Source organism: Desulfovulcanus ferrireducens, assembly GCF_018704065.1.
Taxonomy (GTDB): Bacteria; Desulfobacterota; Desulfovibrionia; order Desulfovibrionales; family Desulfonatronovibrionaceae; genus Desulfovulcanus; species Desulfovulcanus ferrireducens.
In genome coordinates, this window is the sequence record NZ_JAGUQP010000001.1 from 57672 (window position 1) to 114878 (window position 57207).

Consider the following 57207-nt stretch of genomic DNA (forward strand, 5'->3'; position numbering starts at 1 on the left):
GAGCAGGCCCCCCCTTCTGAAATATTTGAATCACCCAAGGAAAAACGCACTCGGGAGTTTTTAAGTCAAATCTTATAATAACTATAAGCAATGGAGAAATAAAAATGAGAAAGATATATACAGATCAACAGCAAAAAATTGCAGAGAAAATTAATAAGGAAAGCGATAAATCTAATTGGACAGATTGGAAATGGCATCTGACCCATTCAATCAAAGATGTTGATACTGTCGAAAAGCTCTTGGACATTTCCTTTGGCGAAGATGAAAAGAAACAATACGAAAAGACAGTTGAGAAATTCCCTCTTTCGATCACTCCTTATTACCTTTCTCTTATCGATGTGGAGGACTATGCTAATGACCCTATTTTTAGACAGGCTTTTCCATCACCACGGGAGTTGGAAATTGGAAAATATGACATGGCCGACCCTTTGCACGAGGATAAGGATAGCCCGGTGCAAGGAATTACCCACCGCTATCCGGACAGGGTACTTTTTCATGTAAGCAATACCTGTGCTATGTATTGCCGTCATTGTACCAGAAAACGCAAGGTGGGAGATAGCGATTACGTGCCCGGGCGAAAAGAATTGCAGAAGGGGATAGATTATATTGCAAATACACCAGAGGTAAGGGACGTGCTTCTCTCCGGTGGAGATCCGTTGATGCTTCCCGATAAGCAGATAGATTGGCTTCTGACAGAGATCCAGCGAATTCCACATGTGGAAGTTGTTCGAATTGGGACCAGGATACCTGTTGTATTACCATATAGGATTACGGACGATTTGGTGGATATATTAAAAAAACACACCCCGGTGTGGATTAATACTCACTTTAACCACCCACGAGAAATTACCCAATCATCCAGGCGGGCCCTGGCAAAACTTGCTGACGCAGGTATACCGCTAGGTAATCAGAGCGTACTTTTGGCAGGTGTAAACGATTGCCCTCGATTGATAAAGAAACTCGTTCATAAGTTGGTTCAAAATCGAGTAAGGCCTTACTATATGTATCAATGCGACCTGTCTGAAGGTCTTTCCCATTTTCGTACTCCCGTGGGCAAAGGAATAGAAATTATTGAGAGTCTTGTGGGGCATACCAGCGGTTTTGCAGTGCCAACCTATGTTATTGATGCACCAGGTGGCGGAGGTAAAATTCCGATCATGCCCAACTACATTATTTCCTGGGGGATCAATACGGTGGTCTTACGTAATTATGAAGGCGTTATTACTACCTACACGGAACCAAAACATTTCAAAACAACAGATTGCAACCTGGATTGTGAAAGCTGTAATCTGCAGCTTAAGTTTGAAGACGCTAAGGAACATAAGGCTATTGGGATTGAAAAGCTTATCTCTGATTGGGATGAGACATGTAGCCTCATTCCGGAAAATAATGAAAGAATAATGCGGAGAAGCCATGACGCTTGATCAAATATCTACTATTGGAAAGTCACTTGTTCACCATGGTCCTTTGAGCAACCGAGTATATCTTATCAAGCTAACTCAAGAGGATTTTCCATGGATAGTTGATGAGATAGACAGGTTTGCCAAGAAGAGAGGATACACAAAAATTATTGCCAAAGTACCAGATTATGCCAAGGATACTTTTTTAGAATTTGGCTTTCAAGCGGAGGCTTTTGTACCACGTTTTTATTGTGGCCAGAATGACTTTTACTTTATGGGTAAGTATTTTGCCAAACATAGAAAAATACCACGGGATGAGGAAAGGATAAACGAAGTTTTGAAAGCGGCACAGGCTAGATCAAGAGATGCAGATAGTAAACCTATTCCCTCTAAATTCTACTGTTCTTTGATGCGAGAAAAAGATGCTGAGGAGATGTCCGAGCTGTACAAACAAGTCTTTGCTACATATCCATTTCCCATTTTTGACCCAAGTTATATTCGGGAGACAATGTACAGCAACGTGCGTTATTATGGGATAAGAGACGGCCAGAAGCTTGTTGCACTATCCTCTGCTGAAATGGATATGTCTGGTAAAAATGCTGAGATGACGGATTTTGCTACACTTCCACAATATCGGGGCAAGGGATTGGCCGGCTTTCTCCTTCAATATATGGAAAGAGAAATTCACAAGTTTGATATAAAGACAGCATTTACTATTGCCAGGTCTGTGTCCTTTGGGATGAATATAGCCTTTGCCAAATCAGGTTATGATTTTGGGGGTACATTGGTGAACAATACTAATATTGCCGGGACCCTGGAGAGCATGAATGTGTGGTATAAACATCTTGCATCAGTATGAAATTATTTAATTACACTCCTTCCTTTGCTGAAAACAAGAATATTGGACTTTATATTTGGAGAGAAAATTTCAATAGGCGATGAAGGTTATGTGAAATAAATAACTAAAGATTTGGGGTTGATTTTTTGTGAAAGAGGTTTATTATGAAAATACACACTCAAGGTTAAGAGTAAATTTTAAGTGAAGTGCGGAGGGAGGGTAAAATGGAAATAGGATTATTTTTCACAGGACTTATTTTAGCTTCTTGTTTCTTTAGTATAGTTACAAGGTCCTGGAAGTTTATTCAAAAACGTCTTGCTGCATATAATCAAGAATACAAGGATGATTGGTATTACTTCTTCAAAAGATCAGCTCTGACCGGAAAAGACTAAACAATTAGGAAATGCTTTTTGAATTTTTGGAGCAAATAGGATTGACGTTATTAAAGTAGCCGATTTATTTCGAAGTTATAGTATGTACACTATTATGCTGCTCTAATGCTTAAAGTCGCTCTGACATTTTCTGTAAGTCTTTAGTTATCTGCCTATTAGTAAATTCTTCAATTTTCCAAATAGACGTGTAATTGTTTTGTAACTTAGTAGAGAGTCTATTGTGTGGAAGTGTCTTTATTGGAACTAAACCAGTAGCATCTTGTCCGAAGAGAATTCTTCACCCCTTAGATCATAGAACCTTGCTAAAAGATCGTTCACCTTGAGATTTTGTTTCTCTTCTCCCTGAATATCCAGGATGATTTCTCCTCTGTGGAGCATGATCAGGCGGTTTCCTAGGCGTAAGGCCTGGTTCATATTGTGGGTGACCATCAGGGTCGTCAGGTGCTGAGTGTTAACAATTTCTTCTGTCAGTTCCAGGATCTGTTGTGCGGTTTTCGGATCCAGGGCCGCTGTATGCTCGTCCAGGAGAAGTAACTCAGGCCTGACCATGGTGGCCATGAGCATGGTCAGTGCCTGCCGTTGGCCGCCTGACAGTAGCCCAACTTTGTCCTGCAATCTTTCTTCCAGACCGAGTCCAATTTTCTTCAGTTGTTCCCGGAACAGTTCTCTGTCTCTATCCTTTACCCCAAGGCTTAGTGTACGTGGCTTGCCCCTTCTAAGGGCAAGGGCCATGTTTTGTTCAATACTCATGGATGCACAGGTCCCGAGCAGGGGATCTTGAAAGACACGACCAATAAATTTGGCTCTCTTGTATTCTGGCCATTGGGTAATGTCTTGATTATTGAGAACTATCTTCCCATGGTCTGGAAAGAAACTTCCTGCTAGACAGTTGAGCAAGGTGGATTTCCCAGCCCCATTGGAGCCGATAATAGTGATAAAATCCCCTTTGTTTATCCGCAGGTCTATGTTGTTCAGGGCCAGGACTTGATTGATGCTTCCTCGATGAAAGTATTTGGTGATATTTTTAAGGACTATCATTTTTTGATTAATCTTTTTTTGAGCTGTGGGGTGGTCAGAGACAGGACGACTAAGATAGCTGTGATCAGGTTGAGATCACTTGGGGCAAATGAAAAATTGCCCAATTTAAGTCCCAAGGCAAGGGCAATGGCCAAACGGTAGATAATTGAACCGATCAGAGCCGCAAAACAGGCTCGTGGAATGGATTTGCTTCCAAACACGGTTTCCCCGACTATGACTGAGGCAAGACCAGCTACAATAGTGCCAACCCCCATATTTACATCCGCAGCACCCTGATTTTGGGCTATGAGAGCCCCGCTTAGAGCAACAAGGGCGTTGGAAAGTCCTACACCTAGGATTATGATCGAATGAGTGTTCACTCCCTGGCTGGTGATCATCTTCGGGTTGTCTCCGGTAGCGAGCATGGTTTGGCCGAGTTCGGTATACATGAATAGGATGATAAGCAGAGTGATTGAGATGGAAATTACCCCAAAGATTATGGGGGCGGCCAGATACCCGGGGATGCCCATGGAGATAAACGGATCCAGGATAGTGTTTACTCCCAGTAGGGAAACATTAGGACCATCCATAATACGGATATTTATGGAATAAAGGGAAATCATTGTCAGGATAGATGCCAAAAGGTGCAAAATTTTCAGCTTGGTGTTCAGGATGGCTGTGACCATTCCGGCGAGAAACCCTGCACCCATAGCCAGAGCCAGGGACAAAAAAGGGTTTACTCCATGGGTAATAGCAACAGCAGAGATCGAAGCTCCCAGGGGGAGACTACCGTCAACTGTCAGATCCGGAAAATCCAGAATCCTAAAGGTCAGGTAGACCCCCAGGACCATTATTCCATAAACAAAGCCTTGTTCAATGGCTCCGATAAATGCGTACCAGGTCATATTAAGTTAGTGTTGGGTGGTTGTGGTTAATGTTAGGTTTCCTAAATTATGGTAAAATTTATAAAGGGGCGAAGTGCTGTTCGCCCCTAGTGTTTTTTTACGGACTCTCTTACTCGTAAATCTTATCAGCTGCTTTCAAGATTTCCTCAGGCACTTTTACGTTCATTTTTTTAGCAGCTTTTAGGTTTAAATGAAGCTTGAGATCCTTTTGGGTTTCAACAGGTGTTTCACCTGGGACAGCCCCCATAAAGATACGCTTGGCCATGGCACCGGTCTGGCGACCATGTTGGTAATAATCAAAACCCATAGCTGCAACAGCTCCCCGGGCTACGGAATCCACGTCACCGGCAAATAGAGGGATTTTGTTCTGGATGCAGACTTTGACAACTGATTCTATTGCGGAGATAACTGTATTGTCTGTGGGGATATAAATAGCATCTACGCGACCAACAAGCCCTTTGGCTGCCTGGTAGACCTCGCTGGTTTTAGAAGCAGTGGCTTCCTCTACCTTAAAACCCATTTTTTTGGCCTGTTCGTGGATGAGACGAACGAGGGTTTTGGAGTTGGCTTCACCGGAATTATAAATTACCCCGAGTCGCTTAAGATTAGGGTAGAATATCTTAACCATTTTCAGGTGTTGGTCTATAGGTAATAGATCAGAAACACCGGTGATGTTTTTGCCTGGCCGGTTCAGGTCTTTTACCAGTCCTGCTCCTACCGGATCTGTTATGGCCGAAAACAACAGGGGGGTGTTTTGCAGTTTGGGAGATTTTTTGATGGCTTGTGCACAGGCCTGGGCAGACGGAGTGGCAATGGCCAAAACCAAATCCGGATCTTCATCTGCAATCTGCTGAGCGATCTGATTGGCTGTCGCCATGTTGCCCTGGGCATTATGGATATGATATTTTACCTTGATATTTTGTTCCTTGAGGTAGTCTTGAAACCCTTTGAGAACGGCATCCAGGGCAGGGTGCTCCACAAACTGGTTAACCGAAATAGTGTACGTTTTGGCCTGGGCCATGGTTAGTGACGCAAGAGTTAAGATTACAGTGAGTAATGACAGTATTTTTTTCATATCTATCTCCTACTATAAATTAAGTTATTAGAACGCTTCCCAAGCAAGCGAACCAGTATTCTCTACAACAGATTTTTAAAAGCGTAAACCTGTTCAATATAGCCCGTCATGTCTTCCTTTTCGACCGACACGTGAAGAATAATGGCCAAGCCTTTTCAGGCAAGCCTCATCGACTTGTCAAAATTTTTGTTTTTGATGTTTCTTGCATAGTCAGATTGAGGTGCTAAGCTAATTGTTAATGGCATAGATAATATTATTTATTTTTTACCAAATATTGATTTTATATTTTTATTGATATATTGTTAATAGAATTATGTTGTAAGTTTCAAATATAGTTAACTATTTTTGATTGTAACAATAAATGTCCACTTTTTTAATCGTAAATAGTTAGCATTTTGTAAAAATTGTAAATAATATTGTTTCATAGCTGAAAATGTGGGATAGAAAAAAAGTCATGTCTTTAAGAAATTTTGATAACACATGCTTAAGAGATGGCTAAGAATATTGAAGTTAGATGATTTTTTGAGCGCTAGCATATTTCCCTTGATGTTTTTGAATTGAAGAAGTTAGCTATTATATCTGCTGCAAACTAATTAAGTATATATAAACAATGGGAGGAATATTTAAAGTATGAAAACAATATTTTTTACATTAGTATTGTTTTTAGTCATATCATCTCTAGATACTTTTGCTAGAACAAATACTTTAATGGATAAGCAGTATATTTTTACAAATGTTAATGTAGTGTTGTCTAACAATCATCTGGTGTTGGGAGGCCGTGTGTCAGGTGGGCCTTATTGCAAAACTTTAAAGGCAAAATTTATTGTACAAAATAGTCATGGTGAAACAAGGGTAATCACTACTTACATCGAAGACGTTGGTCGCGGAGGACAGATTGTATCTGGAAGAGTTCGAGAATATGGCAAAAATGCCGAATCATGGGATGCATTACAAGTCAGTACCTACTGTATTCAATAACAGGGATTTTGCCGTATATCCTCTATTTGAACAATTTAGACAGTCCAGGCTCGGGTAAAGGCGGAAAAAAATATGAAACAAGAATCAAAACTCAGTTTTAAACTTTGGTCTCTAAATATTTCATGACTTCACTGCTAAATGCTTCGTAACTTCCCCACCCTTAGGTATTCAGTTTTCCTTTCCGTCAAGGTTTGTCCCACGCTCTCTCCAGCAGCTTTAAAAGTGAGTCGTGATCATGGGGCAAGTCTTTTGTCGAGCAATTTTTTTTAACAAAGTTCATTTTTTAACTTTTCCATATTGACATAAACTGTCGAGCAAGATATTTTTTTCACAAAACCATTAACCTAATAATTTCAGGGAAATAAAATGAGTTGAAAATTTATTTTGTGAAAACATGGAGAAATTATGAAAATTAAGAATAGCCAGCTCGACTCTTTTACAGTTATTCTTCTGGTCTTCTTCATAATACTAGTTCTAATTACTAACCTTAAAAACAGTTCGAAAAAATTTGGATATGATAAGATAATTGGACATTGGTCTATTGAAACTTTTGAGAGTCTTCTATCAGATATTCATCCAACAGATATTATTTTTGATTATGATTTTTATATAGTGAAATTTAGTAATGGAGGGTATATCAAAAACAAGCCAGATGTAGAAATATATAATATAAAATCAAAAAATAAACATACAGATAAAATGGAGACTTTGTTAGCATCAATTGATCCTTTTATCGCAGGAGGACAGGCATTTTTATATTTAACAGAGGAAGGAGAAATTCGTGCTGAGGAATCGTTAAAGCAAGGTTCAATGAAAGATGAAGATTGGAATGTATATATCTTGTCACATGTTGGGGGATAAAGCTTATATTATCTGTTTGGTTTCAATAGTTCCACTACACTAAGATAAAGCAGAGAAAGAAGAAGAATTGGCCATTGTGTTGCGTTCCGCATGATTAGTTGCCAAGGATGAATTGGCCGTTGTTTATGGCTGAAAAAAATCAAAACCATCTTAGAAAGTAACTCGAACTGGTGTCCAAGTTTATTGTTTTCATGGCCTTGTCCAAAAGTTTTTGAGAGATTTGGGGCCTTTTTCTGCTAGGCTTTACGATTGTGCCCAAGATTTTGTAACTGCCAGACCCCAACCTAATCGTAAAGATAATATCCTGACCGTTCTAACCACAAGTGTTCAGCAACTATAATCAAGTTGGATTGCCGTAACTGGCTGCTTACCGCCTAAAAGCATCATCATTAGGTTTTCTAATACGAATACCGTGTTTTTCCATATAAGAACGAAGTCTTGTAGCATGATTTTTGTCATCTTTATTCAACTTCTGAAAAATTTTAATAAGTTGTACATCTGTTTTTTTCTCCATGAAGCGCTGAAAATGGATTTCTCCAGCCGATTGTTCAAATTCAAGAGCTATATTAAAAGCTTCTTCTCTTGATGGAGGAGTGTCTAGACATTTTCTGGCAAGTGCAACTGCTTTTTTGTTAGCATCTCTCAGTTTTTGAAGTGATGAAGACAACAATTCTACAGGAAATTTGCCTATAGGCGCAAAACTCTCTTTCCCTGCCCGTATTAAGGCGGCATGGTTCTTTTCTTCGAGCACCAATTGCCACCAGAAATCAGCATCCTCTGGGAATGTAGCATGGAATATAGTATATAGTTTAGCAATGTTATGCTCAAGTTGAATGGATTCATCAATGAGAAGAGAAAATTCTTCTTGCATCTTACCTCCGTTTATGGTTGGAGACTCAGCCTTTTGAATTATATCCATGTTGAGTTAGTATATGGAAGCAATTTGGTTTTTTCGACCATCGGATAGATGTTTTATCAGCTGTTTGAGGTAACGAAGTTGTATTAGATTAGTTTGTCAAGGTGTCCGGAGTAGGTCAAGAGAGAAGTTTCTTTAGGAACCGGTTATTCTTTCAGCCTTATAAGGTAGAAGTCGTGGCCCATGTCATCCAGTACTGCATCAGTTATAAGTTGGATATTTGTAATGGCCATGCCAATTCGATAGGAGAAACAAAAAATCATGTGCAAATTCGTGTCACTTTTTGTCTTTAAAAATAGAAGGATAAAGAAGTTCTTTGTGGGGCAAGTTTGAGACACTAAAAGGGTGGAATTTAGAAAAATTTTGATAAAATTAATAAAAAAGGGCTTAGGTAAATTTTCCTAAGCCCTTTTATCGTTTTTTCTCTACTCTAAAAACGTAATTTGGCCCTTTTTTGGCCCTCCCGAAGGTTTTGATTTCGAGAGACTTTCATAAAGCCTTGATTTTATTTGGCGTCCCCAGGGGGATTTGAACCCCCGTTACCGGCGTGAAAGGCCGATGTCCTGGACCGGGCTAGACGATGGGGACGCATATATATTTATGGCTGGGGGACAAGGATTCGAACCTTGGTTAACGGGGCCAGAACCCGTCGTCCTGCCGCTAGACGATCCCCCAACGCAGAGACAGTATTTTTATTTTTATCCGTCTCGTATGTCAAGTAATTTTTTCATTTTTTTTGTCTAGGTGCAGGCAAATTGAGTTCATCCGTCAACCGGAGAAAGGGGTTAATAGATAAAGGGCTCGAAACTGTCAAGCAATTTTTAAAAAAAATGCCCTGGGTAAAAAAAATATTGGATGGGCTTTAAATAACTACATTAATTGATGCTCCGTGTTTGGTTTGTTTGAGCAGTAGTTCTGTTGAAGTCATGCACGTTTGCGACCCTAAAGCTTGAACTGGGTTTCTGTTCGTCGGCTCATAGTTTTGACTATGGTTATCTTACGGCAACTCCTTTGTTTTCAGTTTAGTGTTTGATGTTAAAGACTCTGCCTGCTAGGATGTCTCCTTGGGGTTGGCAGGCAAAGCGAGCCGCATCCAGGGCTAGCTCTACTCATGATACCAGTACAGGCTTTTTTAGTAGTTTAGAGTTAATTATATCAATAGATTGTGATCGGGTTTGTCAAATTTTGAAATCTGCTTTTCTTTGGCACTGACTCCTATCTACTTTTTTTGTAACAGGCCTTCAATTTTTTTAACTTTTAAAATAAATTTTTGTTTCTTGGTATGAGCTTTGAAGTTTTTGCGTTCCAAGACTGCGCCCTGAATTTTAAAAGAAATTAGGCAGGGTTCCGTCTCCGTGCCTCTACTCCCCCTAAATGTCGCGAGCTAAAAATATTTAAAAAACCTTTCGTCGTATGTTCGCCTTTCCAGAACATGGCGCAAAATTAGCCCGCCATTGTTTTTTGTTGGCGCAAAATTAGCCCATAATAATTTCTCTCAGACAGTCTGTTTTTTTATTATCCTGAAATTATTGAAAAAAAGTTTGGCACCAAAAGTGCTTAATTAAAGGACAGGATGATGAATGAGCATGAAGAAAAGACAATTTGCTTGGCCTGTTACGGTAAACGTCTCGCTGCTATTATAGATAGCGCCTCGGACTTGTTAGTATTTAAATTAAAAGATGATAAAATTTACCCCGCAGGCCATCTCTCCCTCCCGTTAGGAGATCTGCCTGGTATGGTCTCGCTACTGAAATCCTGCGGGGTAGACATTCTAATTTGTGGTGGAATTAGCGGTTGCACCATTCGTATACTACAAAATGTAGGTATTCTGGTCATCCCTTGGATTGCTGGAACAATTGAACAGGTTTTGTCTGCGCTTCAGAATAACAGGCTGGATAAGTTGACCATGCCAGGTTGCCGAAGTGTGGCGGGGGCGGGATGTCATTTTAGAAGAAGGCAGCAGAGGCAAGGAAAAGGAGGAGGTCGAAATGAAAATAGCTATAACTGCTCAAAGCAATAGTTTGGATGCACCTATGGACAGTAGATTTGGCCGTGCCCAGGGGTTTATTGTTTATGATCTGGATAAGGATGAATTTGAATATGTGTCAAATGATCAAAACTTGAATCTGCCACAGGGAGCTGGGATTCAGGCCGCCCAAAATGTTGCTCAGACAGGTGCAAAGGCTGTGATTACGGGCCATGTTGGCCCCAAGGCATTTTTGGCCTTGGAAAAGGGCGGTATTGATCTTTATCTGGTTGGATCTAAAACAGTAGCTCAGGCCATAGATGACTTTAGAAATGGTCGGTTAAACAAAGCCGAGGAAGCAGATAAGCCAGGGCACTGGTAATGTTGAATGTTGAATTAAAAGAAAGCAGGTGGCTGCATAGATACCTGTCTCTAATTCAGGGTCAACGTTCGACGTTTTCTTTCATTCAACATTAAAAAAAGGAGGTAATAAAAATGCCAGGATTTGATGGAACAGGACCAATTGGTCAAGGAGCAAAAACAGGTCGTGGTTTGGGCCGTTGTACCGGTTTTGGCGGTGGACTTGCTAGCAGAAGAGGACTCGGTTTGGCCAGAGGATTGGGCCGTGGTCGGGGACTCGGTTTTGGCCGCTGCAGGTTGGGGCGTGGATACGGATATGGTCCGGCGCTTATGAGTACTGAAGAAGAAAAAAATCTTATCAACTATAGAATAAACGCCCTTGAAAACCAACTTCAATATTTAAGAAAAAGACTAGACGAGATTAATGGCTAAGGGGTTTCTGGTTATGGGCAGGATATTTGTTGTCCTGCCCTTATGAGCTTGTAGCCAAACCTTTTTATAAACTTAATTTCTATGGTTTATTCTAGTCTTGATTTCTTTCATGCTGGTACAAAGACTTGGACCCAACTAAAACTTGCTTGCGGACAGAGCATAATGGGATATTTTAGGTAAACAAATATTCTTTTTATTATCGATAGTTATGGCTAATATCGCAAAATATTTAGCCCATTCATCCCGATGCTCTGTTTTCCCGCAAGCTTCGTTAAGAATGGGTTACCCAAGCCGTTTGTAATGCATTTCAGAAACCAAGACTTTCAGTCAGCGCCTAAAATGGGGTTTGGCCACAGACTCTTATACGTATGTATGTCAAGAAAATAGGAGGGGAGGAATTTTTCCTCACTTCTTAACTTCAGAAAACGGAGGTGGAGCATGGTGTGGAATAGAAATAATAAGCAAGGACAGGGACAAGGATGTTGTAGCGGTGGTCAGGGGAAAGGTATGGGTAGAGGCCAAGGAAAGAAAGGCCAGGGCATGGGCAAATGTTGTACTTCTCCTGGTGCTGTGTGTGTTTGCCCTCAATGCGGAGCCGAGGCCCAACACCAGACTGGAGTGCCTTGTGTGGATACTAAATGTCCGTCTTGCGGGGCGCCAATGACCCGTAAGTTTTAGGAGGTAATATGCGCGTTGCAGTTGCCAGTGGCAAGGGGGGCACAGGCAAAACCACTGTTGCTGTTAATCTGGCCAGGTATTTAATAGGAGAAGGAAAAGAAGTCAGCTTTATTGATTGTGATGTAGAAGAGCCAAATGCCCATTTTTTTCTTATACAAGAATTTGATGAGGAATTTAAAGAATACGTGACGGTCCCTGAAATAGATACTCAAAAATGTTTGGGCGAAAGCTGTAAAAAGTGTGTTCAGGAGTGCCGGTTTAAATCCTTGATCTGGATGGTCAGTGAGGTGCTGGTGTTCCCGGAATTATGTCACAGTTGTGAACTGTGTAAGCTTGTTTGCCCTGCTCAGGCTGTGCTGGATGGCCAGAGAGAGATCGGCACTGTTCGTCACGCCAGGAAGGATAAACTAAAATTTTACAGTGGCCTTTTGCGCATTGGCGAAGCCATGGCCCCGCCTTTGATTAGAAAAGTAAAGGAATATGCAAATCCAGGTGATGTGCAGATATTGGATTGTCCTCCGGGGACAAGTTGCCCGGTGATTGAATCCCTGGAAAGGGCGGATTTTGTTGTTCTGGTCACCGAGCCTACTCCATTTGGCCTTAATGACTTGAAACTGGCCGTAGAACTTACCCGCAAACTAAACTATCCTTTTGGGGTGGTCATTAACAGAGACGGTATGGGCGATGATGCTGTTTTGCGATATCTGGATGCGGAAAACATCCCTGTGCTGGCCAGGTTCCCCCATGTGCAGGAGGCTGCACAGGCCTATTCTCAGGGAAAATTGTTAGTGGATGCTTTTCCGGAATTTAAGGGTTTATACCAGGGGTTGTGGATGGAGATTAACAAGCTGACTGATGGTTTAGGGGGAGCACGATGAAAGAGATAGTGGTTATCAGTGGCAAAGGTGGGACTGGAAAGACCAGTATAGTATCGAGTCTGGCTGCTCTGGGGCCCAAAAAAGTACTGGCAGACTGCGATGTGGACGCGGCAGATTTACATCTTGTCCTGCATCCACAAATAAAAGAAAAACACGACTTTATCAGCGGAGAAAAGGCCACTATCGATCCTGAATTATGTATTGAATGCGGAGAATGTAGAGAAAAATGTCGTTTTGGAGCCATTTCTGATAATTTTAAAGTTTTGCCTGAGCATTGCGAGGGTTGTGGAGTATGTGCATATGTTTGTCCTGCAGATGCGGTCAAAATGTCGCCCAGCCATTGTGGTTATTTATATGTATCTGATACCAGGTTTGGCCCCATGGTTCATGCCAGCCTCGGCATTGGTGAGGAAAATTCCGGTAAATTGGTCACTACAGTGCGCAAAAAAGCCGCTGAGTTAGCTAGAGAGTATGGTTATGAGCTAGTACTTGTGGATGGTTCGCCTGGTATTGGTTGTCCGGTCATTGCCTCTTTGACCAATGCTGACCTGGCTGTAATAGTTGTGGAACCGACGATTTCGGCAGAACACGATATGCGTCGTGTTCATGAATTGACACAGCATTTCAATATCCAGTGCCTGGTTATTTTAAATAAGGCAGATATAAATGTTTCTATCAGCGAGCGGATTAAAGATTATTGTCATAAGGCAGAAATTCCCGTATTGGGCACCCTGCCTTATGATATAAAATTTACACGGGCACAGATTGAAGGAAAGTCTGTAGTAGAGTTTGACCCTCACGGTTTGGGAAAAGAAATTGAAAAGATTTGGCAGAAAATGATGAGTTTTTAGGGTTTACATTTAGGGTTTTGCGTTTATTAAGTTCTAAATTTTGGGGCCGATTTACTGCTCATGCAACTATATACTTATACTTTACAATTATATCAGAATGCCGATTGGGAGACCATACTTTATGGAGTCCGTGGCCTAACACTCAGAGGATAATTTTTCATAATTTTTTCAATCTTGATTTCTTTCATGCTGGTACAAATGCCTGGCCCCAGCCCTTTGCAATGCTTTCAAGAAACCAGGATTTCTAATCTGGTAGTCAAAATGTGGTTTGGCCACAGACTCTATAAATTTCAAAATAGCCAAACACTAGACTCTAATAAGCCATTAGAGAATAAATTTTAAATGAGAGAGTTATTAAAGTTAGGAGGAGAAGATATGGCAGAACACAAATGTGGATCATGTTCGGGGGGAGGTTGCGCGACCCAAAAAGAAGATAAGTTACAGAAAAAAATGGGTCGAATTAAACACAAACTGGTTATTTTATCTGGTAAAGGCGGTGTGGGTAAGAGCACGGTTGCAGCTAATATTGCCGTAGGTCTGGCCATGGCGGGACAAAAAGTAGGCCTGCTTGATGTGGATGTGCACGGCCCGTCTATCCCCAGGCTTCTTAGCTTGAGCAATGAAAAACCGCATATTGAAAAGGATTATATTGAACCAGTTCCCTGGAGCAAGAACCTGTGGGTTATGTCACTAGGCTTTATGTTGCCGGATAATAAAGAGGCTGTAATCTGGCGTGGTCCGGTAAAAATGGGTTTGATCAAGCAATTCCTTGAGGATGTGGCTTGGGGGGACCTGGATTTTCTGGTTGTGGATTGTCCTCCGGGCACAGGTGATGAGCCACTGTCTACCTTGCAATTGATAGGGCCCTCTGCCTATGCAGTAATTGTCACAACTCCCCAGGGCGTGGCCATTGACGATGTGCGTCGTTCAGTGACTTTTTGCCACCAATTAGGGAACCCTATATTAGGTATTGTGGAGAACATGAGTGGTTTTGTCTGTCCCAAGTGTGGTGAAAGGGTAGACATTTTTAACTCTGGTGGTGGTGAAGCCCTGGCGAGGGAAATGGGAGTGAACTTTTTGGGAAGCATCCCCATGGATCCTGAAGTGGTAAGGTCCGGAGATGAAGGATATATCTATGTTAAAACCCATCATGAAAGTGAAACAGCCAGGGCTTTAGGGCGGATAATCAAGCCTATTCTGGAGCTGGCCGGGACACTGCAGGAAGAGCAAAAGGATGTTTCTTCGGTAGAAAGCTCACTACCTGAAGTCGAGGGTAAAGAGATCAAAGTAGCAATTCCCACGGCTGGTGGTGAGTTGTGTATGCACTTCGGTCATTGTGAGAAGTTTGCCTTTGTTACAGCGGATACGGAAAAAAAAGAGATCCTGGGCGTGGAATTTTTAACTCCTCCTCCGCATGAGCCGGGTGTTTTGCCCAAATGGGTGAGTGAACAGGGTGCAAATCTTGTTATTGCCGGCGGTATGGGGGCCAGGGCCCAGAGCTTGTTTACTGAGCAGGGAATTAAAGTCGTGGTAGGAGCAAAAGGTGGAAAGCCGGAAGAGATTGTTAAGGCCTACTTGGATAAAAAACTGGAACTAGGTCAAAATGTATGTGACCATTAAATAATTATGTGCGATTATTAAAAAGAGCGGGCTTGCCCCGCTCTTTTTGTTTTTTCTCCTTTCCTCAATTTAGATTTCTTCTCAATCGATTTTTTATAGCTGCAAGAACTTTTTCTGTTATTATAAATAACCTTTGACCTTTTTGACAATATTGTTTAAGTCAATCGCCTGCAAAAAGTGGTATCCGAAATGTTGCATGGATGGGCTGGCGAATTTTAAAGTTAAGTCAATAGGTTAAATTACAACAGTTTTTCTTGATTCGTCACTTAGTTGAAGAACTTTTTTGTAGAAACTGTGGCCATGGCTAAGTAAAGTAAGCTAAGTGAGAATTAAATTTTAGCTCCGGAGGAAAAATGTCGGAAAAAGAAAGAGAAAAAAATTTGATCCAGGAAATCGAAGAAGAGGTTGATGAAACCATTCACCCGTTTTTAGAAAAAATCTTAAATAATATCAAACCAATAGGCTTTGCTATTGCTGCTATTGTTTTGGCGACTGCTTTGTATTCCGGTTATGATTTTTATCAGCAAAGCCAGCAGGAAAAGGCAACCAATGAATTGGGGAAAATTTTAGCTCAAAAGGACGATAAAGCCAAGGTCAATGCCCTAAAAGGTTTTCTGAAAGTTGCCCCTGAAGAATTAAAAATTAGTGCACAATTAGAATTGGCCAGAATTTATATACAAAACAAGGATTACGAGCAGGCCGCCCGGGTTTTCGGTGAATTGGCAACAGCGCAGGATGTGGATGAACATCTTAAACGCGTTGCTGTTTTGGGTCAGTCCAAGGCATTGGAGTTGAACAGGCAATATGCCCAAGCCCTTGAAGTTTTAGAGAAAAATAAAGAAGCTTTTCCCAAGGAATATAATGAGCAAGTAGCGCAGAGAATAGCGTTTCTGGCTGAGAAGACCAAAGATTGGGCCAAAGCTTTGGCTGCTTATGAAGAGTTAAAGGCAAGCGTCCAAGGTGGCGAGACAAAGTTTTTTGACTATAAGATTCAGACACTAAAGAAAAAAATAACCAGTTAGCATTGAGCAGAAATAACTCCTAGGCAGAGGCAGAGAAGAATTGGTATGGCTGGCTATGTGCAATGAGTAAAAAGTGAGGTCAGTTTATGTCACAGATTTTGCTTGAAGACAGAAGTGGCGAAAGGCATCTTCTTCTGGGTAATGAGGCTATTGTGCGCGGGGCCATAGAGGCGGGAATAGCTTTTGTTTCATGCTATCCCGGGACTCCGTCGTCAGAGGTGCCAGATACTTTTTATCGTTTGGCCCCGCAGGGTGATTATTATTTTGAATATTCAGTGAACGAGAAAGTTGCCATGGAGGTGGCTGGGGGGGCAGCACTAGGCGGGGTACCATCTTTGGTGACCATGAAACATGTGGGCGTTAATGTGGCGGCTGATCCTTTAATGACCCTGGCCTATATTGGCACCCCGGGTGGACTGGTAATCTTGAGTGCAGATGATCCCGGATGTCATTCCAGTCAAAATGAACAAGATAACCGTTACTATGCCCGACTGGCTGGCCTGGCCTGTTTGGAGCCGGCAACTGCTCAGGAATGCAAAGACATGACCAAAGAGGCTTTAAGGCTTTCAGTTAAATATGAGCAGCCTGTTCTTTTACGCACCACCACCAGGGTTAATCACTTGCGCGGGCCAGTAGAGTTTGCAGCCATTGAACCGGTTAAAACAGCGGTAGGCAAGGGTGATTTTGCTAAAAATCCCGGACGTTTTGTTCCGGTTCCTGCAGTCGCCAGGGTGCGGCATCGCGTTTTGCTTGAAAAATTGGAAGAATTGCAAAAAGAGGCTGAAAAATCTCCCTTGAACAGGACCTGGGGCACGGGAAATGTGGGAGTTATTGCCTCTGGAATCAGCCGGGCTTACCTCAAGGATATATTGACAGAACATCCGCAATTTAAGTGTAAAGTACTGGAACTCGGGTTCACCTATCCAGAGCCGGAAAAATTGATTTTGGAATTTTTAAAAGGCGTAGAGAAGGTTGTTATTCTCGAAGAGTTGGAGCCTTTACTTGAAAATAAGGTTAGGGAACTGATTCAAAAAAACAGTCTGGATGTTCAGATTTTTGGTAAAAATGATGGGCTGCCTTTGTTTGGTGAATATTCAACAGCGCTTGTTGCTAAAGTTTTGGCAAAGGCTTTAGATAGTGACTTGCCTCAAGTTAAGCCCTGGAACCAGGATGTAGCTGATCTTCCTCAGAGGCCACCTAATTTATGTCCTGGATGTCCACATCGGTCCACTTATTATGCTGTGCGGAAGATATTTGGTGACGACGCTGTTTATTCAAATGACATTGGCTGTTATACCCTGGGCCTTTTGCCACCGCTTAAAATGGCTGACTTTTTGCTGTGCATGGGTTCATCGGTTTCAGCAGGATCAGGCATGGCTCGGGCTATAGGAAAGCCAGTGGTAGCTTTTATTGGTGACTCCACTTTTTTTCACTCCGGTATAACCGGATTAATTAATGCAGTGTATAATAACCATGATCTCTTATTGGTTGTTTTAGATAACAGGACCACTGCTATGACCGGCCACCAGCCCCACCCGGGAGTCGACAGGACGATACATGGCCAAAGTCCAACCAGCCTGGAAATTGAGCCCATTGTTCGGGCCTGTGGGGTAGAGCATGTGCGTAAGGTCAAGGCTTTGAACCAGAATGCTGTGCAAAAGGCTTTACAGGAGTTCAAAGAACTGAGAGGTGTACGGGTTTTAATCGCAGAAGACCCATGCCCTTTATACGCTCGTCGTGTTTTGGGACGTAAATTTACACAAATAGCTTACATAGATGAGTCCTGTGATAATTGCCTGGAATGTGTGCAGAACTTAGCCTGTCCCGCATTTTACGTTCATGAGGGAGAAGTTAAAATAAATCCTGTTCTTTGTATCGGTTGTATGCTCTGCGTGCAGATTTGTAAGCATATTAAAGGTAAAGTGAGAGAGGCGAAAGGCTAATGGGTTAATGGGATAAGAGGCTAATGAGGGTATAACGCCGAAGTCAAATAACGGCGAAGCAAAATAACGAGGGTAGATAAATGAGCTTGATGCGCATCTTTTTTACTGGCGTTGGGGGCCAGGGGACATTAACCGCTACAAACCTTTTGGCCCATATTGCTCTTGATAATGATATCCAGGTGACGGCCGGAGAGATTCACGGCATGGCCCAACGGGGCGGGGTGGTCCATTCTTTTGTCCTTTTAGGTGGTTATTTAAGCCCAAAGATTTCTGAAGCCGAAGCTGATATTCTTCTTGGCTTTGAGCCTTTGGAAACTTTAAGAGCCTTGAGTTTTTTAAAGCCTGGCGGGGTGATCGTGAGTAGTGAAGATCCTATACTGCCTATTAGTGTGGCTACTGGCAAAGAAGAGTATCCCAGTGTGGAAAAGATAAAAGATAGTTGTACTACCTGCACTGGCAAGGCTTATTTTGTCCCTTGTTTAACATTAGCGTCTAAAACTTCTGTCCCTCAGACTGCCAATATGGTCCTTTTAGGTGCCTTGTTTGCGGCCGGCCTTCTTCCTTTTGACTTTGATGCTCTGGCAAAGGGGGTAAAAACATATCTTAAACCTAAAATTGTGGATGTAAATTTAAAGGCCATAGAACTTGGAGCAGAATTTGTGACCCGTAATTCGTGTTCCGGGTAAACTTAATTTAACTGGTTCAATCGATAAAAACCAAAAATAAATTCAAATAAGATAAACAAGGGTAAGATAAACTGGGCTATGGAGTTTTATTCTACATTATATGAGGTCCTTTTGGAAATTGGCTGCCAGGACTCATTCCACGAGAGTCTGGAAAGATTGTTGCAGAATACAGCCAAGGATTTAAATTATAAGCGCATATCATTGGCCATTTTTGATCCTAAAACCCAAAAAATTGAGTTCAGCATCTATGTTGGCCACCAGAAAATACCCAAAGCCTCATATCTTATAGGTCAGGGGATTACCGGCCAGGTAGTTAAAACAGGTAAGCCCATAATTGTTCCGGTTATGAAAGATGACCCCAATTTTTTAAACTTGGCTTTTGGGCGTCCTTTTCAGGAGTTAAGTGAACTATCATTCATTTCCGTCCCTGTGCTTCGAAAAAATAGTGAGGGCGAGATAGAAATCTTGGGCGTTTTAAGTGTAGATATCCCTAAAAAGAACAAGCAAGAGCTTAAGAAGCACTGTGAATTTTTGCAGGTCCTGGCCCTGGTTATTGCTCGTCATACATCTTTCTTACAAGATGAAATTACGCGTCTAAGTGGTCATGCTTATTTAAAAGATTTATCTCACCCGCCTCTTTCCAAGGAACTAGCCCAGAATAAGATTATTGCTACTTCCAAGGTTATGGCCACTATCATGGGCCAAATTATGCAGGTCGCGCCAAGTAGGGCCACGGTCCTTATTCGGGGAGAATCCGGAACAGGAAAAGAGCTTCTGGCCGAGGCCATCCATAATTTAAGTCCACGCAAGGATGCGCCTTTTATTAAACTGAATTGTGCAGCCCTGCCTTCTGAACTTATAGAAAGCGAGCTTTTTGGATATGAACGGGGTGCATTTACCGGTGCCGTGGGGCAGAAAAAAGGTCGGTTTGAATTGGCCCATAAGGGAACTCTCTTTTTGGATGAAATTGGCGAGCTCAGTGCCGAGGCCCAGGCCAAGCTACTCAGGGCCATTCAGGAGGGGGAAATCCAACGATTGGGTAGTGAAAAGTCCATCAAGGTTGATGTGCGTATTATTTGCGCCACTCACCAGCCCCTGGAAAGTCTCATTGAACAGGGGAGATTTCGTGAAGACCTCTATTACCGAATCAATGTTTTCCCCATTTTTATACCTCCGCTTCGGGAAAGAAGAGAAGATATTTTGCCTCTGGCGGAACATTTTCTGAATGTCTTTTGTCAGGAATACGATAAGAATATCAAACGGATTTCTACTCCGGCGATAGATCTTTTAACCCAATATCACTGGCCGGGAAATGTTCGGGAGCTGAGAAATTGTCTGGAACGATCTGTCCTGATTTGTAATGAAGAAGTAATTCGCACCTATCACTTACCACCAACATTACAGACAGCTGAGAGCTCAGCCACTGATACACAACTTCCTTTTGTGGAGGCAGTGGCTAAGTTTGAACAGGAGCTTTTGATTGAAGCCTTAAAAAAGGCCAAAGGGAATATGCTCCAGGTAGCAAGGGATCTTAGGGCCAGTTACAGAGTGATTAATTATAAGGTGAAAAAATATGGAATAAATCCCAAAAAATATGCGTTGAAGTAGAGTGTTTATAACTCTACTCTATTACTTTTGAGCCAGCGACTTTCATTCAATGGGTGAGATTGCCACGGGCAGCTTTGCTGCTCTCGTAATGACTTAGCGCTCATCCTGTCATTGCGAGGAGCGAGCGTGAGCGAAGCTACGAAGCAATCTCAAACTTTAAACTACAAAAAAACACACAATTTAGGTATAAATTATTTTTGTGAATGTAAGCAGAAGTTGAATCTGCCCGTAAATCAGTAAAAAAGTTATAGTGAGGGTCAGGCGAGTGAAGTGATGTGTAGTGGGTGATAAATGGGAAACTTTTAGTGAATCACAAATTTAATTTTTCCTGAATGGATTCCACTTTTTTCTTCAAGCCACCCTTTCTGCCTTTGCGATAGTCGATCTTTAAATTGACATAAATCCGATCGCTATCGGCCTCCATGGCTTTAAAGCATTTGTCCACTACATTCATAACTTCATCCCATTCACCTTCAATACAGCTGCCCATCGGGCCAAGTTCATAATCTAATCCGCTATCCTGGATGATTTTTACCATTTTAGCCACATAAGGACTTAAACTTGCGCCTTTGCCAAGAGGAAAGATGGATAGTTCGGCGATTGTGCTCATTTTTATCTCCTTATAATGCTAGTGCTTCCCGCCAAAGGCGGGAAGCAATAAAAGTTATTGTGGGCTGCAAGTTACGCCTGTACTGTTCCAGTTGCAGTCTACCTTTATATTTTTAACTAAGATTCCAGTTTGGCTGCCAGATATGATCTCACCAGTTTGGGAGTTTGCAGTCAAAGTAACGTTGCTAGTTCCAACTGTGCAAGTTGTAGAATTGGTTCCGTTATCTGCAAATTCGGCAACTAACTCATTCATGCAGTTTTTTATTGTTGCCTCGGCATTGCCAGCAGCGGCTTTTCCTTTATACTTCGTAAACTGCGGTATAGCGATGGCAGCCAAAATACCGATAATGGCCACGACGATCAAAAGTTCCACCAGGGTAAAACCTTGTTCATTTTTCTTGGCAAGTCTCATGAGTCCCTCCTAATTTGATTTTAAAGATTCACCTTTTGATAGTTATTTATCCATTTTTTGTGCCAAAATAAAAGTTCAATTATTTCAATGTGAATAGGAGGGAGGGGTAATGATATTGGGACAATTTATGTTATTTATAGACAAATTTTGTCCGTTTTAAAGTGTTCGCTAAGAACAAGGATTAAGAATAATAATTTTAGGCCAATGATTTAAAGACAATCTTAAGCCGACTTAAAAGTTCGTGCACATCTTCTTTTGTCGTCATTCTGCCCCATGAAAATCTAATGGTCCCTTGGCCATAGTCTTCATTTACATTCATGGCCTTAAGAACATAGCTAAGTTCTTTTTCCCCGGAGGAGTGGCAGGCTGCTCCGGCAGAGACAGCTACTTCATAGCTAATAAGTCCTGAGATTACATCTCCTGCCCGAAGATTTTTAAAACCAATGCTCATAGTATTAGGCAGGCGTGGTGCATTCTGGCCGTGAAGGATGAAGTCGATGTCTAAATTTTTCAGGCCGGATAGAAAAATTTCCCCTAGTTCCTTTTGCCGTTTTATCTCTTGGTCAAGGTCGTTTTGGGCCAAGGCACAGGCCTGACCTAAGGCCACTAGATAAGGGATGTTTTCTGTTCCTGGACGAAGGCCTTTTTCCTGTCCGCCGCCATATAAAATGGGCTTTAAATTTATTTCTTTGCGGATAAATAAAGCACCAACTCCTTTTGGTGCGTAGAATTTGTGTCCGGCTATGGTTAAAAAATCTGCACCCAGGTCTTGGACATCCACGGGGATTTTGCCCGTGGCTTGAGCAGCATCTGTATGGACCAGAATATTTTTTTCTCTGGCCCAAGATGTAATTTCTTTGAGCGGCTGGATAGTACCTACTTCGTTGTTGGCAAGCATGATGGAGATAAGTTTAGTTTTCTCTGTGCAGGATTCTTTTAGAACATCAAGTTTAATTAATCCGTTGTGATCAACAGGAATGATTTTAAGGTCGATTCCTTTCCGGACCAGGGCTCTGGCCGGATTCAATATGGCTGGGTGCTCAATGGCTGAGACAATTAGTTCATCTCCAGGCTCTAAAAGACCTTGCAGTACCAGGTTGTTAGATTCGGTAGCGCCAGAAGTGAAAATTATTTCTTCAAAACTTGCATTGATAAGGTCGGCCACCTGTTGTCTAGCCTTTTGCATGGCTTTTTGGGCGCTCAAACCATAGGAGTGAGTGCAACCAGGATTGCCGAAGTGTTCATTAAAATAGGGAAGCATTGCCTCCATAACCTGGGGATGGGTTGGGGTTGTAGCATTATAGTCAAAATAAAGAGGGCGCATTTTATCCTCCCAAGTGCGTCTGCAAAAACACAAGTTTTTACAGGCAGTTTTGAGTTTTGGGTTATTTAAACCGGATTTAGGCTGCTATTCTTTTCAGAAGTAGTTTAAAAATCATTTCAGGGCTAATATTACGCATACATCTATAGTCATTTTTGCATCTGTCCTGGCCATGTAAAGAACAGGGGCTACAAGGGTTCTGCAGATGAACAACCATGTCTTTTTCTCCTGAAGGGTAAAAGCCCCATTCCTTGCTTGTAGGGCCAAACAAAGCCAGGACAGGGGTGTCTACTGCCGTACCCAGGTGCATGGGGCCGGAGTCGTTAGTGATTAAATGTTGGGACCTGGCAAGGATGGCGATGGTTTGTCTTAAACTTGTTTTATTGGTCAGGTCCTGGGGATGGTCAGGGATAAGTGGTCTTTTATTTTGTCCCAGAACAAGCCAGGACAGGCTATGCCTATCCATCATTTCAATGAGTTTTAGCCAGAATTCTTTTGGCCAGGATTTAGCCGGGTGTGTGGCATAGGGATGGAGACAGATAATAGGAGCTTGTAAACCTTTTCCCGCCACAAATTCCTGGGCCCAGAGATTTTCCTCCTTTCTCAGATAGACTCTGGGACGAAGGTCGGAAATATTTGGTGCGTCGTCGCACAAAGCCAGGGCATAGCGTTGGGGGACATTTAATTCCAGCCTTTTTTTGAGCAGGCTGCTTCTGGTTAATAGATAAGCCCGCCTGGTTAAACTGAATTTTGGATAGGATTTAACAGGTCCGGGCCAGATAGGTTTTAAAATTTTGCTTCTTAAATTTTGATGTAAATCTAAGAGACCAAAATGCGGACAATCTTTTTTTAATTCATTAATCCGTTTGAGCCAAGCCAATAAATTTAAATCTTTGTTGGTTACCGAGATGGTTTTTTGAACATAGGGGTTGTTATCAAGCACAGGAGCAAAGCTTTTTTTGGTCAGAAAATAAAAGTTTAAATTATATTTTTGGCCTAGATAGGCAAGAACTCCTGTAGTTAGGACCACATCTCCCAAGGCGCTAAGTCGTATTACAAGCCAGTTTTGATTTCTTAAATTCATTATTTAGTTCTCAACTTCCTGTTTTTTCAAATTTTAGTGTTAGTTGCTTTACCCCGTACCCCTTAATCCTTACCCCTAACTTCCTAACTTGCCCCTAATTCTAGATATGCCTGCATGAGTTTTTTAGCCACATTTTCTTGGTGAAATTTTTGCGCGTGGCTGTAGCCAATACTGGCCATTTGTTGACGTAACTCTTCATCTTTTATGACTTTTCCCAAGGCCTGGGCTAGTTCTTCTGGACTATGCGGGTCCACATAAATACTACTCGTCCCTCCTGCCTCACGAAAGCAGGAACCTTTGGAGGTAATCACGGGGGTGTTACTAAATAAGGCTTCTAAAATGGGGATCCCAAACCCTTCATAAAGGGATGGATAAACAAAAACAGTTGCTTGTTGATAGAGAGCAGGAAGGTCATTAGTTGGGACAAAGTCTAAAAATTTTACTTTGTTATCTAATTTTAGTTCATGAATTTTTTGAACTAATTTCTGTTTGTAAGTCTTGCCTTGACCCACCAGGACTAGAGGTACGCGTATCTCTTCGGGCACAAGGCTTAGGGCGCGAAGCAGAGTGATTAGATTTTTTCTGGGTGCAAGGGCGCCAACATATAGAATAAAGTTATCGGGCAGGTGATATTTTTTTTTCACCTTCTCTTTTTCCCCGGCGGATACGGGCGCATAAAAATTTGGATCACATGATTGATAGATAACCTTTATTTTTTGCTCATTGATATTAAAATATTCAATAATATCTTTTTTGGTTTGCTCGCTGATAGCCACAATCAGGTGGGCGTTTTGACAGCTTTTCTTATATTTAAAAGTATAGGCAAGGATATCAAACTTTGAATATAGCTCAGGGTGTTTTAAGAAAATAAGGTCATGGATAGTGACCACAAGCTTGGTCTTGTTTGATTTTTTTATCAAAGGTATTTCATGGGATAGCCCGTGGTAGATATGCAGGTTATCTTTTTCTATGATTTGACCCAAGAAAATGCTCCGCCAAAATGGGTGAAACTTTCTAGTCAAAAAATTTTCAGGAGTGCGGACTTGTATTTTATGATGGGCTAGAAGTTTTGTGAATTGTTCTTTGACTTTGGGAGTATATAAAAAGTAATCATGCTCTGGATAGTACTTGGCCAGAATAGAAATGGTCGAGCGTGAATAGTTGCCCAGGCCAGTCCGGTTTAAAAAAAAGCGCTTTGCATCAAATCCAATGTTCATGTTCTAATTACCCAAACTTATTATTTTTGAGGACAGAGGGCCACCTTGCCAGGCAAGGCTTCTATTCAGTCATTAGTCCTTTTCTCACCGCCTCCCATGCGGCCTTAATATCCCTGGCCACAATATCGGGCCAATTAGGTTTTTGGGGAGCAAGTTTCATCCAGGAATCAGTCAAACATGGCAGGTCTAACTTTTCAGCCTCTTTCAAACCGTGACCGGTGAGCACCAGAATAGAGCTCTTAAAGCCACAATTGCGCCCGAAGAGGATATCAGCCTCTTTGTCACCAATTATAATGCTTTCTTTTGGATCAAGGGCAAATTTTTTCTTTAACTTATCCCACATGAGAGTTTTTGGCTTGCGGCAAAGGCAATTTTCATCAGGCCGGTGTGGACAATATTGGGTGGCTGTAAAATTCACCTGGAAAGTATCAAGTAGTTCTCCAAGCTTTTCCTGAACAGCCAGGTAATCTTCTACCTTAAAATATTTTCGGCCAATGCCACTCTGGTTCGTAATCAAAAATAAACGGCATCCTTGTTTTTGCATGGCTGCCAGCGTTGAGCCTGCTTCAGGGATGAGTTCTACTTCTTTTGGGTCGCTAAGATAGTGTTTTTCAAGGATAACTGTTCCGTCTCGATCCAAAAAAACATTTTTGATTTTCATAGCGATTGTCTTTTTTTTGTGTCAGTCTTTGTCTTTGTGGGTTGTGCCTTTGGCTTATCTCTTTTTTCGTTCAGGTCAAGCTTGCGAAAGTGTTTAAAGTAAACTAAAGTAAATTTTCTCTAATATCTTCAGATATAAAAATTTTGTCACTAAATCAGGGGATTAACAAGGGTGCAAACTTTTAGTCATTTCAAACCTTAGCGCAGGTCAGTCATTTTTACATGTGGGAACTAATTATTGCTGTAGCATTGGCCTCGGGTATTTCAGCAGTCTGTTCAGTTGCTGAGGCTGTTATATATTCTGTCTCGTGGACCTTTATTGAACGGTTGAAAGGTCTGGGTCGCAAAAGTGGTCAGGTATTACATGAATTACGTTCGAATATAGAGCAGCCCATCACGGCAATCTTGACTTTAAATACCATTGCTAACACTGCCGGAGCTGCTGTGGCCGGGGCTGCCGCGGCAGAAGTCTTTGGCCAGGAAAATCTTTTTTATTTTTCTATTTTTTTTACTCTTTTTATTCTTATCTTTTCAGAAATTATCCCCAAGACTATCGGGGTTGTCTATAACGAAAAGTTAGCCCCGGTCTTTGCCAAACCTCTTTTATATTTAGTCCTGTTTTTAAAGCCAGTAATAAATCTGTGTCGTTTTCTGGTTAAGTTTATTGAGAAAAAAAAGGTTACTCCGCCCGTTTCGGAAGAAGACTTGCTGGCTGTTATCAGCCTGACTCGTAAATCCGGAGCCATCAAACCCTACGAAGAGCAGTCTATTCAAAATATTTTGTCCTTGGACAAAAAAACAGTCAAGGATATTATGACTCCGCGCATGGTGGTTTTTTCTTTGCCGGCCCACCTGACTGTTGCCGAGGCCAGGAAGGCCAAGACTATATGGCCGCATAGCCGCATCCCTGTGTACGCAGACGATGATCCTGAAGATATTGTGGGTATAGTATATCGTCGCGAGGTTCTGGAGGCTCTGGCTAACGACCAGGATGAGTTAAAGCTTGAGGACTTGATGAAACCTGTTCATTTTGTGTTGGAGAGCTTGACTTTAGATCGCTTACTGATCAAATTTCTGGAGTCGAGGATGCATTTATTTGTGGTTTTGGATGAGTACGGCGGAGTTGCTGGGGTAGTTACTTTAGAAGATGTGTTGGAAGAAATTTTGGGGAAAGAGATTGTGGATGAAACCGATCAAGTAGTGGATATGCGCCAGTTGGCCCGAGAACAGCGTAAGAAGTTAATAGGTAACTGATTTTAGATTCTTTGCTTTATGGACTTAAATTGTGCGTTTTTTTGTAGTTTAAGTTTGAGATTGTTTCGTCGCTTCGCTCACGCTTGCTCCTCTCGATGACAGGCTGAGCGCTAAGTCATTGCGAGGGCAGCGATGCAGCCCGTGGCAATCTCACCCATTGGAAGAGAGTTGTTGGTTCAAAATGCACTTTTATTCCAATATGTTTAATGCAAAACTCAATTAAAAATCGTTCAATTTAGGATGGAAATATAGTTAAAGCCTATATTTCGCATAGAATGTATAGGGGGAGTTGAGAGTGGGTAAAAAAAATAACCAAAAATGGATATATATCGTAGCTTTCGTCCTTGTTTTTTCCGGCATAGGATACTTGGTTTGGTCCGGGCTTTCGCAAAACAGTGTCTATTTTTTAAAAGTTTCAGAAGCCCTGGCCATGGGGACAGAAAATTTAAGTCAGGCGCGGCTATTTGGTAAAGTATCAGCAAAAGAAATTATCAGGGAAGAAAGTGGGTTGGGTGTGACCTTTAACCTGGTGGACAAGGACGATCAATCAAAGTTCATAAAAGTTAAATACTCAGGCGCTGTGCCTGATACTTTTAAGCCAGGTGTAGAGGTGATTGTGGAGGGTAAGATTGCATCAGATGGCCAATTGTTTTTGGCCAAAACCCTTATGACCAAGTGCCCATCCAAATATAAGAAAAAGGCTCCTTAGGGAACGCCCATGCAATCCCGTCAGTGGCGGGATTGATGAAAGAACTGGGGATCAGGATGGGTGAGCCCATCCTCTTTTTTTATATTTAACTAAGCTAAAGTAAGGTGAACTAAAAATGCATTTTATTGCCTTTTTTTCTCTTCTATTATCGCTTTTGGTTCTGATTTTGTTAGGTGGGGCAGGTTTTTATCAAGTATTAAAACGAAATAATGGCCAGAGTGAGTTAAATATACTCGCCTGGATGGAACGGGGCCAGATAGCTTCATTAGTGTTAATTAGCCTAAGCTCTGTAATTCTCTTTTGGGCCTTGGGCATAAGGGATTTTTCCTTTGCTTATGTCCATGATTATACAGATGAGTTCTTGCCTTTATTTTATGCACTGACAGCCTTTTGGGCCGGGCAGGATGGTTCTTTTCTGTTTTGGTCCTGGGTTTTATCTATCCTGGGCTTTTGTTTTATATTTTCACCAACGTATAAAGAACTAGACTCGAAAACCAAGGTCTTCTTCTGGGGATTTTATTTTTTGGCTGAGGCCTTCTTTCTACTTATGCTTACCGGCCCCAGCAATCCGTTTTTAAAAATTGTTCCTACCCCGACGTCTGGTAAGGGCTTGAATCCGCTTCTCCAAAATCCAGGCATGATATTCCACCCGCCACTTTTATTTTTAGGTTATGCTGGCTTTACCATCCCCACTTGTCTGGCTTTTGCCAATTGGGTTACTGGTGACCAATTTTCCTGGATGAAGCAGGGACGTAATTGGATTTTATTCGCCTGGATCGCTTTGAGCGCAGGTATAATCTTAGGCGCATGGTGGTCTTATATGGAGCTTGGCTGGGGTGGATATTGGGCATGGGATCCGGTTGAAAACGCATCGTTAATACCCTGGTTGATAAGCACGGCCTATTTACACACAGCTGTAATCGGCCGTCAAAAAAGAGCCCTGGCAAGGACCAATTTATTTTTTATGGCCTTAAGCCTTATTAGCTGCTTTTTTGCCACTTTCTTGGTGCGAAGCAACGTTATTGATTCATTGCACGCCTTTGGCAGTAAAGGAGTAGGAGTTCCCCTTTTATGGTTGATGTTTCTTTCGTTTCTAGTCACATTTTTTCTAATGTTCACAGTAAAAGAAAACAGTAAGGCGATGGATGCTCCCCTGAGCAGGCAGGGAGCCATGCTTCTTTTTAGCTGGCTCTTTATAGCTCTAGGGTTGATTGTCGTTCTGGGAACCATGTGGCCTGTAATCTCCAGCCTCTGGACCAGTAATACAGTAGGTCTTGAGGCCGGTTTCTATAACCGAGTCTGTCTGCCTTTATTTGTAGTTATGTCCCTTCTCCTTTGTATCTGTCCCTGGCTGAAATGGAAAAAGGGGCTAACGGATCCGAAATTTGGTTTTATAATAGCACTTTTTTTGCTCTCCAGCTTTATAGTTCTGTGGATATCAGGAATTAGAGACATCTTACCCCTTTTGGGTGCCGGTTCAGCCATAACTATTTGCCTGTCTATTGTACTCCTTTTTATCCGCCAGCAGGCATTAAGGAGACAAAGGGTATATTGGGGTACTTATGGAGTACATCTGGGTATAGCCTTGATCGTTCTGGGCATTTCTTTTTCTGGTCCGTATAAACAGGAAAAAGAAGTTATCTTATCCCTGAATAAAACAATGTCCATAAAAGAATATGAAGTAAAATACATCGATTTTAAAGAAAAATTTACTCCAGGCATGGCCATTTACGAGGCTAAGCTGGAAGTTTATAAAGATGGAAAAAAAATCGGGGAGCTATTTCCGCAAAAAAGGATTTATCGCAATTTCGAACAACCATTTGCCGAGGTTTCTGTCTTGCCCTCTTTGGGTGATGAACTTTACGCTACCCTTTTAGGTTTTGATGAAAGTAAGGTTATAAGTCTGAAAATTAGTGTCAATCCCCTGATTAACTGGATTTGGATTGGCGGGACCATTGTCTGTATTCTTGGCTTCTTAGCGATGAACAGGAGAGGGAAGTTGAGAGCTTAAAAGATGAGTGTAAAAGAATTCAAATCTGTTGCCAGGGCCAATACCCCTAAGCCTGACGCAGAGCTCCCGGCCAGGCAGTTGTTGGTCAGCTTAAAAAATATAGCTCATTTTTTTGGCCAGAGATTGATTTTTAAAGATATAAATCTGGAAATCCTCTCCGGACGTGTTTATATTTTGGCCGGACCCAATGGCGCGGGTAAATCAACATTGCTTAAAATTATGGCCGAGATCATTGAGCCCAGCCAAGGAGAAGTGAGGCTCACACTTCCCAGGGAGCAGATTGCCTATCTCGGGCATCAAACTTTTATTTATTCTTCTCTTTCCGCCCTTGAAAACCTTAACTTTTGGAATTCTATGTATGGCTTGAGTCTTAGTGAAGAAGAACTTGTTCAGATATTAAAACGCGTTGATCTGGGGCCATTTGTATATGAGAAAGCAGGAAATTTTTCTCGCGGGATGGCCCAGAGGCTCAGTCTTGCCAGGGTTATCATGCTAAAACCCAGGCTTCTGTTTTTAGATGAACCAGGCACCGGTTTGGATAAAGACTCCCGTGATCGTTTGATTTCAGAGATCGAAATAGCCCGTAACGATGGCGCAGGAGTTGTTTGGATAAGTCATGATATTGAAGAGTTTTCCTTTTCTGATCATATCTTTTTTCTTCAGGGGAAAAAGATTGTCTTTTCCGGACCAAGCGAGGATTTTTCTTTAGAGGGTGCCAATGACTCTTAAAACCTGGGCTATTGTCCGCAAAGACCTGCAGCTTATCTTCTCTGGTGGAGGAGGGCTGGTTCAGGCCGTTCTTTTGGGGTTGCTACTCATTTTTGTCTTTAGTCTGGCCAATCCTGTGGGCGAAAAGGTTTCGCCTCAGGGGGCGGCAGCCATCTTCTGGCTGGCTTCAAGCTTTGCCCTTATCCTTGTATTTAATACTTTGTATTCTGTAGAGGAGGAAAATCTCTCCCGCATTGGTTTGATTTTGGCTCCAATTCCAGTGCAAATGATCTGGGTAGGCAAGGCTGTGGCCGGAGCTTTGCTCCTGCTCTTGGCCCAGATAGTTTTTTTGCCAGCAGTGGTCGTGTTTTTAGGGCAAGAAACCCTGATTTCCTGGCCAAAGGCCCTGGTTTTACTTTTGGGCGTAGACTGGGGGTTAGTTAGTATAGGCTCACTTTTAGGTGCTGTTTCTCAAGGCCATAATACCAAGGACTCTCTTTTGAGTATTATAGTTTTTCCTCTTCTTATCCCGCTTCTTCTGGCCGGAATTCGTCTAGGTGCTTTATATTTTGGGGCAACCTTAGAGAGTCCCGGGTCCTGGTTCGGCCTTATTTTTTCTTTTGACGCCCTGTTTACCGGAGCTGCGCTTATTTTATTTCCTTTTATCTATACCGGGGAATAGAGAGCCTGTGGCCAAATCCTATTTTAATCGTTGATTGAAAGTCTTGATTTCTGAAATGCATTACAAATGGCTTGGGTAACCCAATCTTAGTGAAGCTTGCGCAGAAACAGAGCATCGGGAGGAATGGGGTAAATATTTTGCGATGCTGACCATAACTATCGGTAATAAAAAGAATATTTGTTTACCCAAAATATCCCATTATGCTCTGTCCGCAAGCAAGATTTAGATTGGTCCAAGTCTTTGTACCAGCATGAAAGAAATCAAGACTATAATAAACCATGGAAATGTTGATAAAAAGGTTCGGCCACAGGCTCTAGAGTCGGGGTGACGAACAGGGCGAATGGGAAGAATGTAGAGGAATTTGGGAAGATAAGTTAAGGGATTTACAAAGTTAACAAACTCAAAAGGAGTGTAGTTTGTCCGCAACACTTGCAGTATTAGCTTTGATTGGCCTGATTGCATCCCAGTATTTCATCTGGGTCTATGCTCCACTAGAAGAAACAATGGGTTTAGTACAAAAAATATTTTACTTTCATCTTCCTCTGGCTTGGTGGGCCTTGTTCAGCTTTTTTGTGGTTTTTGCGGCAAGTATTTTATTTCTGTTAAAAGAGGATAGTAAATGGGATGCCTTGGCGGGAGCTTCTGCGGAATTTGGCGTGGTGCTCAGTACCTTGGCCTTGATAAGCGGATCTCTTTGGGGTCGCGCTGCCTGGAATACATGGTGGACCTGGGACCCGCGCTTGACCACGACTTTAGTCATGTGGTTTGTCTACAGCGGATATTTAGTTTTACGAACTGCCCCCTTAAATGAACAGAAAAGGAAAAAAATTTGCGCTGCTTTGGGTATAGTTGCTTTTTTGGATGTCCCCCTGGTCTTTTTTTCGGCCAGGCTTTGGCGTAGCATTCATCCTGCTGTCTTTGCTGCTAAGGGGGGAGGATTAGAGCCTGAAATGTGGCATACTGTAATTATTTGCGTTATTGCTTGGGGTTTTTTGACTTTATCTGTTATTGGGCTGCGTTGGAGACAGATTATAGTAGAACAGAGAGTAAAAGATTTAATCAAGTTTTGATGTTACATTTTAGAGCCTGTGGCCAAACCATATTTTGATTACCAGATTTAGAAATCAGGATTGAAAAAAATGAAATATTGTCCTTTTAAGTAAGGCTTGGCCACAGACTCTTTAGCGTTCAACTTTTAACTTGGGAGTAGTGGGGAGAGAAGTGAAGTATTTGATTATTAGCAATGTAATCATTTGGCTGGGAATCGGTGGCTATCTATTTTTTCTGGCCACCAAGGCAAAAAAGTTAGAAAGAAAACTTAAGCAATTGGAGTTATTAAATAATGAGTAGGGCATTGAATCTAATAAATGTTCAAAAAACTGTAAGTCTTTTTGGTTTAGGGTGCTTGCTTCTGATTTTTGTTTCTTCACTTGTTTATAGAGTAAAATCCCCTTCTCTGACTCTTGTTGTCCATAACAAGCAGGAACAGGCCCAGAATCCCATGATGGAAATAGTCACTCTAATGCAGACGCTGGAAAAAGAACCTAATAATATCCAAGTCTTAACATCTCTTGGAAACAGATTTATGTATATGCGTGCTTGGGAAAAGGCCATGGATTTTTGGGGCAGAGTTTTAGCCATTGAACCAGAGAATAAAATGGCTTTGAATCAGATAGGTGTCTGTTATTTTGAGCTAGGTAAATATCCACAGGCAAGAGATACATTCTTAAAATTAATTAAAATTGATAACAAAAATTACAGAGCTTACTATAACCTGGCTATCATATACAAATATTATCTAGATAACAAGGATGAGGCCAAGAAGTATTTACAAAAAATCTTAGACATGCGACCTGACGATAAAGAACTCTTAGAAGCAGTGCAAAGAGAAATGCATAGTCCAAAAAAAGATTAATTTTAGATTTTGGCAGGTTACCTGATGCAACTGCAATAATTAAAATTTTACAGTTTTGACAAACATCTTCATCTTGTAACCTGTTCAAATGATTCAACATTCATCATTCAAAATTCAACATTGCCTGCAAAAAGCCCCTTTTTGCAGGCGCATCTTACCTGTTTGTGAAAGAATTAAGATAACAAGAACAGGATAGAGGACTGAGGACGTTGAAAATACTTTTATGGCAGAAAATTCAAAGATGTTGAGTTTTTTTTGATGAAGAGCCTGTTTTTTTGAGGGATACTGGGGCTCAAGGAAAGAATGCTTGGAGGATAAGAAATCAAAAAATTTTATAGTCTTGATCTTGTGTCATATCTAAAGCCGTGCTGACAAAATTAAAACTCTAAATAATAGTTCCTCAACCCAGACAGTTTGTTTGACAGGTATTATTGCTTGATGATAGCTACGCAGCACTCAGTAACCGAAGGTGAATAGAGGGCTTGATGCTCTAAAAATATCATAAAAATCTTAGGAGGTTAAGATGAACAGAATTTTTGCAGGCAAGATGTTGGGCCGCTTATTTTTATCCGTGGCCCTGGTTGTCCTTGGTGCAGGCTTGGTTTTTGCTGGGGAAACAATCAAAATTGGTGTGGCAGGTCCGCATAGCGGCGACTTGGCCTCTTATGGTTTGCCTTCAATAAATGCAGCAAAATTGGTGATTGACAAGTATAACGCTAAAGGTGGCATTTTAGGTAAAAAAATCGAAATTGTTAAAGAAGATGATCAGTGTAAACCCGAGTTGGCAACTAATGTTGCTACAAAGCTTGTTTCTGATGGTGTTGCTGGGGTAATTGGGCATATTTGTAGTGGTGCTACAAAGGCTGCTTTGACTATTTATAAGGATGCTAAAATCGTAGCTATCTCTCCTGCTTCTACCAACCCACCGCTCACTCAAAGCGGCATGTATCCCAATTTCTTCAGAACCATAGCTCCAGACGATGCCCAGGCAAAACTGGATGTTGACTTTGTCTTGAATTATTTAAAGGCGAAAAAGGTTGCCATTATTCACGACAAGGGTGATTACGGCAAGGGACTGGCAACAATGGAGAAAAAGTTTATAGAGCAGGATGGTCGGGCTAAAGTAGTTCTCTTTGAAGGTGTGACCCCGGGCGGTGTTGATTACTCAGCAGTAGTACAAAAAATCAAAAGGGCAAAACCGGATGTCGTGCTTTTTGGCGGTTACCATCCAGAGGCATCTAAAATTGTGACTACAATGCGTAGAAAAAGAGTCAAAATTCCTTTCTTGGCAGGTGATGGAGTAAAAGATATATCTTTTATTAAAGTAGCTGGTAAATATGCTGAAGGCGTTTACGCGTCTGGACCAAGAGATGTTTCCAATAATCCGGAGTATAAGGAAGCAGTTAAAGAACACAAAAAAGTTTTTGGCACCGATCCTGGACCTTTCTTTGAAAATGCTTATGCAGCAACAGAAGCCCTGTTAAATGCCATTGAGAAGGCTGGTTCAACAAAATATGAATCTATTGTAAAAGTTTTACGTACTCAGTATGTAAACACCCCATTAGGCAAAATTAAATTTGATGCAAAAGGTGATGCTGAAGGCGTAGGATTTTCTGTTTACCAGGTTCAAAATGGTAAATTTGTAGAGGTTAAATAGGTATAACCATTGATGACTCTGATGCGTCTATCCTACCTTGAACGGATGGGCGCATCATATTTTATACCTAAGTACTTATGTCTCAACCAATAACTTAAAACTAAAAACATCACAGTTAGAGAAAAAAATGGATTACTTTCTCGAATTATTTTTTGGGGGCTTAACAAAAGGTAGTATTTACGCATTAATCGCCCTGGGCTATACCATGGTCTATGGTATTATCGAACTAATAAATTTCGCCCATGGTGAAATCTATATGATTGGAGCCTTTACAGCGTTAATTGTAGCCGGAGTTTTGTCACTTTTAGGTTTAAATACAGTCTCTATTCTTATCCTAGCAACCCTGATTGCTGTAGTTTATTCTTCTGCTTTATGGATATACCGTTGAGAAAATAGCTTATAAGCCTTTGCGTAATGCTCCAAGGCTATCGCCTCTCATTAGTGCTATAGGGATGTCAATTTTTTTGCAGAATTATGTTCTGCTCGCTCAGACTTCAGATTTCTTGCCATTTCCCAATCTTATTCCTGAATTTGAGTTTATGGAGCCATACTATCATATTATGGGATCAGCTGAGCTGGTGATAATTTTGACCACCGCCGTAGTCATGGTTTTATTGACTTTTTTGATCAAGTTTACCCGTATTGGAAAGGCCATGCGGGCAACTGCACAAAACAAGAAGATGGCCATGTTGACCGGGGTCAATGTGGACCGGGTCATCTCTATGACTTTTGTTATTGGCTCGGCTTTGGCTGCCATAGGTGGAGTTTTGATTGCCTCCTATGTTGGACAAATAAATTTTTATATTGGGTTTATTGCCGGAATTAAGGCTTTTACCGCTGCAGTACTAGGAGGAATTGGTAGTATCCCTGGCGCAGTTTTAGGTGCGCTTGTTCTGGGCTGGACAGAAAGTTTTGCAACTGGCTATGTTTCCAGTGATTATGAAGATGTATTCGCTTTTTGTCTTTTAGTATTAATCCTCATTTTTCGTCCTGCAGGTATATTGGGCAGGTCAACGACACAAAAAGTTTAGCTTTTGTTGATTGGTTGAATGGTGAAATGGCTGAAAGGTTGATTGGTTTATTGGCACATGTGAATTTAGAGCAACATTTTAATTTTTAGTAGTTACAGACAACTACAAACTAATCAACCACTCCGCTAATAACCAATTAACTAATAAACTAATTAAACCAGTATAGAGGAGCTAATGTCAGGCTTAAAAAAATCCATTCTTGTTTCTTTATGGTTTATGTTTCTTACTTTTCCCATCATGGTGATTCGGGTGGATACTATTGAGGGTATTGTCCAATGGAGGTGGAAGAACCTGCTCTTCGTGGGAGTGGGAAGTTTTTTTCTTTCTTTTTTGTGGCGCTACCTTCTAGAGAGAAAAGAGAAGGGCGCAAAGAAAAAAGAAATGGGCCAGGCAGAGCTTAGCTTGGTGCAAAAAATAGTATCTGAACCTCGCTACAGTCGGCCCGTTTATTTTTTGTTTTTAATTTTTATCCTGGTTTTTCCTCTGATTTTTTCTACTTACCAGACCAATATAATGATCTCGGCTTTGATCTACGTTCTATTAGGCCTGGGTCTAAATATTGTTGTTGGTCTGGCCGGACTTTTAGACTTGGGATATGTGGCCTTTTATGCTGTTGGGGCTTATTCTTATGCCTTATTAAACTATCATTACGGGTTAGGTTTTTGGACAGTCTTACCCATCGGTGGTTTTTTAGCTGCTATTTTCGGTATTATATTGGGTTTTCCTGTCTTAAGGCTACGTGGTGATTACCTGGCCATTGTCACACTGGGCTTTGGAGAAATCATCAGGCTGGTCTTGGAGAACTGGGATGAATTTTCTTTTGGCCCCAGTGGAATAGCCAATATTCCCAGACCTGGTTTTTTTGGCATTGATTTAGATGTTCAGTCGGCTACTATTTATATTTATTATTTAATGGTTATTATGGCTTTGATAACCATATTTGTGGTCAACCGGCTGCAAAACTCCAGACTGGGTCGGGCCTGGCTAGCATTAAGAGAAGATGAAATTGCATGTCAGGCTATGGGTATTGATAAGATAAAAACTAAACTCACCGCGTTTGCCTTAGGCGCAACCTGGGCGGGTTTTGGAGGCGTAATATTTGCTGCCAAGACAACCTTTATCAATCCAGCCAGTTTTACTTTTCTTGAGTCGGCCATAATTTTGTCCATTGTCGTTCTTGGTGGCATGGGATCTATTGTTGGGGTTATTTTAGCCGCATTTATTATGATTCTTCTACCAGAATATTTACGTGCCTTTTCAGATTATCGGATGCTGATATTTGGTGCCTCAATGGTCTTGATGATGGTTTTTAGGCCGCAGGGACTTATTGCCAATGTGCGGCGTAAATATGAGTATAATACTAAAAGTCGATTGGACGCCGCTTCAAAAAACAGCACGACCTAATTGCCGCACCAGTCAGCGACAATATTAAATGTGAAATACTGAGAAAGTAAAAAAAATTTTTCGAGTACTCTTTGACCTAGCATTAGAGTCTTTGCAGGGTGTCAGACTGGCTTAATTTTGTATGAGTTTTTAAAACCTTAAAACATAAAACTAAAAATTGTTTAAGATATGCAGCCAATACTAGATGTTCAAGGAATGAGTATGGATTTTGGGGGCTTACGGGCTCTTAACAGTGTGGACCTGCAGGTCCATCCAGATGAGATAGTTGCGTTAATCGGCCCTAATGGGGCGGGGAAAACTACATTTTTTAATTGTATTACAGGAATTTATGAGCCCACTGAAGGAGATATTTATCTTCTGACCAAGGGTAATAAGAGGAAGAGAATTAATGGCTATAAGCCCAATAAAGTTACAGAGTTGGGCATGGCCAGAACTTTTCAGAACATCCGTCTTTTTCCCAATATGACTGTTCTGGAAAATGTAATGATTGGCAGACATTGTCGAACAAAGTCCTGGATTTTAGGAGCCATATTTCGTGGAAAGTCAACAAAGCAGGAAGAGCAGGAGACTATTGATTTCAGTTATAATCTCCTGGAAAAAGTTGGATTGGAAAAATATGTAAATGAAGTGGCCATGAATTTACCCTATGGCGCACAAAGACGCTTAGAGATTGCTCGAGCTTTGGCCACCGAACCAATACTTCTTCTGCTGGATGAGCCTGCTGCTGGAATGAACCCTCAGGAAACAGCAGAGCTAAAAGATCTTATCCAGCAAATAAGAGATGAGGAAAACATTGCCATCTTGTTAATAGAACATGATATGAAGTTAGTCATGAATATTTCCGATGTTGTTTATGTAATGGAGTATGGTCGCATGCTAGCTAAAGGTAGGCCGGAGGAGATCAAGGAAAACCCCCAGGTGATCAAGGCTTATCTTGGGGAGGATCATGATGCTTAAGTTAAGAAATATAAACACATTTTACGGTAATATCCAGGCCTTGCATGATGTTTCCCTTGAAGTGAAACAAGGTGAAATCATTACTTTGATAGGGGCCAATGGTGCCGGAAAAACAACCACATTAATGTCTATTTGTGGAGTAGTTCCTCCCAGGTCCGGAGAAATAATCTTTGAAGGCAGGCCAATACATAATATGTCCACAGATCAGATAGTTGCCCTAGGTATTGTTCAAGTTCCAGAGGGGCGGCTTATTTTTCCATATATGACTGTAATGGAAAACTTGGACATGGGAGCTTATTTAAGAAAAGATAAAGATGGGATCAAAAAAGACCTGGAATATATATTTGAACTTTTCCCTATTTTGGCCCAGAGAAGAAATCAGCAAGGTGGCACGTTAAGTGGTGGAGAGCAGCAGATGTTGGCGATTTCCAGGGCTTTAATGGCCAGGCCAAGGCTTTTGCTTTTGGATGAACCTTCCCTGGGACTGGCTCCTTTGGTTATAAAACAAATTTTTGAAATAATTAAAAAGATTAATAGAGAGAGTAATACGACAATCTTTTTGGTGGAGCAAAATGCCCATCAGGCCTTGAAGATAGCTCATCGTGGCTATGTCATGGAAAATGGGCGTATTACTCTGGAGGATTCAGCCTCAAATTTACTAGACAACGAAGAAGTTAAAAAGGCCTATTTAGGTCTCTAGAATCATATTCGATCTTGTTGAGTAGATTAAGATTAGTGTTAAGAGGGCTGACAATTTGACCTTTGCGTGATATATCTTTTTGCTACTACGCTTTCACTCATTTACATAATTTACTCACTAATCCATTACCTTAAAATTTCTGGAGGACATTATGGAAAAGATAACAGGTCCCGGTTTAACTTTTGATGACGTACTTTTACTTCCTAATTATTCAGAAGTTCTGCCCGATCAGGTAGACTTGCAGACAAAGCTTACTCCGGGAATCGTTTTAAATATACCATTGATTAGTGCAGCCATGGATACAGTCACGGAATCCAGAATGGCTATTTCCATGGCCAGGGCTGGAGGTGTTGGAGTCATTCACAAAAATATGTCCATTGAGCGACAGAAGCTTGAGGTGGAGAAGGTAAAAAAATCTGAAAGTGGTATGATAATAGATCCCGTGACGGTTTCTCCTGAAGATAATGTAGGATATGTGCTCAAGCTGATGTCTGAATACCGTATCTCCGGTCTTCCCGTGGTCGAGGATGATCAATTGCGAGGGATTGTGACCAACAGGGATGTGCGTTTTGTTCAGGACATGGCTACCAAGGTTAAAGAAGTTATGACCAGCGAGAACCTAGTCACAGTGCCTGTTGGAACTACCTTAGAAGAAGCCAAGAAAATTTTGCAGAAAAATAAGATTGAAAAGCTGTTGGTGGTTGACAAAGATAATAAATTGAAGGGGTTAATTACGATAAAAGACATTGAGAAGATAAGAAAATATCCTAATGCATGCAAGGATGAAATTGGTCGTTTGAGAGTTGGTGCCGCAGTTGGCGTAGGCCCTGATCGAGACGCTCGTGTGGAGGCCCTGATAAAGGCAGGCGCTGATTTTATTGTTCTCGATTCTGCGCATGGACACTCAAAAAATATTATACGATCTGTTGAAGCAATAAGAAAAAATTTCCCCAAGTGTAATCTAGTAGCTGGCAATGTTGCTACATATGAAGGTGCTAGAGCCTTGATTAAGGCGGGGGCGGATACAATTAAGGTGGGTATAGGTCCAGGCTCCATATGTACTACCAGAGTAGTAGCCGGTGTGGGTGTGCCTCAGGTTACAGCTATCATGGAGGCTGTCAAGGCTTGCCGTGAGGCTGACTGTTGTTTGATTGCAGATGGCGGAGTTAAGTTCTCTGGAGATATAGTTAAGGCAATTGCTGCAGGTGCTGACTCTGTTATGATGGGCAGTATGTTAGCCGGTACTGAGGAAAGCCCAGGAGAAACAGTGTTATACCAGGGACGAACTTACAAGATTTATAGAGGCATGGGCTCAATTGATGCCATGAAAGAAGGAAGTTCGGATCGTTATTTTCAGGACAAGGCTCATAAACTTGTGCCCGAAGGAATTGTAGGGCGGGTTCCCTTTAAAGGGCCAGTCAGTGAGACTATTTACCAGCTTATTGGTGGCTTGCGTGCCGGAATGGGATATGTTGGCTGTGCAAGTGTTAAGGAACTGCAAGAAAAGGGGAGATTTGTGCGCATTACTCTAGCAGGGTTAAGAGAGAGTCATGTTCATGACGTTATTATCACCAAAGAGGCCCCAAACTATAGAATTGAAGATTATTAGGGTTTATTTATCTCGTTGGGCGGCGAATTGGACAAGATAAAAGATATTAAATTTGTTTATCGTTTTTATAGACTATAGATGTTTGAGCATTGTATTATATTGATGGTTCTTTTTTTTAAACTTTAAAAATCAATTTATTGCAGTTACAATAAGTCTTACAAATTTTATAAACTTTTATTAAAAGAGTATGTAATTATATAAGATGCGCCTGCAAAAAGGGACTTTTTGCAGGCAATGTTGAATTTTGAATTATGAATGTTGAATTATTTAAATAGGTTACAGGATGTTTTTTGTCAAAATTGTAAATTTTTAATTTTTGCAGTGGCATCATATAATATTAATTACAAGGAAAGGTAATTATGCATATTGAAGATAAAGTAATTATTCTTGATTTTGGGTCCCAGTATACCCAATTAATAGCCAGGAGGATCAGGGAAGCTGGTGTTTATTCAGAAATTCATCCCTGTACTATAGATATAGATGAACTAAAAAGTTTATCTCCTAAGGCTATAATTTTGTCCGGTGGCCCGGCAAGTGTCTGTGAACTTGATGCTCCAAAGATTGATCCGGAAGTGTTTGAGTGGGGACTTCCTATCCTTGGTATATGCTATGGGATGCAGCTTATTGCTCATATGTTTAAGGGTGAGGTAACTCCTGCAAAGGATAGGGAATACGGTCGTTCCGAACTGGAGATAATCTCAGATTCTCCTCTGTGGGAGGGGGTTGAGGTTAAAGATAAACTAACCGTGTGGATGTCCCATGGTGATACGGTTCTGAGTCCTCCTCCAGGCTTCGAAATTTTGGCTAAGACAGAAAGCATCGATGTGGCAGCCATAGGTAATGCTCAGAAAAATATATATGCTCTCCAATTTCATCCGGAGGTGGCTCACACAGAACAAGGGGATAGAATTATTAACAACTTCTTATTTAAGATTGCAGGATTAAAACCTACATGGTCTATGTCCTCTTTTATTGATTCAACAATAAAAAGTCTTCGTGAGCAGATTGGAGATGATCATGTAGTCTGTGCTTTAAGTGGTGGTATCGATTCCACTGTGGTGGCTGTTCTGTTAAATAAGGCTATTGGCAAAAGGCTTCATTGTATTTTTGTTGACAATGGTGTTTTGCGCTTGAATGAAGGCGAGGAAGTTGTAAGCTATTTGCGCGAACATTTTGATTTGAATTTGAAGTATGTTCAAGCTCAGGATCTTTTTCTCGGGCGGCTAAAGGGTGTTGAAGATCCCGAAGAAAAAAGAAAAATTATTGGTTACACTTTTATTGAAGTTTTTGAAAAGGAAGCCAAGGCCATACCCGGAGTTAAATGGCTTGCCCAGGGAACTCTTTATCCTGATGTTATTGAAAGCGTTTCTTTCAGAGGTCCTTCTGCTGTAATTAAAAGCCATCACAATGTTGGTGGACTACCGGAAAAAATGCAGCTAAAACTAGTGGAGCCTCTCCGGGAGCTGTTTAAGGACGAGGTGCGCAAGGTTGCTGTTGAATTGGGTTTGCCCGATTTTATCGTCTGGCGTCATCCTTTCCCGGGCCCTGGTTTGGCCATTCGTATTATTGGCGAAGTGACACCGGAAAAGTTGGATATCTTACGCCAAGCAGATAAGATAGTTCAAAGTGAGTTAAAGGCTTCTGATTGGTATCGTAAGGTCTGGCAGGGTTTTGCCGTGCTTTTGCCTTTAAAGACTGTTGGTGTTATGGGAGATGAAAGAACCTATGAACATGTTATTGCTTTGCGCGTGGTAGATAGCATAGATGCCATGACAGCTGATTGGTCAAGATTGCCTTCTGAGCTACTGGCTCGGATATCCAACAGAATTATCAATGAAGTTAAAGGTGTAAACAGGGTTGTTTATGATATTTCCTCAAAACCTCCCAGCACTATTGAATGGGAATAGGAACTGGATTTTTGACTGGATTGATTTAATTATAGTTTGATTAATTGGGTTATTTGGTAAGCGAAGCTGCGGAGTTAGGGGTTAAAGTTTGGTTGTTGAAATAGAAAAAGGAAAATAGAATGTTTGGTATTGGTTCAACAGAATTGCTTATTATTTTGGTTGTTGCCTTAATTGTTATTGGGCCTTCCAAACTACCGGAAATAGCAAAGACTTTGGGCAAGGCCATGGCTGAATTCAGGCGTGTAAGTAGTGATGTCAAGAGAACGATTGAAATGGAAGTAGAGAAGGAGGAGGAAAGAAGAACCAAAGAAGAGGTAAAAAAAGATTTCAAGACCATAGAGCAAGAGGAAAGTTCGGAAAGTTCTCTTAAAAATGAAGAGACAAAAGATGACCAGGAAGAGGAAGTTCTAATTGAAGGTGATTTGGATGAGGAAGAAAGCAGTACAAAAAAACGTGCTAGTCTTAAGGAAGAGATAAATGGTTAAAGAAGAGGTAAAAGAGAATACTCCTGAGCAGGATGCCCCCCTGGAAGGGGAGATGACTTTTACTGAGCACCTGGAGGAACTACGTCAGAGGCTTATACGTTGTATCATTGGCGCAGTAATCGGTTTTGCAGTCTGCTATCCTTTTTCGGAGAGACTTTTTGAGCTTTTGATGGAGCCTTTGCTTACTGCTCTCCCTCCGGAAAGCACACTGATTTTTACCTCCCTACCCGAAGCTTTCTTTACTTACCTTAAAGTTTCATTTGTGGCCGGACTTTTTTTAGTCAGTCCGTTTATTTTTTATCAACTCTGGAAGTTTATTGCCCCGGGACTCTATGATACTGAAAAAAAATATATCCTTCCAATTGCATTTTTTTCAGCATTTTTCTTTGTAGTGGGGGCCCTATTTGGATATTTTGTAGTTTTTCCTTTTGGATTTCAGTTTTTTATGGGTTTTGCTACCGATTTTATTCGGCCCATGCCCTCAGTTCGCGAATATTTGAGTTTTTCTATCAAGTTATTATTTGCTTTTGGTGTAATTTTTGAGTTGCCTTTGTTTATCTTTTTCCTGGCCCGATTGGGCATGGTTACCGCGAATGGCTTAAGAAAAAAGAGAAAATACGCGATACTCATTGCCTTTATCGTCTCAGCAATTTTGACGCCACCTGATGTGGTTACCCAGATATTTATGTCCGGTCCTCTTATTATCCTTTATGAACTGGGAATTTGGGTGGCTCATTTCTTTGGCAAGAAAAAGAAGGAAGAAGGTAGTTCCCAGGAATTAGCCCAAAAAGAGGAAGGTTAAATGCGCAAAGCAAAAATAGAAAGGGATACATCAGAAACCAAGATATCCGTCCAGGTTAACCTGGATGGAGAGGGACAAAATAGGATCGTAACCGGCTTTGGTTTTGCTGACCATATGCTGGATTTAATGGCTTTTTGGGCTGGTTTTGATTTAAATATCAAATGTTCGGGTGACTTGCATATTGATGCTCATCATAGCCTGGAAGATATTGCCATTTGTCTGGGACAGGCACTAGCTGAAGCTTGGGGTGACCGAAAGGGTATAAATCGTGTTGGCTGTGCCAAAGTACCTATGGACGAGGCTTTGGCTGAGGTAATAGTGGATATATCTGGACGCCCCTATCTTGTGTACCTTGGAGATGGCCTTTTGCCACCAATTATATCCGGACAGGAAAAAGATTTGTGGCGGGAGTTTTTTAAGACCCTGGCTTTTAATGCCAGGATCAATATGCATATTATTTTTCATTACGGTCAGAATGGGCATCACCTGGTGGAGTCTGCGTTTAAGGCCTTGGGATTAGCATTAAAAGAGGGTCTGTCTTTGGGTAGGAAACAGGTTCTCAGTACCAAAGGGAGCCTGGATTGATGAAAAAGGGTCTAGGGTTAATAATTATTGTTTTTTTATTGTCTTCCTGTGCCACAAAACCAAAAGCACTGTTTTTTGAACCAGGTGCGACACTGGCTGTAGCCGGGTTTTCTCAGCCGAGACATAGCTGGGAAATGTTGGCCGGATATATTTATGAGACCAAAGAAATTTCTCCCCAGGTGTTAGGTGAGTTGGATACCCTTTTGTCTCAATTGGTAAATGAGAGAGGTCAGGACTTTGTCGGTCCAAAAATTGTTCGCCAGTGCCAGGAACTGGTCATAGGGCGGGAAGATAAGTCAAGATTGTCCGCTTTCAAATATTGGGTAAAAGTTGGTCAATGTGTGCCTGTTGATTTTATTTTAGTACCTTTTGTTTTCAAATGGCAGGAAAGACAGGGAAAGGAATGGGGGGCTGAAATCCCGGCAGCTGTTATTCTTGATCTGTATTTGATTGATGTAAAAAATAAACAAATGCGCAGGTTTCATTTTGAAGAAGAACAAAAGTCTTTAAGTGAAAATATTTTAGATATCGGCAAATTTTTCAGAAGGGGTGGTAAGTGGATAACTGCCATTAACTTGGCCAGGGAAGGAATTGATAGAGGTCTTAAGGAGCTAGGTTTATGATCATTTTTCCGGCGGTAGATATCAAAGATGGTCAGTGCGTACGGTTGAAACAGGGCTTAGAACATGAGGTCACAGTCTTTTCCAATGATCCTGTACAGATGGCCAGCCATTGGGAAGAATTGGGAGCAAAATGGCTTCATTTGGTGGATTTAGATGGGGCCTTTTCCGGACGGCCTAAAAACTTTCGCCTGATTGAAAAAATTTGTCAAACCGTGAACATCCCAGTGCAATTGGGAGGTGGAATTCGGGATTTGGATATCGCCAAAGCCTATATTGATGCCGGTGTGACCCGCATAATTATCGGTACTATGGCTTTAGAAGACAAAGAATTGTTTGCTAAGTTGTGTGCGCTTTATCCTGGTCAAGTTGGCGTCTCCTTGGATGCAGAAAATGGCAAACTTAAATCAAAGGGCTGGGTTGAAGATACCGGCGTGACAATAGAACAGGCTATTCCGGAACTTATCCGGCTTGGAAGCGCGTTCATCATTTTTACTGATATTACTCGTGATGGGATGCAGGTTGGGGTAAATCAGACCTCTTTGCAAGAGGTTTTAAATCTTTCTTCTGTTCCGGTAATCGTAGCAGGTGGTATAGCTACATTAGAAGATATTAAGAAAGTTTACCCCTTAAAAGAGCGAGGGCTGGAAGGAGTAATCACGGGCAGGGCCATTTATTCTGGAAGCCTGGATTTCAAAGAGGCCATTGAGTGGCTGGAAAGCCAAGGATAGACCCCTGATGCCCCACTCAAGGCACGGCCTCCCAAAGTGTTTATTAGCCTCTGAGTTTTTAAGTTATTGGGTAGGCGAGTCTGTTTTAAAGTCGAGTTGCCAATGGAGCAAATTGTTTTTTTAATCTGCACCCGTTACTCATAAATATATTTTTCCAGGGCACCATCCAGATGGATTTTTCGGGGGTGTATTTTTGAACCCTCTATCTCATATCTGGTCATTTGCCACTCGTCAAAGTTAATAAAATCAATTTGTCCACTGTCCTGATCGCTTAAAACTTCCTGAAGCTTCTCAATATATTCTTCTGGGTCAATAAATACTTCCTCCAGATCAAAATCTATTCTATTTTCATCTATTTTTAAGTCAAAGTCAGTAAATATTTCTCTGAGGACGTCAATTTTTTTAGGATCTTGAACATTGATAAACCCATATAATCTCATTTTTTCTTTCACAACAAACTCCTTTTAAAGATTTAAAATATATCCTCTTTTTTGGTTTAGATAGATTAGAGCAATAATTACGGGGTTATCATCTTCAATTAAAATATATTCCTGGCCATTGTGTGTGTATATGTAGCAGTCTATATATAAATATAATTTTTTATGTTTATAATTAAGTAAATTTAAGGTTATTCTTTTTCTATTTATAATCTTTTTACCTTCAAGGTGGGAAATAAGTGATTTTAAGTTGTATAGGTTTTTACCTGTTTTTAGTTCTGGAAAAACATTTAAAAAATCACCTACAGAGTTTAGTTTAGGAGCAAATATTTTATTTACTAGGATTTTTCGTGCTTTAGAGGTATGGTATTTGCTTTTTTGGTCCGAGAAAAAGGCAATGTATTCAATATTTAAAGATTTTAAGAGGCTGTATGCCAAGTTGTTTTTATTTTTATAGGTATCATTTTTAAATATATTCATTATAAACAATTTGTCATCAACCTTAACTATATAATCTGCAACAATCTCCAAAGATATATTTTTCGTCTGGAAAAGAAATGGTCGATTTGATGCCCAGACTTTTATATGTTGGGAAAATTTATTCTTAAGCCCTAAAAGTAAATCATGAATTTGCCAGTCACTATTAAACAATGGTGTAAATTCAAACTCTTTACCTCTACTCTTCCAGTATTTAAAATCGTTGGTTACAAATAGTAACTTTTCTCCCCACGGCGCTAGAACTAGCGGAGTCTGAGTAAGATCAAGTTTAAACCAGGTTCCATTTGATTGAGGGAAAAAGACAGAGTCTCCCGAGATGAATTGGAAACCAAGTTTTTTCAGGAAAAGCTCACAATTTGCCTGGTCAATTGTTTTTTCAGTGATAGTTTTGTGAGTACTTTGTACTGTTGACCTTTTATTCTTTTTAACAGTTCTAACTATACCCTTGATTTTTTTTTCCGGCGGCAGAGGAAGTAAAATTTTTTGACCAACTTTTAGTGAATTAATGCTTTTAATTTGAGGGTTAATTTTTTTAAAAAGGTTAATGTATTCGTTGAAAATCAGTTTATCAGGAAGATGAGCGATGTTTCTTAATATTTTGACGAGATTGTCCCCTGATTTTACAATATAACTTTTTTTCAGAACTGATTCAGGGGTTGGTATTGTTTGCCGTGTGGTAATTATTGTTTTCTGCGGGGGGGAGACTAGTGGCAGGAGCAGAGTCTGTCCCGGTTTAAGTTTAGATAGGTTTTTTATATGTGGATTAAGTTCGTTTATTAAGCGAATTACGTAGGGTATATCTTGCGTTGATACATTATAATTTCTTAAGATTTTATATAACCATTCTCCTTTTTTTATTTTATGCTTGATTAACTTCTTTTTATTTATCGAGATTTTTTTTTCAAAAACCAGCCTTGGTGGCTTTTGAGTATAGCCACTCAAAGTCCAAATAAGAGTGAATATAGAGAATAAAATTATTTTTTTCATAGCAACTGAATTCGCATCATTTTTCAGATTGGTTAAAAAATATCATAAAATGGTCTGTGGTCGAACCTTTTTATCAACTTAATTTCCAAGGTTTATTTCAGTCCTGGTTTCTTTCATGCTGGTACAAAGACTTGGACCTGTTCTCAAAACTTGTTTGTGGACAGAGCATAATGGGATACTTTGGGTAAACAAATATTTTTTTTATTGTCGATAGTTATGGCAAATAGTCCCGGATAGTTAGTTTTGTCGCCCCGATGCTCTGCTTATCCGCAAGCTTCGCCAAGATGGTTTACCCAGCCCTTTGCAAAGCTTTCAAGAAACCAGGATTTCCAATCTGGTAGTCAAAACGGGGTTTGGCCACAGGTTCTTAAGAAATTAATCTAGTTGGTACATTAATAAGCCTTAATCATCAAGATTGGGCTATATCTGGCTTTCTGTCTATCTGGCTTTGACGCAAAAGTGAGTTATGGTGGGCTTCAGGTGGGTTTAAGTGAGGTAGGTGGGTAAGATTAAAATTGTGTTTTTTTACACATAGGTTGACAAGTTTTAGATTCGTATCTAACTAAAAATACCAATAAAAAAAGGAGGGAATATAATCGATGTTTGAACTTACAGAATCTGCAAAGAATCAACTTGAGAGGTACTTTGCCAATCAAGAAAAGTCCCCTATCAGGGTTTATTTGGCTGCTGGCTGAGGAGGACCAAGGCTTGCTCTTGCTCTGGACGAGCAAAAAGAGAATGATAATGTCTATGAAGTCAAAGGCTTTCAGTTTTTAGTTGATAAAAGTCTCATGGAGACAGCTGCACCTATTGAGGTTGATTTGAACGAGTCTGGTTTTATAATCAAGTCAAGCTTGAAGCTTGATCCAACAGGTGGGTGTGGTTCTTGTACCTCTTGTTAGTTTCTTGTTAGTTCAGAATTATAACAATAAAATACGGCCGTGCTCAAATGAGTATGGCCGTATTTTTTATGTCTTGCCAAGTTTTTAAAAAAACTAAGAGGTTATGGAAAATATTTTTTGTTTTTCTATTTGCTTCGTCTAAAAAGACTAATTTAACTTGACATAACCATTGGTCGTAACCTAATTAACTCAAATTTTGATTATGAGGGGTTGCTGCTCATAGTTATACTAGAGGAGGAGATTATTCAATGAAATGTGCAACTATTAAGAATGGTGAAGAATGTGCCTTCATGGCTGAAAGTGGTTGTTCATACAAAGATGGCCGTTGTTATCCTGTTGTTGAAAAGTGTGAAGGTTGTGAGAGGATTAAGGAGTATGGGGGTGAGAAATACTGCACCAGCTATCCAGAGCCAGCCGTGAAGTGGGCGCACGGTGCTTGTAATTTCGCCACTCATGTTAAAGCCACTGTTGACAAATCAGGTCAAGTCAAAATTAATCCGCTTAAGGCGTCAAAGCGGGCAGCTCGCGGTCGCTAATACTCGAAAACCGGTGGCAAAGGCCGCCGGTTTTTTGTTTTGGTGCAAAATTACTTAGAATTATAGTTATGAAAGAAATTTTTTCTTTGCTCGACAATCAGGTTCAGGAAGTAGTCAATATTCAGAGGGAGTTAGTCTCACGACCTGCCTTGGGTCCAGATAGTGGGGGGCAGGGGGAAAAAGATAAAGCTGACTATCTGATTAATTATTTGAAGAAGATTGGTTGCGATGAGATTTATGAATTAAATGCCCCTGACAAAAGGGTGAGCTGTGGGTACAGGCCCAATATCGTCGCAAAAATTTACGGCAGAAACAGAAGCAAAACTTTATGGATAATCTCACACACTGATATTGTTCCGCCTGGAGAGCAGGCATTGTGGAATACAGATCCCTTTGTCCTGGAGGTTCAGGGCGACCTCTTAATTGGCCGCGGAGTAGAGGATAACCATCAGGGTATTGTTTCGTCTCTTCTTTTGGCCTCAAGCATCCGCCAGTTGAATTTGATCCCAGACCTAAGTTTAGGACTTTTATTCGTTGCTGATGAGGAAACAGGCAGCAGATACGGTTTGGACTATGTTTTGACAAATCATGGACACCTATTTTCTAAAGACGATCTTTTTTTGGTACCTGATTGCGGGGAGAAAACTTCGGATCTGGTTGAGGTTGCTGAAAAAAGCATGCTATGGATAAAAGTTTCTGTTATAGGTAAGCAGTGTCATGCTTCAACTCCTTCAAAGGGGATTAACAGCTTGGTTGCTTGTTCTGATTTTGTGCTTAAGATCCAGCAGCTGTATTCCGAATTTGATATAAAAAATGAGCTTTTTTCTCCCCCAGTATCCACCTTTTCACCGACCAAAAAAGAGGCCAATGTCCCCAACGTGAATACCATACCGGGAAAGGACGTTTTTTATATTGATTGCCGCGTGCTTCCGGAATACGATTTGGATGAAATAATAAAAGCTATAAAAGACCTTGGGAAAGAAGTTGAACAAAAATACAAGGTCAAGACTGAATATGAAACCGTGTATATTGAGCAGGCAGCCCCGCCCACGAATCCTCAGAGCGAGGTCGTCTCTCGGTTATGCAGGGCCATAGAAGATGTCTATAAGGTTGAACCCAAGGTGCAAGGAATCGGGGGGGGGACTGTTGCTGCTTTTTTACGCCGCAGGGGATTCTCCACAGTAGTGTGGTCAACTCTTATGGGGTTTGCCCATCAGCCTAATGAACGTTCTTCAATTGCAAATACTATTGGCGATGCCAAGGTGATGGCTCATATGATCTTTCAAAAATAAAGAGCGAAGTTTTTTTGCTGTAATAATTTAAAATGATTTGACATTTTGCGTATAAAGCTTAAAAAATCATGCAAGTGATTTTTTTGCATGGGTAACATATATGTTAAAACCTTTTCCTCCCGAGATATTTGATCTTATCGTAGTCGGTGCAGGGCATGCTGGCTGCGAAGCCGCCATGGCCGCAAGTAAGTTAGGTCTTTCAACGCTACTTTTGACTATCAATATTGATCGTATTGGCCATTTATCCTGTAATCCTGCCATAGGTGGTTTGGCCAAAGGGCATATGGTTAAAGAAATAGATGCCCTAGGTGGGATGATGGGGGTGTGGGCAGACCAGGCCGGTATTCAATTCAGGATTTTAAACACCCGAAAAGGACCTGCTGTAAGGTCTACCCGAGCGCAAATAGACAGACAGGAATATCTCAAGGTAGTACAATGGGATATTTTTAATCAACCAAACCTCTATGTGCGCGAAGCCATGGTTGAAGAGCTTTTGGTGGATAAGAATCAGGTCCGAGGAGTGCGCACGTTAATTGGAGAGGAAATAAAATCCAGGGCTGTTCTACTTACAACAGGCACATTTCTACAAGGCTTAATCCATATTGGTTTGAAAAATTTTCCTGGCGGTCGGTTCGGGGATCCCGCAAGCAAAGGGTTATCTGGGTCTCTAAGAAAGTTGGGCATAGATTTAGGAAGGTTAAAGACCGGGACCGTTCCCAGGTTGCGCAAAGACAGTATTGATTTTGATCGGCTCGAAGTCCAGCCAGGTGATGATCCACCAAAGCCATTTAGTTTCCACTCTCCAGGAGTTAAGTTACCTCAATTACCCTGCCATATAACATACACCAATGAAAAGACTCATGATTGTATTCGCAAAGGTTTTGACCGCTCCCCTCTTTTTCAGGGAGTAATCAAAGGTACTGGTGCCAGATATTGTCCGTCTATTGAAGACAAGATAGCGCGTTTTCCCGATAAGGATAGACATCAAATTTTTGTTGAACCAGAAGGTTTAGCCAGTCCCGAAGTTTACCCCAATGGCATCCCTACCAGCCTTCCTTTAGACATCCAAAAAGAAATGCTCAAGACTATTCCGGGCCTGGAAAATGCTCAAATTGTTCGCCCAGGATATGCCATTGAATATGATTTTGTATTTCCAACCCAGTTAAAATCAACTCTGGAAACCAAAAAGGTTTCCGGATTGTTCATGGCCGGACAGATTAACGGGACTTCAGGCTATGAAGAGGCTGCTGCTCAGGGCTTGTGGGCGGCTATTAATATTTTTTGTAAACTAAAAGGTAGAGAGCCATTTATCCTGGAGAGAAGCCAGGCTTACATTGCCGTGCTTGTAGATGACTTGGTGACTAAAGGAACGCAGGAACCCTACCGTATGTTTACCTCCAGAGCCGAATACAGGCTACTGCTTCGAGAAGATAATGCAGACCAGCGTCTTACTCCTCTGGGCAGAGAACTGGGGCTAGTATCTGACGAGCATTGGAAGATTTTTTCAGATAAGCAGAAAAAACTGAAGGAACTTCTATCAGCATTGCAGACTATAACGATTCGGCCGGAAGCAAGGACAAGAGATGTTTTGAACAGGATAAATGCCTCCATCCCCAAACGTTCTGTCAGTCTGGCAGAACTTTTAAGACAGCCTCAGCTGAACATCAGAGATTTACGCGTGTTTTGGCCTGGGATTGACGGATACAGTAGTGAAGTTTTGGAACAGGCTCAGATTCAAATTAAATATGAAGGTTACCTTGCACGACAGGAGGAGTTGGTCCGGAGATTTAAACGTCTTGAGAAAGCAATAATTCCTGATGAGTTGGATTTTAGCCAAGTTGCTGGCTTGTCCAAGGAGATTGTTGAGAAGCTAACCCAGATTCAGCCTAGGACGTTGGGTCAGGCCAGCAGAATTTCAGGGGTAACTCCGGCAGCCATATCCTGCCTAGAGATCCATTTAAAAAAAATGGGATGGATATAATTTTTTAGGCCCACCTTATTCTGGTTAATTATTGTTTATATAAAAATATTAAATTCTATGGTTTGTGACCAAAAATATTAAGGTTAACCAGTTAAAATAATTCAATATTCAAAATACAAATCTCAAAGTTTCATACTATCCCACTCCAGCGTGATTGCATTGGCTATAAAATGGCCTCTTTTCAACTTAAAAAAATCAAGATAAGACCCTCTTATGGGTACAAGAATATTTTATTCTTTGGGTAGGTTTGTTCTTGACAGGACGACTAGTTATCTTCAGGCTGGTTTTATACTTGCTCGAGCATTTTTTTCTTTTTTTAGATTTACTTTTTTAAATCATGCCGTTGCCCGGGTGTTTATTCGTCAGATATACTTTACAGCCATTCAAGCCCTGCCAGCCATTTTTATTACCGCTGTTTTGCTTGGTTCTATCCTGGTTAACTATTTATTGGGGGTATTGACAGGGCTAAACGCATATGATCGGATTGGTGAGTTTATTATTTACATAAATTTATACGAGTTAGGGCCAATCATTGTTCTTTTTATTATATTAATCCGCTCTGGATCGGCTGTTATTTCTGAAGTGGCTTTAATGAAATTAAACGGAGAAATTGACTCTCTGAGTTTTTTAAATATTGAGTTGTCGGATTATGTCTATTTACCCAGAGTTTTGGCCTTTGTAATCTCAGGCCCGGCACTTAATATGGTTTTTTGTCTGACGTCTTTGATTGGTGGTTATTTGGTTTTAGGTTACATTCATAATATCACTTTTGATAATTATATTTATCAAATAACTTCCGCTATCTCAATTAAAGATTTGGTAATCTCTTTTGTAAAACCTTTCCTAATGTGTTTAATATTAATATCTATTTGTTTGCAAAAAGGCATGAGTGTACAAAAGTCTTTTACTGAGGTTCCTGGGAAATTGATTCAAGGACTTATGCATACAATACTGTTGATCGTTTGTGTCGAGATATTTTTTACTTTAATTTAATATGATTGATGAAAAAAAAATAAATTATCTTTTATCAACCAGAAAAAATATTCTTTTGTTACTAAAAGAGGGGTCGTTTGATAGTTATATTATTAATTTGATTTCATTCTCTCGTGGTCATATAGGATTGATAAGTAATAAGTTTCCTTTTTTATCTAGCTTGAATATAATTGAAAATGTATGTCTTGGTTTAATGTATAATCAAAATATTTCTTTAAAGAATTCTATTAAGAAGATACATGATTACATTAAAATGATAAATATGGAGGATTGTCTTTGGCTCCGCAAAGAACAAATCAATGAGGAGCAGTTAGTAAAAGCTTATTTTTTGCGCTGCGTTGCTAATGGAAATAGTGTGATATTCATGGACTCACCAAAATACGAGTGGATTAAAATAGTTCTTCAATGTATAGAAAGGACAAATTTATACCAAAATGTTTGGATTTCAACCTCTTTGGCCAACAAAGATTTATATAATGATTTAAAATTTGATGTAATTGAAGTTTCGGATTGATCTTATGAGTGACACTTTCAAAAGTATAGAAGTTAAAGTTGGTATATTCCTGAGTTTAATCTTGTGTTTATCAGTCTTTATTCTAATTTATATCGGATATAAAAAAGAAATTTTTTCTTCAAAAGTAAGTTATTATGTGATTAGTAAAACCGGTGAGAACATTGAGCGGGGTATACCCGTCCGTCTCTCAGGGTTTAAAATTGGGCAGGTTGAAAATGTTTTTTTGGATAATATTGATTATGTTAAGGTCGAAATAAAGATCCTTGAAAAGTATCAGAAATGGTTTCGTCAGGACTCCAGGATTATTTTAGACCAAGAAGGGATAATTGGGAACAGCTATCTAAAGTTGATACCCGGGTCAGAAAAGAGTGAGCCTTTAGTGCCTGGTTCAGAGATTATTCTGGATAAAGTTGCCGGTCTTAATGAAATTCTTATTCAAGCCCAACCTGTAATTGAAGATCTAAAAGCCATCGTATCTAATGTCCGTGTCATTACGGACCAATTTCTGGATAAAAACGGAACTATGCAAAAGATTTTATTTAATCTTGAACAAGTGACGGAAAAGTTACAAAAAAATAGAGGCCTTATTTACTATTTAACAGAGGCTCAGCGACCGGTGCGCAAGGTGGACCGGATTTTATCTTATACAGATAAGTTAATGGCTTCCATGGATCAGTTATTACAGAATGCAACCCTGAGGGTTAAAGATCTAGGGCCGATAGAAGATGAATTTTTAGGTATTACAAAAGATGCACGCTCTTTTGTCCAAGAATTGCAGGGTGTAAGCGAGGATATTTCTCCAATTTTGGATGATGTTAAGGAGATTACTGGTGAGCTCAAAAAAGCAAGCGATAATCTTTATCGCTTGCGGGAAGAAACTGAATATACCTTGCGTCTGGGTTCGGAGCTTTTGCAAAAACTTAAACAGAAATGGCCGTTTTTAGAAAAAGAAATTGACAAACAAAAAATTGAACAACCGATTCCATGACTTCATGTAATCTAGTATTATAATATAATGATTACATATGACCTAAACCATAAAACGTTAAATCACATCAAGATTTCAGGATTTTTTTTGTTAAAATCATAGCTTATATTTTTTCCTTTGTATTATAAAATGAAAAAAAATATTTTGTTGATAATATCATTATTGTTTACGATTGCGTGTAACTTTGCTCCCCAAAAAAGTCCTCTTTATCGCCCTCCAGAAGGAATCAAGCTTGCTTCCGCACAACGTTTGGAGTTTGTGAACTTGTTTTTACAGGGAAGATGGTGCGAGGCCGAACTTTTATTTCGAAAAAGTCTTAATAATTACATCAGACAGGATGATTTTTGTTCTGCAGCAAAGAATTATATAGTTGCCTATAAGTTAATGGCATATATCGGGCAAAATGACGAAAAGTTACTGGCCAAAGCTAGAGATTTTGCTCAGGCAGGAGAGCAATGTGTTCTTTTTACAGAACAAAATGAGTTGTTACCTACTGAAAAGGATAATAAGTATAGAAAGTTAATCAACTCTTCAAACTTAAAAGCATTGATTTATGAACTTAACAGGGAAGATGATCCGTTATTTTTATCTGTCTATGCCCGCAAAGCTTCGTTGATTGCCAAAAAAAATAATTTTTTTAAAATCTCACAACTACTCATCCGCAAGGCATTGGAGGTTGACCGTAGACAGGGCTGGGTTATTTTTTTGATTGAGGATTGGAAAATTATTTTAAGTTTAGAGAAAAAATCTAGTAAGAAAAAACAAATTCAAAAAAGGATAAATATTCTTTATCAAAAAGTAGAGACTTGTTCAAAAAACTTTTTTTAAAAATATTAAGTTTATTTTTCAAAAATATGTTTTATGTGCAAAGTTCTTATTTGTGGAATAAGATAAAAAGGGCTTTTGAGAGTTCAGGAGTTGATGATTATAATTTATTTCTCTTCGTAATAAGTTCAATATTAATTGTTATTGTAATAATATCAATTCTTATCTGGTTTATAAATACGAAGTTTAATAGAAGTAAAAAGGATAAAGCTGACGGGGTAATCAAAGATAGAAGTACTATTTTTTCAATATTTCAAATAGCATTGAGCCAAAGATGTCGGTTTGATGTTTATTTTGAAGAAACTAAAAAAGAGTTTTATTGTTCTCTGATAAATATTGAAGAACAAAGTATTTTGTTGGAAGTCCCAATATATATTAAGCCTGGTAAGCTATGGCTAAATCGAAACATTGTATGTCATTTTAGGATTAGTTTAAATAAAAGGAATAATATATATTATAAATTTAGGTCTAAAATAGTAGATTTAATTTTACATGATAAAAATTATCTCTTAGAGTTGTTGTTTCCTGACAAATTAAAGTTATGCCAAAAGAGAAGGCATTTACGTTTTGAACCACCACATAAGTATATAGTTGAAATTATAATATGGAGAGCAGTTTATTCATCTACCGGCAATTTTGAAGGTAATATTAACCAATGGGGAACTCCTTTAGCTAAATATGATCATACGATAACTAACCAATTACGTTTAATTGATATCTCGGCCGGAGGCTTAAGGGTTCAAATATTAAAAAAAAATATAGGAGTTGTCTCTAAGTTTATAAAAGAAACGCCATTTCTTTTTTTTAAGATTTCACTATCAAATCCGGATAAAAATGGAGTTTCTTCTTTCTTTATCCTGGGTAAAATAATTAATTATTACCAAGAAGTTAATCCCAACTTCGTTTCTTTTGGGATTAACTTTATTGCTTTAGGCAAGCTAAAAGACGGGTATAATGACCAAATTTTATGGTTAAAAATTGATGATGAGACTGGAATTGAAGAAATTGGCGATTGGGTCTTTAAGCGACACTTGGAATTTTATAGGGAAAAAGGGTTAATATAGTTTGAGTTTCTTTGATTTAATCCTAAGTATAGCGATTTTTATCCATCAATGAGATTGCCACGTGCAGCTAAGCTGCCCTCGCAATGACAGGATGAACGTTAAGTAATTGCCAGGAGCGTTAGCCTTCATGCAATCTCAAAGATTAAACTGCAAAAAAATCACTCAATTTAGGTTAGGTTAATGATAGACTTATTTTTTAGAAGAAAATTATATAGTAATTCATTTTTATAGAGTCTGTGGCCAAACCCTATTTTGACTACCAGATTAGAAATTCTGGTTTCTTGAAAGCATTGCAAAGGGCTGGGTAACCCATCTTGGTAAAGCTTGCGGATAAGCAGAGCATCGGGGTGAGAAAGCCAAATATCCGCGACTATTTGGCATAACCATCGACAATAAAAAGAATATTCAACTATCCTAAGTATACCATTATGCTCTGCCCGCAAGCAAACTATAGATGGGTCCAGGCATTTGCACCAGCATGAAAGAAATCAGGATTGAAAAAAATAAGAAAAATTGTCCCTTGAGTAAGGTTCGGCCACAGACCCTATAGGTATCGAGTGTACAGTTAAAAAAACATAATTTATTATTTAAGCAATATTTTTTTGGGTTCACTTTTAAAAGGAGGAGAGAGTTGGACGAAGGCTCAGAAAGTAAATTCTGGACCATGATGAAAAAGATTTTCGGCGGTAAATGT

58 protein-coding genes, 2 tRNA genes and 1 pseudogene (2 of these 61 running past the window's edge) are annotated in these 57207 nt (G+C 40.4%); 47 read left to right on the forward strand and 14 right to left on the reverse strand.

From position 1 onward, the window contains the following. The 4 genes from KFV02_RS00255 to KFV02_RS00270 all read left to right on the forward strand — a co-directional run. A protein-coding gene (locus tag KFV02_RS00255) for an amino acid ABC transporter ATP-binding protein (RefSeq protein ID WP_252379528.1) crosses the window boundary here: on the forward strand, positions 1-78 show its 3' portion. It extends 645 nt beyond the left edge of the window; the window shows 78 of its 723 coding nt (coding positions 646-723); its start codon lies beyond the left edge, outside the window; its stop codon occupies positions 76-78. A 26-nt stretch (positions 79-104) separates the two neighbouring features. Continuing rightward, on the forward strand, positions 105-1424 hold the full coding sequence (gene kamA / locus KFV02_RS00260; protein WP_252379529.1) for a lysine 2,3-aminomutase: 1320 nt from the start codon (positions 105-107) through the stop codon (positions 1422-1424). Then, the gene (ablB, locus tag KFV02_RS00265; protein ID WP_252379530.1) at positions 1414-2259 is read left to right on the forward strand and encodes a putative beta-lysine N-acetyltransferase; all 846 of its coding nucleotides are present in this window, start codon (positions 1414-1416) and stop codon (positions 2257-2259) included. Before kamA ends, ablB begins: the two co-directional genes overlap by 11 nt. 203 nt (positions 2260-2462) lie before the next feature. Then, a complete protein-coding gene (locus tag KFV02_RS00270) occupies positions 2463-2630 on the forward strand; it encodes a hypothetical protein (RefSeq protein ID WP_252379531.1) in 168 nt (55 codons plus the stop codon). 243 nt (positions 2631-2873) lie between these two features. Here KFV02_RS00270 and KFV02_RS00275 read toward each other — a convergent pair whose 3' ends face one another. The 3 genes from KFV02_RS00275 to KFV02_RS00285 all read right to left on the reverse strand — a co-directional run bounded on the left by KFV02_RS00275 (position 2874) and on the right by KFV02_RS00285 (position 5627). Continuing rightward, on the reverse strand, positions 2874-3668 hold the full coding sequence (locus tag KFV02_RS00275; RefSeq protein WP_252379532.1) for an ABC transporter ATP-binding protein: 795 nt from the start codon (positions 3666-3668) through the stop codon (positions 2874-2876). Further along, entirely contained in the window at positions 3665-4552 is an 888-nt protein-coding gene (locus KFV02_RS00280) for an ABC transporter permease (protein WP_252379533.1), read from the reverse strand. Before KFV02_RS00280 ends, KFV02_RS00275 begins: the two co-directional genes overlap by 4 nt. Positions 4553-4661: 109 nt before the next feature. Next, positions 4662-5627 (reverse strand): ABC transporter substrate-binding protein, encoded by a 966-nt coding sequence (locus KFV02_RS00285; protein WP_252379534.1) that lies wholly within the window; start codon positions 5625-5627, stop codon positions 4662-4664. 630 nt (positions 5628-6257) lie between these two features. On the opposite strand from KFV02_RS00285, the gene KFV02_RS00290 reads away from it, so the two are divergent. Both KFV02_RS00290 and KFV02_RS00295 read left to right on the forward strand, forming a co-directional pair. Further along, positions 6258-6605: a hypothetical protein gene (locus tag KFV02_RS00290; RefSeq protein WP_252379535.1), complete on the forward strand. Its 348-nt coding sequence runs from the start codon at positions 6258-6260 to the stop codon at positions 6603-6605. A 405-nt stretch (positions 6606-7010) separates the two neighbouring features. Further along, positions 7011-7466 (forward strand): hypothetical protein, encoded by a 456-nt coding sequence (locus tag KFV02_RS00295; RefSeq protein WP_252379536.1) that lies wholly within the window; start codon positions 7011-7013, stop codon positions 7464-7466. A gap of 367 nt (positions 7467-7833) precedes the next feature. Here the strand turns inward: KFV02_RS00295 and KFV02_RS00300 are convergent, their stop codons facing one another. The 3 genes from KFV02_RS00300 to KFV02_RS00310 form a co-directional block, all read right to left on the reverse strand. Then, positions 7834-8337: a hypothetical protein gene (locus KFV02_RS00300; protein ID WP_252379537.1), complete on the reverse strand. Its 504-nt coding sequence runs from the start codon at positions 8335-8337 to the stop codon at positions 7834-7836. A gap of 555 nt (positions 8338-8892) precedes the next feature. Next, positions 8893-8970, reverse strand: a tRNA-Glu gene (locus KFV02_RS00305). A 13-nt stretch (positions 8971-8983) separates the two neighbouring features. Next, positions 8984-9057: transfer RNA gene (locus KFV02_RS00310), tRNA-Gln, on the reverse strand. 898 nt (positions 9058-9955) lie between these two features. On the opposite strand from KFV02_RS00310, the gene KFV02_RS00315 reads away from it, so the two are divergent. From KFV02_RS00315 to KFV02_RS00365, 11 genes are all read left to right on the forward strand, one after another. After that, on the forward strand, positions 9956-10402 hold the full coding sequence (locus tag KFV02_RS00315) for a NifB/NifX family molybdenum-iron cluster-binding protein (protein ID WP_252379538.1): 447 nt from the start codon (positions 9956-9958) through the stop codon (positions 10400-10402). Then, positions 10371-10730 (forward strand): NifB/NifX family molybdenum-iron cluster-binding protein, encoded by a 360-nt coding sequence (locus KFV02_RS00320; RefSeq protein ID WP_252379539.1) that lies wholly within the window; start codon positions 10371-10373, stop codon positions 10728-10730. The genes KFV02_RS00315 and KFV02_RS00320 overlap by 32 nt, the downstream gene beginning before the upstream one ends. Positions 10731-10843: 113 nt before the next feature. Continuing rightward, positions 10844-11140, forward strand: a complete 297-nt coding sequence (locus tag KFV02_RS00325; protein ID WP_252379540.1) for a DUF5320 domain-containing protein — start codon at positions 10844-10846, stop codon at positions 11138-11140. A gap of 438 nt (positions 11141-11578) precedes the next feature. Continuing rightward, positions 11579-11818: a hypothetical protein gene (locus tag KFV02_RS00330; RefSeq protein WP_252379541.1), complete on the forward strand. Its 240-nt coding sequence runs from the start codon at positions 11579-11581 to the stop codon at positions 11816-11818. An 8-nt stretch (positions 11819-11826) separates the two neighbouring features. Further along, positions 11827-12696, forward strand: a complete 870-nt coding sequence (locus KFV02_RS00335) for a P-loop NTPase (RefSeq protein ID WP_289509920.1) — start codon at positions 11827-11829, stop codon at positions 12694-12696. Further along, complete coding sequence (locus KFV02_RS00340) at positions 12693-13547, forward strand: ATP-binding protein (protein ID WP_252379542.1); 855 nt, start codon at positions 12693-12695, stop codon at positions 13545-13547. The genes KFV02_RS00335 and KFV02_RS00340 overlap by 4 nt, the downstream gene beginning before the upstream one ends. A 375-nt stretch (positions 13548-13922) precedes the next feature. Then, positions 13923-15167, forward strand: coding sequence for an iron-sulfur cluster carrier protein MrpORP (locus tag KFV02_RS00345; RefSeq protein WP_252379543.1), 1245 nt, complete (start codon positions 13923-13925; stop codon positions 15165-15167). 353 nt (positions 15168-15520) lie between these two features. After that, complete coding sequence (locus KFV02_RS00350; RefSeq protein WP_252379544.1) at positions 15521-16189, forward strand: tetratricopeptide repeat protein; 669 nt, start codon at positions 15521-15523, stop codon at positions 16187-16189. Between the two features lie 86 nt (positions 16190-16275). After that, complete coding sequence (iorA, locus tag KFV02_RS00355; protein ID WP_252379545.1) at positions 16276-18132, forward strand: indolepyruvate ferredoxin oxidoreductase subunit alpha; 1857 nt, start codon at positions 16276-16278, stop codon at positions 18130-18132. An 80-nt stretch (positions 18133-18212) separates the two neighbouring features. Then, complete coding sequence (locus tag KFV02_RS00360) at positions 18213-18818, forward strand: indolepyruvate oxidoreductase subunit beta (protein WP_252379546.1); 606 nt, start codon at positions 18213-18215, stop codon at positions 18816-18818. Between the two features lie 78 nt (positions 18819-18896). Next, a complete protein-coding gene (locus KFV02_RS00365) occupies positions 18897-20426 on the forward strand; it encodes a sigma-54 interaction domain-containing protein (protein WP_252379547.1) in 1530 nt (509 codons plus the stop codon). Between the two features lie 310 nt (positions 20427-20736). On the opposite strand, the gene KFV02_RS00370 is transcribed toward KFV02_RS00365, so the two are convergent. The 6 genes from KFV02_RS00370 to KFV02_RS00395 all read right to left on the reverse strand — a co-directional run bounded on the left by KFV02_RS00370 (position 20737) and on the right by KFV02_RS00395 (position 25730). Then, on the reverse strand, positions 20737-21036 hold the full coding sequence (locus KFV02_RS00370; RefSeq protein WP_252379548.1) for an MTH1187 family thiamine-binding protein: 300 nt from the start codon (positions 21034-21036) through the stop codon (positions 20737-20739). Positions 21037-21090: 54 nt separating this feature from the next. After that, positions 21091-21447 (reverse strand): type IV pilin protein, encoded by a 357-nt coding sequence (locus tag KFV02_RS11395; RefSeq protein WP_289509924.1) that lies wholly within the window; start codon positions 21445-21447, stop codon positions 21091-21093. Between the two features lie 196 nt (positions 21448-21643). Continuing rightward, positions 21644-22771, reverse strand: coding sequence for a cysteine desulfurase family protein (locus KFV02_RS00380; protein WP_252379549.1), 1128 nt, complete (start codon positions 22769-22771; stop codon positions 21644-21646). Positions 22772-22847: 76 nt separating this feature from the next. Next, complete coding sequence (locus tag KFV02_RS00385) at positions 22848-23852, reverse strand: glycosyltransferase family 9 protein (RefSeq protein WP_252379550.1); 1005 nt, start codon at positions 23850-23852, stop codon at positions 22848-22850. Between the two features lie 83 nt (positions 23853-23935). After that, positions 23936-25069, reverse strand: a complete 1134-nt coding sequence (locus KFV02_RS00390) for a glycosyltransferase family 4 protein (protein ID WP_252379551.1) — start codon at positions 25067-25069, stop codon at positions 23936-23938. 61 nt (positions 25070-25130) lie between these two features. Further along, on the reverse strand, positions 25131-25730 hold the full coding sequence (locus tag KFV02_RS00395) for a D-glycero-alpha-D-manno-heptose-1,7-bisphosphate 7-phosphatase (protein ID WP_252379552.1): 600 nt from the start codon (positions 25728-25730) through the stop codon (positions 25131-25133). A 221-nt stretch (positions 25731-25951) separates the two neighbouring features. On the opposite strand from KFV02_RS00395, the gene KFV02_RS00400 reads away from it, so the two are divergent. From KFV02_RS00400 to hisA, 20 genes and pseudogenes are all read left to right on the forward strand, one after another. Then, positions 25952-26983, forward strand: coding sequence for a hemolysin family protein (locus KFV02_RS00400; protein WP_252379553.1), 1032 nt, complete (start codon positions 25952-25954; stop codon positions 26981-26983). 295 nt (positions 26984-27278) lie between these two features. Further along, positions 27279-27692, forward strand: a complete 414-nt coding sequence (locus KFV02_RS00405; protein WP_252379554.1) for a cytochrome c maturation protein CcmE — start codon at positions 27279-27281, stop codon at positions 27690-27692. Positions 27693-27807: 115 nt separating this feature from the next. Beyond that, entirely contained in the window at positions 27808-29703 is a 1896-nt protein-coding gene (locus KFV02_RS00410) for a heme lyase CcmF/NrfE family subunit (RefSeq protein WP_252379555.1), read from the forward strand. Positions 29704-29706: 3 nt separating this feature from the next. After that, a complete protein-coding gene (locus KFV02_RS00415) occupies positions 29707-30432 on the forward strand; it encodes an ABC transporter ATP-binding protein (RefSeq protein ID WP_353617273.1) in 726 nt (241 codons plus the stop codon). Then, positions 30422-31093 (forward strand): heme exporter protein CcmB, encoded by a 672-nt coding sequence (locus tag KFV02_RS00420; protein ID WP_252379556.1) that lies wholly within the window; start codon positions 30422-30424, stop codon positions 31091-31093. The genes KFV02_RS00415 and KFV02_RS00420 overlap by 11 nt, the downstream gene beginning before the upstream one ends. Positions 31094-31509: 416 nt before the next feature. Continuing rightward, entirely contained in the window at positions 31510-32163 is a 654-nt protein-coding gene (locus tag KFV02_RS00425; RefSeq protein ID WP_252379557.1) for a cytochrome c biogenesis protein, read from the forward strand. Between the two features lie 151 nt (positions 32164-32314). Further along, positions 32315-32443, forward strand: coding sequence for a CcmD family protein (locus KFV02_RS00430; protein ID WP_353617274.1), 129 nt, complete (start codon positions 32315-32317; stop codon positions 32441-32443). Continuing rightward, positions 32436-33008 carry a tetratricopeptide repeat protein gene (locus KFV02_RS00435; protein ID WP_252379559.1) on the forward strand — a complete coding sequence of 191 codons (573 nt, stop codon included), beginning with the start codon at positions 32436-32438 and terminating at the stop codon, positions 33006-33008. The genes KFV02_RS00430 and KFV02_RS00435 overlap by 8 nt, the downstream gene beginning before the upstream one ends. A gap of 547 nt (positions 33009-33555) precedes the next feature. Then, positions 33556-34665, forward strand: a complete 1110-nt coding sequence (locus KFV02_RS00440; protein WP_252379699.1) for a branched-chain amino acid ABC transporter substrate-binding protein — start codon at positions 33556-33558, stop codon at positions 34663-34665. Positions 34666-34792: 127 nt separating this feature from the next. Further along, positions 34793-35696, forward strand: a pseudogene (locus KFV02_RS00445) (branched-chain amino acid ABC transporter permease). Positions 35697-35870: 174 nt separating this feature from the next. Further along, positions 35871-37100: an ABC transporter permease subunit gene (locus tag KFV02_RS00450; RefSeq protein ID WP_252379560.1), complete on the forward strand. Its 1230-nt coding sequence runs from the start codon at positions 35871-35873 to the stop codon at positions 37098-37100. 168 nt (positions 37101-37268) lie between these two features. Continuing rightward, complete coding sequence (locus KFV02_RS00455) at positions 37269-38057, forward strand: ABC transporter ATP-binding protein (protein ID WP_252379561.1); 789 nt, start codon at positions 37269-37271, stop codon at positions 38055-38057. Continuing rightward, complete coding sequence (locus KFV02_RS00460; RefSeq protein ID WP_252379700.1) at positions 38050-38757, forward strand: ABC transporter ATP-binding protein; 708 nt, start codon at positions 38050-38052, stop codon at positions 38755-38757. Before KFV02_RS00455 ends, KFV02_RS00460 begins: the two co-directional genes overlap by 8 nt. A gap of 151 nt (positions 38758-38908) precedes the next feature. Further along, complete coding sequence (gene guaB / locus KFV02_RS00465; protein WP_252379562.1) at positions 38909-40366, forward strand: IMP dehydrogenase; 1458 nt, start codon at positions 38909-38911, stop codon at positions 40364-40366. A 359-nt stretch (positions 40367-40725) separates the two neighbouring features. Next, positions 40726-42273, forward strand: a complete 1548-nt coding sequence (guaA, locus tag KFV02_RS00470) for a glutamine-hydrolyzing GMP synthase (protein ID WP_252379563.1) — start codon at positions 40726-40728, stop codon at positions 42271-42273. 119 nt (positions 42274-42392) lie between these two features. Further along, a complete protein-coding gene (tatB, locus tag KFV02_RS00475; RefSeq protein WP_252379564.1) occupies positions 42393-42758 on the forward strand; it encodes a Sec-independent protein translocase protein TatB in 366 nt (121 codons plus the stop codon). Between the two features lie 52 nt (positions 42759-42810). Continuing rightward, positions 42811-43560 carry a twin-arginine translocase subunit TatC gene (gene tatC / locus KFV02_RS00480; RefSeq protein WP_434800274.1) on the forward strand — a complete coding sequence of 250 codons (750 nt, stop codon included), beginning with the start codon at positions 42811-42813 and terminating at the stop codon, positions 43558-43560. After that, positions 43561-44145, forward strand: a complete 585-nt coding sequence (gene hisB, locus KFV02_RS00485; protein WP_252379566.1) for an imidazoleglycerol-phosphate dehydratase HisB — start codon at positions 43561-43563, stop codon at positions 44143-44145. Beyond that, complete coding sequence (locus KFV02_RS00490; protein ID WP_252379567.1) at positions 44145-44768, forward strand: hypothetical protein; 624 nt, start codon at positions 44145-44147, stop codon at positions 44766-44768. Before hisB ends, KFV02_RS00490 begins: the two co-directional genes overlap by 1 nt. Beyond that, positions 44765-45496 carry a 1-(5-phosphoribosyl)-5-[(5-phosphoribosylamino)methylideneamino]imidazole-4-carboxamide isomerase gene (gene hisA, locus KFV02_RS00495; RefSeq protein WP_252379568.1) on the forward strand — a complete coding sequence of 244 codons (732 nt, stop codon included), beginning with the start codon at positions 44765-44767 and terminating at the stop codon, positions 45494-45496. The genes KFV02_RS00490 and hisA overlap by 4 nt, the downstream gene beginning before the upstream one ends. Positions 45497-45630: 134 nt before the next feature. Here hisA and KFV02_RS00500 read toward each other — a convergent pair whose 3' ends face one another. Together KFV02_RS00500 and KFV02_RS00505 are read right to left on the reverse strand one after the other, a co-directional pair. Then, complete coding sequence (locus tag KFV02_RS00500; protein ID WP_252379569.1) at positions 45631-45948, reverse strand: hypothetical protein; 318 nt, start codon at positions 45946-45948, stop codon at positions 45631-45633. 12 nt (positions 45949-45960) lie between these two features. Further along, a complete protein-coding gene (locus KFV02_RS00505) occupies positions 45961-47418 on the reverse strand; it encodes a LysM peptidoglycan-binding domain-containing protein (RefSeq protein WP_252379570.1) in 1458 nt (485 codons plus the stop codon). Positions 47419-48017: 599 nt separating this feature from the next. Here KFV02_RS00505 and KFV02_RS00510 point away from each other — a divergent pair. The 10 genes from KFV02_RS00510 to KFV02_RS00555 all read left to right on the forward strand — a co-directional run. After that, positions 48018-48320: an IscA/HesB family protein gene (locus KFV02_RS00510; RefSeq protein ID WP_252379571.1), complete on the forward strand. Its 303-nt coding sequence runs from the start codon at positions 48018-48020 to the stop codon at positions 48318-48320. 248 nt (positions 48321-48568) lie between these two features. Next, positions 48569-48856, forward strand: coding sequence for a PxxKW family cysteine-rich protein (locus tag KFV02_RS00515; protein WP_353617275.1), 288 nt, complete (start codon positions 48569-48571; stop codon positions 48854-48856). Between the two features lie 68 nt (positions 48857-48924). Further along, on the forward strand, positions 48925-50148 hold the full coding sequence (locus tag KFV02_RS00520) for a M20 family metallo-hydrolase (RefSeq protein ID WP_252379572.1): 1224 nt from the start codon (positions 48925-48927) through the stop codon (positions 50146-50148). A gap of 100 nt (positions 50149-50248) precedes the next feature. Beyond that, positions 50249-52129: a tRNA uridine-5-carboxymethylaminomethyl(34) synthesis enzyme MnmG gene (gene mnmG, locus KFV02_RS00525; protein ID WP_252379573.1), complete on the forward strand. Its 1881-nt coding sequence runs from the start codon at positions 50249-50251 to the stop codon at positions 52127-52129. A gap of 213 nt (positions 52130-52342) precedes the next feature. Further along, positions 52343-53122, forward strand: a complete 780-nt coding sequence (locus KFV02_RS00530) for an ABC transporter permease (RefSeq protein ID WP_252379574.1) — start codon at positions 52343-52345, stop codon at positions 53120-53122. A 1-nt stretch (position 53123) separates the two neighbouring features. Next, positions 53124-53636 (forward strand): hypothetical protein, encoded by a 513-nt coding sequence (locus KFV02_RS00535; RefSeq protein WP_252379575.1) that lies wholly within the window; start codon positions 53124-53126, stop codon positions 53634-53636. A 4-nt stretch (positions 53637-53640) separates the two neighbouring features. Continuing rightward, positions 53641-54624: an MlaD family protein gene (locus KFV02_RS00540; RefSeq protein WP_252379576.1), complete on the forward strand. Its 984-nt coding sequence runs from the start codon at positions 53641-53643 to the stop codon at positions 54622-54624. Positions 54625-54753: 129 nt separating this feature from the next. Beyond that, the gene (locus KFV02_RS00545; protein ID WP_252379577.1) at positions 54754-55452 is read left to right on the forward strand and encodes a hypothetical protein; all 699 of its coding nucleotides are present in this window, start codon (positions 54754-54756) and stop codon (positions 55450-55452) included. Further along, a complete protein-coding gene (locus tag KFV02_RS00550) occupies positions 55431-56513 on the forward strand; it encodes a PilZ domain-containing protein (RefSeq protein ID WP_252379578.1) in 1083 nt (360 codons plus the stop codon). Before KFV02_RS00545 ends, KFV02_RS00550 begins: the two co-directional genes overlap by 22 nt. Before the next feature lie 631 nt (positions 56514-57144). Further along, positions 57145-57207: the 5' portion of a hemolysin family protein gene (locus tag KFV02_RS00555; protein WP_252379579.1), read on the forward strand. It continues 777 nt past the right edge of the window; the window shows 63 of its 840 coding nt (coding positions 1-63); it begins with the start codon at positions 57145-57147; its stop codon lies beyond the right edge, outside the window.

What these genes read in the sequence shown, in the direction of transcription:
- KFV02_RS00290 (WP_252379535.1), top strand. Translation starts at nt 6,258, where the DNA reads ATGAAAACAATATTTTTTACATTAGTATTGTTTTTAGTCATATCATCT.
- KFV02_RS00275 (WP_252379532.1), bottom strand. Translation starts at nt 3,668, where the DNA reads ATGATAGTCCTTAAAAATATCACCAAATACTTTCATCGAGGAAGCATC.
- KFV02_RS00325 (WP_252379540.1), top strand. Translation starts at nt 10,844, where the DNA reads ATGCCAGGATTTGATGGAACAGGACCAATTGGTCAAGGAGCAAAAACA.
- KFV02_RS11395 (WP_289509924.1), bottom strand. Translation starts at nt 21,447, where the DNA reads ATGAGACTTGCCAAGAAAAATGAACAAGGTTTTACCCTGGTGGAACTT.
- KFV02_RS00320 (WP_252379539.1), top strand. Translation starts at nt 10,371, where the DNA reads ATGAAAATAGCTATAACTGCTCAAAGCAATAGTTTGGATGCACCTATG.
- KFV02_RS00530 (WP_252379574.1), top strand. Translation starts at nt 52,343, where the DNA reads ATGGGTACAAGAATATTTTATTCTTTGGGTAGGTTTGTTCTTGACAGG.
- KFV02_RS00370 (WP_252379548.1), bottom strand. Translation starts at nt 21,036, where the DNA reads ATGAGCACAATCGCCGAACTATCCATCTTTCCTCTTGGCAAAGGCGCA.
- iorA (WP_252379545.1), top strand. Translation starts at nt 16,276, where the DNA reads ATGTCACAGATTTTGCTTGAAGACAGAAGTGGCGAAAGGCATCTTCTT.
- KFV02_RS00540 (WP_252379576.1), top strand. Translation starts at nt 53,641, where the DNA reads ATGAGTGACACTTTCAAAAGTATAGAAGTTAAAGTTGGTATATTCCTG.
- KFV02_RS00420 (WP_252379556.1), top strand. Translation starts at nt 30,422, where the DNA reads ATGACTCTTAAAACCTGGGCTATTGTCCGCAAAGACCTGCAGCTTATC.
- KFV02_RS00395 (WP_252379552.1), bottom strand. Translation starts at nt 25,730, where the DNA reads ATGAAAATCAAAAATGTTTTTTTGGATCGAGACGGAACAGTTATCCTT.
- tatB (WP_252379564.1), top strand. Translation starts at nt 42,393, where the DNA reads ATGTTTGGTATTGGTTCAACAGAATTGCTTATTATTTTGGTTGTTGCC.
- KFV02_RS00380 (WP_252379549.1), bottom strand. Translation starts at nt 22,771, where the DNA reads ATGCGCCCTCTTTATTTTGACTATAATGCTACAACCCCAACCCATCCC.
- KFV02_RS00505 (WP_252379570.1), bottom strand. Translation starts at nt 47,418, where the DNA reads ATGAAAAAAATAATTTTATTCTCTATATTCACTCTTATTTGGACTTTG.
- KFV02_RS00415 (WP_353617273.1), top strand. Translation starts at nt 29,707, where the DNA reads ATGAGTGTAAAAGAATTCAAATCTGTTGCCAGGGCCAATACCCCTAAG.
- KFV02_RS00330 (WP_252379541.1), top strand. Translation starts at nt 11,579, where the DNA reads ATGGTGTGGAATAGAAATAATAAGCAAGGACAGGGACAAGGATGTTGT.
- KFV02_RS00300 (WP_252379537.1), bottom strand. Translation starts at nt 8,337, where the DNA reads ATGCAAGAAGAATTTTCTCTTCTCATTGATGAATCCATTCAACTTGAG.
- KFV02_RS00315 (WP_252379538.1), top strand. Translation starts at nt 9,956, where the DNA reads ATGATGAATGAGCATGAAGAAAAGACAATTTGCTTGGCCTGTTACGGT.
- guaA (WP_252379563.1), top strand. Translation starts at nt 40,726, where the DNA reads ATGCATATTGAAGATAAAGTAATTATTCTTGATTTTGGGTCCCAGTAT.
- KFV02_RS00545 (WP_252379577.1), top strand. Translation starts at nt 54,754, where the DNA reads ATGAAAAAAAATATTTTGTTGATAATATCATTATTGTTTACGATTGCG.
- KFV02_RS00270 (WP_252379531.1), top strand. Translation starts at nt 2,463, where the DNA reads ATGGAAATAGGATTATTTTTCACAGGACTTATTTTAGCTTCTTGTTTC.
- hisB (WP_252379566.1), top strand. Translation starts at nt 43,561, where the DNA reads ATGCGCAAAGCAAAAATAGAAAGGGATACATCAGAAACCAAGATATCC.
- KFV02_RS00285 (WP_252379534.1), bottom strand. Translation starts at nt 5,627, where the DNA reads ATGAAAAAAATACTGTCATTACTCACTGTAATCTTAACTCTTGCGTCA.
- mnmG (WP_252379573.1), top strand. Translation starts at nt 50,249, where the DNA reads ATGTTAAAACCTTTTCCTCCCGAGATATTTGATCTTATCGTAGTCGGT.
- KFV02_RS00410 (WP_252379555.1), top strand. Translation starts at nt 27,808, where the DNA reads ATGCATTTTATTGCCTTTTTTTCTCTTCTATTATCGCTTTTGGTTCTG.
- KFV02_RS00340 (WP_252379542.1), top strand. Translation starts at nt 12,693, where the DNA reads ATGAAAGAGATAGTGGTTATCAGTGGCAAAGGTGGGACTGGAAAGACC.
- KFV02_RS00365 (WP_252379547.1), top strand. Translation starts at nt 18,897, where the DNA reads ATGGAGTTTTATTCTACATTATATGAGGTCCTTTTGGAAATTGGCTGC.
- KFV02_RS00535 (WP_252379575.1), top strand. Translation starts at nt 53,124, where the DNA reads ATGATTGATGAAAAAAAAATAAATTATCTTTTATCAACCAGAAAAAAT.
- kamA (WP_252379529.1), top strand. Translation starts at nt 105, where the DNA reads ATGAGAAAGATATATACAGATCAACAGCAAAAAATTGCAGAGAAAATT.
- tatC (WP_434800274.1), top strand. Translation starts at nt 42,811, where the DNA reads ATGACTTTTACTGAGCACCTGGAGGAACTACGTCAGAGGCTTATACGT.
- hisA (WP_252379568.1), top strand. Translation starts at nt 44,765, where the DNA reads ATGATCATTTTTCCGGCGGTAGATATCAAAGATGGTCAGTGCGTACGG.
- KFV02_RS00490 (WP_252379567.1), top strand. Translation starts at nt 44,145, where the DNA reads ATGAAAAAGGGTCTAGGGTTAATAATTATTGTTTTTTTATTGTCTTCC.
- KFV02_RS00400 (WP_252379553.1), top strand. Translation starts at nt 25,952, where the DNA reads ATGTGGGAACTAATTATTGCTGTAGCATTGGCCTCGGGTATTTCAGCA.
- guaB (WP_252379562.1), top strand. Translation starts at nt 38,909, where the DNA reads ATGGAAAAGATAACAGGTCCCGGTTTAACTTTTGATGACGTACTTTTA.
- KFV02_RS00460 (WP_252379700.1), top strand. Translation starts at nt 38,050, where the DNA reads ATGCTTAAGTTAAGAAATATAAACACATTTTACGGTAATATCCAGGCC.
- KFV02_RS00455 (WP_252379561.1), top strand. Translation starts at nt 37,269, where the DNA reads ATGCAGCCAATACTAGATGTTCAAGGAATGAGTATGGATTTTGGGGGC.
- KFV02_RS00515 (WP_353617275.1), top strand. Translation starts at nt 48,569, where the DNA reads ATGAAATGTGCAACTATTAAGAATGGTGAAGAATGTGCCTTCATGGCT.
- KFV02_RS00385 (WP_252379550.1), bottom strand. Translation starts at nt 23,852, where the DNA reads ATGAATTTAAGAAATCAAAACTGGCTTGTAATACGACTTAGCGCCTTG.
- ablB (WP_252379530.1), top strand. Translation starts at nt 1,414, where the DNA reads ATGACGCTTGATCAAATATCTACTATTGGAAAGTCACTTGTTCACCAT.
- KFV02_RS00350 (WP_252379544.1), top strand. Translation starts at nt 15,521, where the DNA reads ATGTCGGAAAAAGAAAGAGAAAAAAATTTGATCCAGGAAATCGAAGAA.
- KFV02_RS00440 (WP_252379699.1), top strand. Translation starts at nt 33,556, where the DNA reads ATGTTGGGCCGCTTATTTTTATCCGTGGCCCTGGTTGTCCTTGGTGCA.
- KFV02_RS00435 (WP_252379559.1), top strand. Translation starts at nt 32,436, where the DNA reads ATGAGTAGGGCATTGAATCTAATAAATGTTCAAAAAACTGTAAGTCTT.
- KFV02_RS00295 (WP_252379536.1), top strand. Translation starts at nt 7,011, where the DNA reads ATGAAAATTAAGAATAGCCAGCTCGACTCTTTTACAGTTATTCTTCTG.
- KFV02_RS00520 (WP_252379572.1), top strand. Translation starts at nt 48,925, where the DNA reads ATGAAAGAAATTTTTTCTTTGCTCGACAATCAGGTTCAGGAAGTAGTC.
- KFV02_RS00450 (WP_252379560.1), top strand. Translation starts at nt 35,871, where the DNA reads ATGTCAGGCTTAAAAAAATCCATTCTTGTTTCTTTATGGTTTATGTTT.
- KFV02_RS00390 (WP_252379551.1), bottom strand. Translation starts at nt 25,069, where the DNA reads ATGAACATTGGATTTGATGCAAAGCGCTTTTTTTTAAACCGGACTGGC.
- KFV02_RS00280 (WP_252379533.1), bottom strand. Translation starts at nt 4,552, where the DNA reads ATGACCTGGTACGCATTTATCGGAGCCATTGAACAAGGCTTTGTTTAT.
- KFV02_RS00360 (WP_252379546.1), top strand. Translation starts at nt 18,213, where the DNA reads ATGAGCTTGATGCGCATCTTTTTTACTGGCGTTGGGGGCCAGGGGACA.
- KFV02_RS00335 (WP_289509920.1), top strand. Translation starts at nt 11,827, where the DNA reads ATGCGCGTTGCAGTTGCCAGTGGCAAGGGGGGCACAGGCAAAACCACT.
- KFV02_RS00345 (WP_252379543.1), top strand. Translation starts at nt 13,923, where the DNA reads ATGGCAGAACACAAATGTGGATCATGTTCGGGGGGAGGTTGCGCGACC.